Raw genomic sequence first — 57,671 nt, 5'->3', positions numbered from 1 at the left:
CATTCTATCAAGCGAAAGCTGACTTGTTCCTGAAAAATACGGAGTATCACTTGTTTCTTCTATCATAATTCTTCGGAAAGCCCGGTCAGATAGCAAAGATCGTCCTATTTCTATAATAGGCTCTGTTTGCAATTCTATGATCCTGCTGGAGATCTGAAGATTATTACTGCGCAAACGATAGTAATTCTGCTCAATTGTTGCTTTTGAAATATGATAAATAACAATACCTATACTGACAGTAGCAAAAAGAGCAACGGCCAATATAGATATCAAAATCTGATGTTTAATCCTGATTTTTTTCAAAAAATTTATCAGAATCATTAAACCTCTTTCTTTACCGAAATATCTAGTACACTCTCACGTATTATCAGATCGGTTAAAATCAAATACTTCGCATTGACTCTATTATTATTCTCAATATCATCAACAAGAACCTTGATAGCAGAAGCGCCTATAACATCTTTATGTACATGCATCGTTGTCAAACGTGGTTCAATGACCTGGCAGATTTTATCATCGTCAAACCCTATTATTGAAATATCTTCTGGAATTCTAAAACCTGCACTTTTTATAATTTTTATTACATCAATGGCCAGATTATCATTATCAGCAAAAAAAGCTGTAGGCACATCACCCGAAGTAAGATTTTGCAGCAAATTGTCAAAACAGCCTGTTATACCTGTATCAAAGGAATATATGTCTTCACTACGCAAGATAAGCCCCTCTTGCCGTAACGCCAACTTCATACCATCTTTACGCTGGTGGAAATTGTTAAGATTTTTTGCACTTCGTAAATACCCTATTCTCTTGTGACCGCATTTTATGAGATAGGATACCGCCTGCCATGCCCCGTTCCTATTATCAATACCAACACAGTTATAACAAAAACTGTCTAAAATATTATCAACAACAACAAAAGGAATTTTTGTATTTCCCAAAAATTCTATATCCTCAGTATCAAGCTCGGTCGCAAGTAAAACAACACCGTCCGGCTTATCGAATTTAATCAATTCAGCCGTATCTTTGATCGTATCTCTTGCTTTGTCCAGACAAGAGATTGCAAGATTATACCCATTCTTTCTAGCCTCACGTTCAGCGCCTTCAAGAATGCCAGCAAAAAATGGTGTTCCTTCATGGGTATCTGAAACACTATTGTATACTATAAACCTGATGTTCCCGTTTTTGCTTTTCGTCTGAATCTCTTCCAGCGTTAAGAAAAAGCCTTTTTCTTTCATTCTCTCAAGAACTATTTTTCTGGTTTTTTCACTAACTCCCGGTCTGTTATTAATAACCAGAGAGACAGTAGAGGGAGATACTCCCAGTTCTTTGGCAATTTCCCTGGCTTTTATTTTCATATTACTTTACCTGCCGTTAATTTATTTTTGTGCAAAACCTACTTCTGTGAATTATAAACGCCATAGCGTTCTTTTTACAAGTCAAAGCCTAACTTATCAGTCAAAATCCGTGCTGCTGCCTTTATACAAAGGAGTATCGGTAATAGGCGCAGATTTTTCAAGCTTTATATTGTTATACAGAGGATAGTAAATGCCCGCTGGTGTAATTGCAGTCACATTGTCACCTGCCCATTCGACTTCAAAAGAATCATCAACCGCTATTTCAATTGTTTTTCGTTTAATTACAGGAAAACTAATTGTCACTGTTTCACCCTTTTTGACATTGTTGATTTTTATAAAGACTTTTTTTAACCAAGACAAATCACGTCCGCAAATTTCTACCTTGTTGCCATCTTGTGTGTATGCAACAATAACAGCTCCATAAGGCACATATTCTGGTATACGCACGCATAACTCTCTAACATCTTCAAAAACAGTTACCTCAACACGCCCTTCATGCGGCAGGAAACTTCTAACCTCTGCTTTTTCGCTTGTTCTGTTCAGAAGCATATTCACATAAATACGATCTCTTTCAGAAGAAATAATATTTGCCCAGCCATTATAAAGCCCCCTTGTGCCAGAAGCAACACAACAAGTCTGTACATCCATAATATGTCCGCGTCCTTTTTGCCCACTGTAAACAAAATCATTAGGTGCAGAATATCCAGCAAAAGCACCTCTCAGACGGTCTGCAACTTTATAATATGTCTTATCGCCAGGAATATCATTTGCTTTTGTATCTGACTGCTTTATCCAACTCGTATCATCCAGCTGTGCCTCGGTAAGCTGATTACGAAGAAACCTTTCAGCTATACCCCAGTATTCCGTATATCCGTTTTTGGCAAGTGTTATTGCAGTCCCTATAGCATCCACAAGAGTACAGGTTTCATGTTCATAGCCCTGATCTTCAAGATCGCCGGGAGTCCAGCCGAAACTTGTACATTTTGATAATCCCCAGTCAAAACATTTTTTCACCCAGGTCAAAAGGCTCGAATCCCGTGTATAATCAGCAAAACGAGCCAAAGAAGCAAGTGTACCCATTCTGGTGTGGAAATGACCATTTCGATATCCAAGGCCTGCATTCCAGCTTCCATCCTCTGCAAAAGCTCCACTTCTCCAAACAATATTGGCAGCAAAATTTTCACATAATTCCATTGCGTCAGGATTACCTGTATGACGATGATACCTAAGCAACGGGTTAACTTGACGCCCCCACATAGCACAAGGATCAGGACAAAGTCTGGTAACCACAGCGTCAAAAGAAGGCCAGCCATGTTCTGTATACTCTGAAGCAGGATAATACCATGATTCTCTTTCTTTTCGGGCAATTTTTTTAAGAGCTGCAACATGTTTATCTGCTCTTGCCTTTATCTTTTCATCCTGAGTATCAAGAAACCAGGTCGTCAACCCTAGAATTACCGCCCGCTGATCGATCATAGATGCGCTTTCCTGAAAACGGGCATCACAGGATTCAATAAATTCGTCAGTAAAAGTGTTTTTTCTGAAACTGAGTCCATTCTCACGAAAAAAGGTAAGGAAATTTTCTTTGTATTTACCTTCAACAAAACTGCCCTTTTCATTTCCTGTCATTGCTCTGGCTAATGTCATCGAATCAATTAATCTGCCATGACTACTGCCATAATCCCAGTTGCCATGACTCATCCAGGCAGGATCAGAAGCGAAAAAACCACTAAAAAAGGGAATATAGTTTTTATCCTCATCTGCTACACCTATCATAGCATTCAATGCTAGTTCTGCCCTGTTTGCAAGATTTAGTGTGTCAGGAATTATTCTTTTCTCAATCATAATTATTTTATCTCCTTTACTCATGTAATTTTGTTTGGTGAGTATTGCTCTTATTTTGTAATTCATTTCTTATCCGGCGAAAAAACATATCATCTGTTTTTTGAATTTATAATTTCTCTGGCCTGATCAGGTGTAGCAACTTCAAGCCCCATAACTTTTATTAATGAAGCCAGCCTTGCTACAAGCTGATGATTATAATCGGCATTTACATCACCTTCAAGCCAATGACTGTCTTCAAATCCTATGCGTACCAGCGAAGCACCCATTGCGATCGCAGCCGCTAAAAAAGTCCAGTTATCTCTGCCAAAATGTGTAACTCCCCAGAGTGAATCAGGTGGTAAAAAGGATCTAAAAGCTGTCAAGGCTTCAATTGTTGGCGGCAATCCACCTTTATGTCCAAAAACGAGATTAAAAAGAATGGGCTCTCTAAAAGGCTGTTCTTGCCGCATCAATTGAATATTATTTATCATACCTATATCAAACACTTCAATTTCAGGAACTATTTTTTTTGCAAAACATTTATGAGCACAATATCTTATATCGTCAAAGCTGTTGATATACACATATTCTCCCAAGTTTGTAGTTCCTCCATTAAGAGACGCAGTCTCAACAAATGGATATTCCAGCGGATTGCAGCGCTGTTTTATATTCATATCGGATATACCGCCAGTAGAAGCCTGAACTATAATATCCCCACGACTACGAATTTTATCAAAACAGCTGGAAAAAAAAGAAATATCTTCTGTAAGTTTTCCCGCTTTGTTTTTACAATGCAAATGACAGACAGAAGCACCTTCTTTTATGCAACTAGCAAGATCTTCTGCCAGCAAATCAGGATCTATAGGAGCCGGCCCTGGTGATGGCGCAACAGAAATGATTATTTTTCTCATAGTTCCCTCCTGCTACTTCGTTAAATCGAGCATTTTCTTATACGCTTCTTCATAACCAGACAAACCTAGTTTAAGAACAGGAATATCATATTCCGGATGCTCTACCAAAGCCATTGAAAGCTGTGCCAATATAATTACATCTACTTTCCCGGACATCTCAGCAAGTTTTTTCCTCACCTTGTCATCATGCAAGGATCTGTCACCGTTCATTAATGCGTCAAAAGCACCTTCCGCAACGGAAATTTCTATTTCAGGCGAAGCTCCAAGACCTTCTGCAACACGCAAAATAGTATTTCTAACCGGCTCAGCACTAGTAGCAAGAGAAGATAGTATCCCTATTTTTTTACCAGTAGTTACTGCTTCGAAAGCTACAGGTTCTTCAATACTAATAACTGGAACAGAAATGAGCTCTTTTAATTTATTGGTCACAGAATTGACTGACGTACAAGTAACAAGTATTGCATCTGCACCTGCATCTACTGCCGAAAGCATATAATTATACATTCTTCGTGCAACAGCAGGCGTCGGCGCACCTGCAGCCTGCGTTTCTACTATTAGAGAACTATCTGCGATGTCCATCTGTTCGACTTCAGGATACTTTTTTATAAAAGGCCTTGTAAAAGGAATTGTCATAAGTTCCATAAATTTATCGGATGTATGAAGTGTGCATAATTTCATGTTTTTTCTCTCCCTTTTTCTAAAACAGCTTTGGCTGATGTTTTTGAAGTGATTCATAATTTATCTTGCAAATTTACCCCTTCAAGTTCTGCAGTAATATTTTTCAAAGCATACTCATCCCCTACATTACCCGGGAAAATAATGTACGGTATTCCAGGGAAAAGGCTTTCTTCTCCCGTTTTCCAAACAGGTATTCCTGGTGCGACCTGACCTGCTGCCAGAGCTCTTTTTACACCCAAGGCTTTTACGCCGATATCACTGGAAGTTATTCCTCCTTTGGCAATAATATATGAAGGACGACATTTTATTGTCGACACAACACTCTGAAAAGCCTCCGAGATTTCAACAGATCTTGCCAGAGCCTGCTCAGGAGAATCATTATCAACTTCTAACAAGTTTCTAGATGTGTAGACTACAGCTGTCTGTCCATTTGCTACAGCAATATCACATTCTTTAGCAACCCTTTGAGCTTCCTCATGAATTCTTTTTGCCAATACAGTATCTGTTTTAAATTCTATAAAACAAAGATTAGGTATTTCTTTTACGTGGTTTAGCTGAGCAGTAGTCTTCGTCGTGTGTGAGCCTACCATAATAAGTCCTTTGCCTTCTGAAATTACTCCCAGAAGATCTTCTCTTTTCAAATATGGTTTTGGACTAATACGAGCAAAAGAGCGTACAAAAGAAGCAGCTGTCCTATACATAAATCTTTTGCCTGATTTAATTACAAAATGCAGCACTTCACAGAAAAAATCGAGTTCATTGTAATTAGTAGCATTTACTATTACACGCCTATATCCTGATACATTAAGCAACTGATTAGCTATGATATCTTTTTCTTTTTTCCTGATACTATCAAGACTGATAACTGTAATCTCATTTGCTTTTGCCCTGCCCGAAGTTTTTTCCTCTATATATAATCGCAAATCAGAATTTTTGTAGCCAAAAGTTTTATCTTGAGCAAATTCAGTTTCTGCTGCAGGAATCAATTGCTCTTTTTCTCTAACATAGTGAATATTATCAATAGTAAAACGCCCACCTTCCTTGAAAAAAGGTATAAAGATTTCACCATCGAATTTTTTGTTTGAAATCTGTTCAATCTCTTCACGCAAAACGTCTGTTTCCAGAGGATAATGGCCTCTCAGCGTCGAATCACTTCTGCTGATAATAAGATAATCTTCACCGTTCTTTTGAGATATCTCTTCAACATTAAAAGCAATCTCGCAATGAATCTTTCTGGTTTTTTCTTCGCTGAAACTTCTCGAATTTGTTAAAACAAAGAACATATCCCCCGGCTCATTAAAACCGGCACTTATGCTAGTCAAATCCCAGTCCGTGTACACAGGCACATTATGAACAGTCTGAATACCTGTCGGATCATCATCTAAGACAATTATTTTCAAAATTTGCCTCCTCTAATAATCAAATCCAAAATCCACAAAACAGTAGCTATCCGTCCAGAAATTTCTGGTTCTGTCACCAGTTTCTGTAGCATCTGCCTCGCTCTTTCTCTCAACCCATGACCATTTACCGGTAAAGCTCTCAGGGCCGACATTATAGCATTCACCATCAATATGATGATGCGGCCCCAGCAAATTACGGTTTGAAGCAAACAACTCCAGCTCTATTTGATTTTCTCCTTCATGAACATAGTCAGTAATATCAATCTGATAAGGCTGCCACAATAAACTTTCTACTCTTTTTCCATTAACATATAGAATAGACATCGGAGCATTTATTTTGTCAAAGCATAGCAAAATCCTTTCACCTGATTCTTTATAATTTGACTCAAGTTTAACTATCTGACCTATCTTGATCACATCGGCAAAAAAGAGCAATCCTGCGGCAGTAAAATTGCCGTCTACTATCTCTTTAGGTTTTTTATCAATGTAGAAAGGACCATCAGTAATCAAAGCTCTTCTTTCTGCCGGTCTAAAATCATCTTTGCTATAAACACCAAAATCACCAATCAGATAGATATTTTCAATTTCCACATTATATGTAATCCTGTTTATTTCAGTTTCATAAACATTCTCACCATACAAAACATCATAAACATGCTGCGACTGGCTAAACTGTGTTTTTAAGATAATCTGATTTTTCCCCTGTCTGATATGTTCCTTTATACTCTGTGTTTTAAAAGATTTATCTTTCCACCAGCCATCTACCGCCGCTTTTATTTCAAAACCATTTACATTCAGACGGTACTTTTCCAGATCTTCAACCACAATCCTAATATTTTCACAAGCCGATATGTCCTCAGCAACAAACTGAAACTTTAACTCAACATCACAGGCCTGTTTGAGATCTAACAGAATATTTTGCAGTTTTATTACAGGAACAGGCCCAACCCAGTTGCCATCATCTATTTTGTACTCACAATAATCAAGAGTCATGGCATTTTCACCCATGCTGTAGATATGCCATTTTTTTGCAGGATTTATAATCTTCTTTTTTGTATTTTCACTGGACAGAGTGTCATGATTTAACTTTTGCAAAGATTTTTCACATAAAGTAATAATATATGAACTTCCCGGCGCAAAATGTAAAGGAAAGCACAAAGCACCATCCATATAAGAGTGATCTATTTCAGATTTTGCTCCGTTTTCCGCATTCCAGAGAATAATTTTTTCGGCCTTTTTATTTACTTTTACAGAAGTATTATATGCTTTATCAAGGCTGTGATTAACAAAGTATAGTAATGTGCCATCTGCAATATCCCTTTGCTGATAACTTATATCGGCAGCCTCAACCGATTCTGATGTAACACTGACTGCTGCCAAATCATGCTTTTCAAGATATGAGCGCAATGCACCTATATCAATACTGATGATCCGTTTCAATAAATCTTCAAGGTCTTTAGCATCACCATCTGTATATTCAGGCAAAATACCTGTGGAGATAACAGTACCGCCGACAGCTAAAAAGTCCAAAAGAAGTTTTACTGTTGCAGCTGAAACCGCAAACATCGCAGGTAAAATTACTGTGGCATAACCAACTTCTCCCACTTTAAGACTGCCGTTTTCTACACTGCCGTAACGACTCATTATTCTCTCATCACCAAGATGATAGCTTATATGATCTGAGTTCATTTTCTGACATGTTTCTGTAAAAGTATCATCAAGTAATTTTATTCCCTCGGTTCTTGTTCCATCATAGGCAATATATCCACTTCTAAGTGGATGCAACAAAAGAACATCCGCCGACTGAGTACCCTCGGACAAAGCAACACATACACGACCCAGATAGTCATTAAAAGACTTATACTCCGACCACCATGATTGCTGAACAAAAAGAGAGGGTGGATAATCCCTTTTGCGCACACCTCTTATCGTATATCCTTGAAGATGCTGACATATCTGATTAACCCCATTTACAAACTGCCACTCAGCAATCTGTTTTAACTCTGCAAAAGACACATCCCATCCACACAAGGCAAAAGATTCTGTAAGAACCTGTTTGCGGCCAAGCTGTGCAGCAACCGAACCTACTTGCTTTGCAATCACAGGCGATGAAATAGTACGTCTTAACCAATCAATTCCAGGCACATGCATATATTCATAAAATGGCATAACCCCACCTGTGCTGGTCATTTGACTAAAAATACTTTCTTCCATCATTATATGACCTGTAACCTGACAATCATGTAATTCGCACCAATCATATATTGTTTTCATATAATTCTCGGCAAAAAGATCATTTACACATTTCCAGAATTTAAAACGATGCTTACGATAATCACCGCACTGCATAAATAATGACGGCAGATGATCTCTTATATCATAGCCATTTTCGCTTTGGAAAGCATTTATTATCTCTTCTGACCAAGCAAGATCTCCAGGTCTATTACATGGTAATCTCGGCTCATCGGTAAAAAAACCTTTCATTACTTTGCCAAAATCAGCACCAAATCTTTTATAATATTCCTGATGAGTCTTTTGCAGGAAAGCATCCACAGCGCCCTTATTTAAAGTATCGATATAATATTTACTGGTATGTCTCCAGACTACAATGATTTTTTCACCTTGGCACGGTATATTATTGTCAGCATAAATTTGATTATCTTGATCATCAGCCGAACTGCTTAAAAAATCAACTTTAAGTTTTCTGTATTGATTGTTTAATTCATTATAAAGATATATTGCAATAATTTTATGTTCAGCAGTTTCTTGTTCTATTTCCTGATAATTTGCATATAAGCTCATAGTCATAAAACGGCTGTGATAATTTTCACTTATTTCTGGCACAAGACCTCCGGCAAAACCACTTGGCCAGCCTTCTTCATCATAAATCCAGGCCTCCATATCTTGCTTTTCTGCTTCAGAAATACCGGCAGCAATGCAATCAAACCATTCTTTGCTTAAGTATTTAGTTTTAAGACCTGATCTGGCATGCATAAAAAAGCCACCTATACCTACTTGCTTCATCTGTTTGATCTGATCGGTTAATTCATCCACTTGCAGATGGTCATTCCATGACCAAAAAGGAATAGGTCTATATCTGCTCTCAGGATTAGAAAAAGATTTATCAAGACTCATTTTATTCACCTCTATGATCTTATGATCTTAAATTTTATTTATCGACTTCAATAATTCTTATAGCAATGAATTCTTTTGCCGGAAGATCAATTGTAAAGCAGCCACTATGAACTCCTCGATTTTCAATAGTCATATCCCAGGTATCAATTACCTCAACCTGATAGTTTTTTTCAGCAGGAAACTCAAAGCTTCTGAAAGATGGTCTTGTTCTGCCGGTATAAAACAAATAATACTTATTCTTGAATCCCGGATGCGCAGCCGTAGCAGAATTATCTTCCCAGCGCCGTATATTGGCTGGTTCTAACCCAAGGCCAGGTACCTCTTCCAGTATTTTGAGCATAAAAGCTATTCTTGGCGAACTTTCTCCATTTAAACGCCCTCCATGTGACCACCAGAGAACATTCTGTGGATTAACAAATGTTTCTCCATGCCCACAATAACCGCCTCTAACAAGAGCAGTCCAAAATAAACGAATCAGTTCCTGTCCTGTAAGATTACCCCATGACCAGTTAATATCACCCTCATAACCAGCCTCATCTATTACAATCGGTTTACCATATTGTTCACGCCATTTTATTGTATTTGCCGCCGATAGATATATTTCATTTCTCTGAATACTACAATGAGTTATCCAGGGACGAGTATAATCGTAGAAAGGCTTACAATTATGAATTGAACGCAAATGTCCATAAGGATCTTTTTGACATATTACCGAAGCAATATGCTCCCAATCCTCAATATTTTTATGCTGACAAAGATCATATTCATTTGCCAAAGACCACCAGACATTGCGAAATGCTGCAAATCTGGCAATAACATAATTGAGATAAAATTCATTATCTTCTTTACTCATGCAGGAAAAACCCCAGCGGTCATAGGGATGGAAAAGAATCAGATCCGCTTCAATACCAAGTTTTTGCAGATCCTTTATCCGCTCCTCCAAGGTTTGAAAATGTTCTGGAATAAAACGCTTGAAATCCCATGAATTATCGGAATTTTGCGGCAGAAAACTCTCAAAATTTTCTTTTGTTAAATCAGTAATATCACATGCCTTACCTTCATAAGGATAAGTAGCCGGCTCATATAAATTATAATCATAATGCTTAGGGAAAATACAAAAACGAATTTTATTAAAAGGCGAATTTTTCAGACTTTCCAGAGTTTGCTGCTGTTGCGTTTGTTTTTGATGAGTCCAGGCATAGCAGGTAGTACCAATAGGATAATAGGGTTTACCATCATCATATGTAAAATGAAAACCTGAAGTTCTAACTATGCCATGATTATTTGAGGAAGCGTCTATAACCTCAAAAAAACCTTTTGTTTTTTCATCCGAAAAATTACCGCTGATTTCATATTCATATTTACCGATAAAAGAAGGCATAAATCGTATTATATATTCGTCATCGCCATTGTAGAAACCGTCTACTGTTTTGCTTTCCAATTCAGATTGAAAACAGCCTTTTATTTTATAATCAGTAAATGGATTGCCATCTGATTTACCCTTTAATTTAAGTTCAAAGGCACCCCATTTTTCAATTGTTTTCATTAGATATCCCTCCGCTAAATATACTTATGATAGTCTGGCTATATTCAGGCTATAAGAAAGATAACTAAATTTCAACGGCTTTCTTTTAAATTAATTTAAAAAAAGCCGTTTTATAACAATTAATTTATTAAAATAAGTTTATTATTGAAAAAAGTCGAAAGAAACCGCTACATAAAGCTGTCAGCCGTTAAATCACAAATCAGTCCGGCAATTTTTATAAATTCTGATAAAGACTATATAGCTTGCTGTATTCACCTTTTTTCTCAATCAGTTCCTCATGAGTACCCGCTTCAACAATGCCTTTTTCAGTCAAAACAAGAATTCTATCTGCGTTTCTTACAGTTGTGAGTCTGTGTGCAATGGTAAAAGTTGTTCTCCCTTTAGATAGTTTCTCCAACGATTTTTGAACCAGCATTTCACTTTCATTATCCAGCGCTGATGTTGCTTCATCCAAAATAAGCACAGGAGGATTTTTCAGAAAAAGCCGGGCGATAGATATTCTCTGTTTTTGACCACCAGAAAGTTTGACGCCTCTTTCACCAACATATGTATCATAATCATTGGGCAGAGACATAATAAATTCATGCGCACCTGCAAGTTTAGCCGCTTCAACAACCTTTTCTCTATCTGCCTCCAGCCGTCCATAAAGAATATTGTCAGCAATAGTGCCGCTAAACAAATAAACATCCTGCTGAACCACACCTATGTTTTTCCTTAAGGAAGAAATTTTTATATTTTTAATGTTAACGCCATCTAATAGTATCTCTCCATTTTTAATATCATAAAATCTTGGAATAAGGCTGCACATCGTTGTTTTACCACCACCAGATGGTCCTACAATAGCGATATTTTCACCTTTTTTCACTTCAGCATTTATATTTTCAAGAACATTGTTCATTCCATCAACATAGGAAAAGCAGACATTATTAAAACTGACATGTCCCTTAACATCTTCAATATCCATTGCATCAGGCTCATCTTTTATATCAACAGGAATATCCATTATTTCGTAAAAGCGTTCAATACCTGTTATGCCCTTCTGAAATTGTTCGGTATATTCGACAATTTTTCTAACCGATGCAAGCAAAGTTGTAATATAAAGCAAAAAAGCTATCATATCACCGGAATCGATGCTTCCTATAATCATAAGATAAGAGCCCATGATTATAACAACTACATACATGAGTCCATCAAAAAAGCGCGTACCTGCCTGAAATCTTGCCATATACTTATAAGCTTCACTTTTAATATTCAAAAACTGGCGATTGCCCTCTTCAAATTTGGTAGTTTCAAGGCCTTCATTGGCAAAAGCTTTTACTACTCTGATGCCCAATAAACTGTCCTCAAGAGTCGAATTCAGCTGCCCTATACGCATTCTTGATTTCTTAAAAGCTTTTTTCATTTTTCTTCGGAAAAGCAAAGACGAAATAAACATAAGAGGCAGCAGAGCAAAGATAATTAATGTAAACCAGAGATTTATATTTGCAAGAATAATAAACGAACCAATTATTTTAATTGCCGCAATAAAATACTCTTCCGGACAATGATGAGAAAACTCAGTCACATCAAAAAGATCATTTGTTACTCTGGACATAATGTCACCGGTTTTCGCATTATCATAAAAAGTAAAGGACAGCTTTTGCAAATGAGCAAAAAAGTCATTACGCATATCAGCCTCAATTTTTGCACCCATCACATGTCCTGTATAAGCCATATAATAATTGACAATAGTATCCACTATCCTCAAAAACAAATACAGAAAACCTAGTCTTATGACTGATGGCAACAATAAAGAAAGATCTCCCGATATCGCTTCATTTGTTATGTACCTTATTATAATTGGAAAAATCATCTCGCAGACTGTTGATAGTCCTGCACACATCAAGTCCATAATCAAAATGGAAACATATGGTTTATAATATTGGGAAAATCGTTTAAATAAATTAAGCCCACTTGTTACAAGCGCCAAAATAATCACCTCTTAATTAATCATTCTATATCCCTATAATGTTATCATCGAGGTATCTATTTAGCAATTTGACTTAAATTTTCGCTAATAATTCACAAAAATCCCTGACAACATTTGCATAACATTTATTGTCAGGGATCCTTAAAATTTTATTTGTTAGATTTAATTATTGCCAGAATAAGGTTCTGTCAAAATTCATTTCTTAAAATTACTACTTATTTCAGAAGCACGCTTATTTATATTGTCAAGATCATCATATATTTTAAAAACGAACCCAGTATTTACTTTGGCATAACCCTCAACAGAAGTCATCCCTTCTAACTCCAGCTCAGCTTTACGACCTCTAAGCAGACTGGTTGAAGGCATTACACCAAGAGCATAATCGCCAGAACCCATAGATTTCCACTCTATCAGATAGGGCAGTACTTTCGCCTCATAACTCAGCTCTACAGCCAGCTTCAGTTTACGGTTAATTATCATCGTATGGCAAATACCATTACTATCAGCAGGCAGCTTGTGAAAATAAAGATGCTCCGGATAATCTTCCTGCGGCGCAATCATATGAAAGCAATTATCAAGGTTTTCTTTAGACCAATCAGTCCTTGCTTCTGTCTCAGTTCCTGTCGGCACAATGATTTCTGTACCTTCGTCAAGGAAAGGATAACCAAAATTAACATGGTACAAAATAGAGAATTTACTTTCATATGCGGTTTCATTTTCGACAACATCATTTACGGCAAAAGAATTGCTATTAAGTTCTGTAGTTATATTTCTGGTCATAGTAAGATTATGCATAAACAAACGTGATTCACGTGAACGCCCTGCAAGTCTGATCTTGAAAATATCAGCATCATCAAAAGCAGCCTCTGCTGCAAAATTATCAACACTCATAACTCCAATTCTGCCATGCAGCGGATTAAATAATCCGTCATCGGTTGTATTTTCCGGACCGGAATTCATAAGACCGGATGTATACATCATTCCTCCACAAGCTTGCCCTAGAAATTCGTTTGCAGCATGGAGAACCCTCTCAGGAGATGTTAAACCATTTTTATAAAAGTAAGCCAGATTAATACCCTTATATTCCAACTCATATATGTCCATATTCCGGCCTTCAAGAACAGTAAAATCAAGTCCACTACCATTTTTTACGCGAACTGCTGGAATATTACGGCCATTACCATCATTGTAGGCAAATCTGGTCACTCCTGATACCTGTTTTACCATACCGGTGTGACGCAATATTTCTTTTTTACTCAAATTTGCATAATCGTTCATTTTAGTCACCTCTTGCTGACTGCTTTTTTGCTATCAGGTTTTGGCAGTTTTATTTTCTTATTATCGGTAAAGTAATTCAGCACCATAACTGCTATCAGAACTCCACCCCAGATAAGAGGTATATAGAAACTGCTGATCTGAGGGAATCTGTTAAGTCCGGATGAGAGCATCTGCAAAACAGCAATTGCCAGAACAACGCCGCCAATTCTGCCTTTGCCACCAGTAGGACTAATTCCACCAAGCACAACAATAAGAACACACTGCAATGTATACACAGTACCATAATCGGCTCTGGCGGAATTATAATTACCGAGCATCACAACACCTGCAAGTGCCGCTGCTATGCCTGATAACAAATAGGTCTTAATAAGAAGTCTATCTGTTTTAAGTCCACTAAACCGCGCTGCATTAATATTCGTACCTAACATATAAAGTTTTGTTCCATATGTTGTTTTTGTTAGAAGGAATGCTATAACCGCTGTCATAATTGCAAAAATAATCAGTTGCATAGGAATAAAGCCAAATAATCTACCTGATATTGTTGCTGAATAGACTTCAGGAAAACCACTGATTGCTTTACCTTGAGTCAAAATAATCGCAATACCAGTAAATAATTCATATGTACCTAAAGTAGCCAAAATAGGAGGTATTTTAACTTTTGCCACAAGAAAGCCGTTAAACAATCCTGCTAAAGCACCTACTGCAATACCACAAATTACTGCAACCGGAATGCCGTAAGCCGGCAGATTACCATTTGCATCTACCATGGTTTTAAGAACAATCCCCGTCGTAATCGAAGAAAAATTAGCAACACCTACAACAGATAAATCTATTCCACCGGTTATCATGCAAAGCATAATACCTAGCGCCATCAGTCCAAACTCTGGAAATTGAGCTGCCATAGTCTGGAAATTAATAAGGCTGTAGAAGGATTTAAATCTGAATATAGCCATAAAAGCCATCCACAAAATCATTATCGCCAGCAGTCTGGAAATATAAACATCTTTATTAATCAGACCAACAATGCCTTTTTTCTTTGTATTCATCAGACAGCCCTCCTTTTCTTAGCAACAGAAGTACTGCTGGTAGCTTTTGTAACCTGATATGCGCTGACACCTGTTCCTATAATAATCAACATACCAAGGAAGAAACCTTGCCAGAAAGTTGGTACACCCAATAGAATCAATGAATTCTGTACCATAACTATCAGTATTGTACCAAGCATGCATCCTGTAAGGCTTCCTGATCCACCGGTTATAGAAGTTCCGCCAAGAACAATACCTGCAATTATCATCATCTCCATGCCTAACATATTAGTAGGATGAGCCTGGGTCATCATGCATACACGAATCAAACCTGCCAGACTGGCGATCATTCCGACACCAACATAAAGCATAAACTTAATAAATTTGACATTAAATCCAGCTCTGTATGCACTTATCTCATTACCTCCGATAGCATAAATACCTCTGCCAAACATTGTATATTTCAAAAGAAAGAAGGCGAGAATCAAAACTACCAAAAGAACTATAAAGGCAACAGGCATTCTTGAAGTCAATCCAGATTGAGGATTTCTTGCTACGAAAAGTGCTGAAGTACCAAAAGAAGACATCCCTTTTGGAATAACAGCAATTTGTACTGAATTCAGTACCCCTTGCATAATTCCCTTAAAAACACTTGAAGCTCCCAATGTAACTATCAAAGGAGGCAGACTAAAAAGCGAGATAAGCACACCATTGAAAGCTCCCAATATTGCACCAAAAACCAATACCATAATTATTGGCAAAAACATTCCGCCTTCATAATTCTGGTCAACAAGATATCTGGTAGTAGCATACATACTCAAAGAAGCAAGTGCCGGGAAGGAAACATCAATACCGCCTGAAAGAAGCACCATAAATGCTCCGATAGCAAAAAGTCCCGGAACAATCAGCGCAGAAGCCAGATCCACAATATTATTAGGAGTGAAAAACTGACCTGATCTAAGCTGTATTACTATACTAAGAAGAACAATAACCAAAAATATATATGTTTCATTACTTTGAGAAAGTTTTTTAACCAGTTTAGTCATTCTTACCACCCCCTACATCATAAGACTGGATAATTCGTGTTCATTAGTAGTTTTAGGATCAACAACAGCTTCTATTTTGCCGTCTTTCATAATAAGAACCTTTGAACAATTAGCCATAATCTCAGGAATATCATCCGATATTATTATTATAGCCATACCGCTATTAGCAAGATCCTGAAGAATTTTATGAAGATCATGCTTAGAACCTATATCCACGCCAACAGTTGGTCCATTAAGAATAAAAACATGAGGCTCAGTCGCCAGCCATTTTGCAAGAACTATTCTCTGCTGATTACCACCAGACAAAGTACTGCAGGCATTATCAGGATCAGGCGTGGCAATAGCCAGCTCTTTTACCCACTTTGCAATATCCTGTTTTAATGCATCTTTGTTTAAAACACCAATACCGGCAGCATACTTGTCAATTCTGGAAATGATTATATTATCACCAATACTTCTTGGCAAAAACAGTCCTTCAGACAACCTATCCTCCGGCACATAACCAATTCCACTTTCCAATGCTTTTTCCACAGAATCAATCACAACATCTTGTCCGTTAATCCTGATTTTACCACTGTCAGCCTTTTTCATTCCGAAAAGAGATAAAGCAAGTTCAGTACGGCCAGATCCCAGAAGACCTGTTATACCAAGAATTTCACCCTTTTTCAGATCAAAACTGATATTCTCAAAGAATCCTTCAAGACCAAGAGATTCGACCTCAAGAACAGGTTTACTGTCTATATCCTTAGGAGTAAAAGACAAATCCTCAAATTCTCGTCCAGTCATGTAATAGGTGAATTTCTTATTATCAAGATCTTTAGTATTACCCGTTATAATTTTTTCACCATTACGCATAATAGTAAAACGCTCGGATATTTCAAAAACTTCATCTAGCTTATGGCTAACAAATAAAATCGCAATACCTTCTTTTTTCAGATCTAATATTATCTTAAACAGAGCACTGACTTCTTTTTTTGTCAGAGCAGTAGTAGGTTCATCCATAATTATCAGCTTTGCATTAAACATCAAGGCTCTACAAATAGCTATCAACTGTTTATTTGCAACAGACAATTTTTCTACCTTTGCATCAAGATCAATTTCAAAATTTATCTTGGCAACTGCTTCCTCCGCAATTTTTCTCATTCTTTTTCTATTAACAAATTTGCGTTTACTCGCTAACTCACTGTTAAAAGACAAATTCTCCCATACAGTTAAATTCGGGAAAATAGAAAAATCCTGGTAAATAACCTGAATACCATTATTAATAGCTTCTATTGGAGTAATTTTACTATAAGTTTTTCCTCCAAACTCTATCGTACCGGCATTAGCAGTGTAAACACCGGAAATAATCTTTATCAAAGTGGATTTACCGCAGCCATTTTCACCTGCCAGACAATGAATTTCTCCAGGTGCAATTTCAAGAGACACACCTTTGAGTGCATCGACCGCCGCAAAAGATTTCTTAACATTGTTTACTTTCAAAACACTCTGAGCCATAGCTGTAACAGCTCCTTTCCATAAAACCAGAAATGTCCGGTTTGCCATATACCTTATTTATTTATCTTAGCTAATAATCCAACCGGAACGGCACTTTATCAAGCACCGTTCCGGCAGATACTACATTACATGAATCGTCTTTATGTCTATGGCCACCGTTTTCTGAACAGTCATAAATCAGAATCCGAAGCTGTCGACATTGTCTGCATTAATAACTATCCAGCCTTGTCCTTCAAGAACTGTATCGCTTCCTTCTTTGAAACGAAGATCTCTATATCCATCAACACCAAGATCGACACCATCTGTTATTTCTTCACCACGAAGCATTTTAAGTGCCATTGAGCACATTGCTTTGCCAGCCAGTGCAGGATCCCATAAAGTCAATGACTGTACAGCACCACTCTTAAGCAGTTCAGCATTATCAGCAGGCATACCAGTACCTGATGTGAAAACTTGTCCTTCAAGACCTAGTTCTTGAATCGCACGAGCGATACCAGGAGCATCAAAGGAAGAAGTTCCCATTATGCCTTTGAGATCAGGGTATTTTTTGAAGAGTTCTTTAGCGGTATTGTAAGCAACATCACCATTATCTTCAGACTCAACGCGTGGTTCGGCTTCAAGTAAAGTCATATTTGGATATGTTGCTTTTTGATGAGCAACACCACCGTCGGCCCATTCATTATGAGAAGCATTTGTTACGTGAGCAACCATTGTTGTATATATGCCCTCTTCTCCCATTGCTTCAGCCAGATTATCCATAATAAAGGCACCGTATTGCTCATTACTAAATGCTTCGATGTCATAATCAACATTCTGCAATGAAGCACCTTCATGTGCGATAACGATAATGCCTGCATCACGAGCCTGTTTCAAAACAGGTTCAAGAGAAGTAGGATCAACCGGAACAACACAAATCGCATCAACACCAGCTGCGATCAGATCCTGAATCAACTGTGACTGCAATGTTGCATCAATTTCAGGAGTTCCTCTTTGATAGATGTTCAGACCGGTTTCGGCAGCATATTCCTTAACTCCAACATCCATACGTACAAACCATGGATTAGTTGCATCTTTAGGAACAACTACTATTTCCCACTCTGACTCATCGACATCGGATGATCCAGCTGTGGTAGTCGCATCTGTAGCATCATCGTCTGAGCCACTATCCGCTGTTGTTTCAGCAGGTGCTGCAGTTGTGGTTGTCTCTGCCGAATCACCTCCGCAGGCAGCCAGGCTCATAATCATCGCCAGAGCCAGCAGAAAAGCTAATAATTTTTTCATGTTCAATCCTCCTTTTTCGTTCGAATACTCGAACCATTTGAAAAATAACATTTCAGGGACTATTTATACAATCCAGCATTTCTACAAATGCCGGAAGGTACCAAATTTCAGGCTGACTATCAACTGTCAGCACTAATCGTTGACTCGCGTACAATTAGTTTTCTTTCAATGAGCACTTCTCTTGGAAGTCCATCATATTCTCCGTGAATGCGGTCAAAAAGCATACGCAAAACAGCAGAAGCAACAGAAGAGCTATCATTTGTGACTGTAGTTAAGCGCGGTGTCATCAAAACCGCATAAGGAATATCATCCATACCTGTAACCGATATTTCTACCGGTACAGATATACCCATGTCTCTTAATGAATTCATAACACCTAACGCAACTAAATCATTCGCACAGCAAATTGCAGTCGGCAAAGGATGTACAGTGGAAAAATATCTGCCAGCCTTATACCCTGCATTAACAGAAAAACCCATCTCAAAGATCAGAGAATCATCTGTCTGCAGACCGGCTTCAGACAATGCCTTCAAATAACCTTCCTGTCGGCTGCGTCCAATTGTTGTCCTCTTGGAACCACCTGCGAAGGCAATGCTGGTATGACCTAGTTCTATTAAATATTTTGCAGCTAAATATGTCCCTTGTTTTCTAATTCCATGAACTGTATCAAAAGGACACTTCTCATACGCATTCACTCCTATAACAGGCATTTCCAGCTTCGCTAATTCCTGCACCACTCTCTCTTGTACATCAACAGATGCCATAACAATTCCACAAACATTCATCTGCACTGCCGCATGGATTGCTTTGATTTCCTCATTGTAATCTCCATTTGTATGATACAGCGCAATCGTATGATTCTGTTTTTTAGCACCTACCTGAATAGCCTGAGCCATATCGGCATAAAACGGATTGTTAATATCAGGTATTACCAACAGTATATTTTTTGTTTTTCTGGTTTTGAGGCTTTGAGCCATCAGGTTCGGTTTGTAATCGAGTCGTGTAATAACTTCTTGGATACGAACGGCAGTTCTTTCATCAACTAAACCTGTTTTGTTGATATATCTCGAAACAGTAGCAGTTGATACCTCTGCCATTTGGGCAATATCTCTAATTGTCGCACGTTTTTTCATGATATTACCTCGCATCTTTTACTAACAAAAGCCAATAAAGTTTATCCAAAACTCAATGTAACCGTTTGCACCTTTAGTATATCAGAGCCTCCTGATCAGTCAATACAAATTAATAATTTGTGAACAAAACTGTATAAATGACAACAAACCAACTTTTAAATTGTGCATATATAACAACAAAAACGTTTTTGTATGTCTCTTTTGTGAATACAAATTATTCTTTTTCATGTTACCGTTTACATGAAATTTTAAAAAAATTAATTGCTTCCAAAAATAATTTTCAGTTTTTAAGCCATCTTTAAGGTCAGGATATGATATTTGTTTATATGTTTTGCCTTAATACAGTTTTGCCCACCTGTCTATTACAAAATATTGAAAATTTATAAGTATCAGATTTCAACACTTACATTTTTACCACTAACCTCGGACAGTAGGCGAGACCATAGCACCCGGTTATATTCCCATTCACAAAATTCTGCCGGCAGCCAGTGAGGTGCACAATCACTTGCCCAAGCAAAAGTTTTGCCTTTTCCCCATGACCCTATCGCAATAAAAGGATCATCACCTATTCTGGCAACCACTTCAGCACCAGAAGTAGCCTTTAGTTTGTTGTATCCAAGCACAGCCGGCCACTCCTGAGGGAAATCTTCAACTAATCTATGACGATTTTCAGAAGGCAGTTCAATAAAAGCACCTTGAGGACATTCAACTCTATCATCATAAGGCGATATATCAACAGGCAATATTTTTTCAATTATTGTGCCATGCCATTTACCTTTTGCTTCTATTCCCTGAAAAGTCATATATCCACCAATCATACCAAAAGCACCGCCGCCCTCAACATAATCAGCAATTGCTTTTAACTTATCAGGAGTTTTTTCTGACTTGAAAAAAGTCGAAGGATGAAGCAGGAAAGTATTGGATCCTACATCGCTGACCATTACAACATCATATTTTTGCAATTCCTCAACACTTCCAGGAAATTCCGTAGAAACAAGATGAGCTGGTATATGAGTAATCTCAGCAAAATCTGACATGTATGCTTTTACTCTTTCGATTTCAGTCTCATATCCGCCAATTGTAAATTGATCAAAACCCTTCGTTTCGACTGTAGTGAAAAACCATGACTCACCTGCAAACAATATTTTTAATTTATTCATTTTTGCCTCCCTATCCACATAAATTTTCAGGTTTATCAACAAGTTTAATGTCGACATCGCCTATTCTTTGAACTTCAAACCCATTGTTTTTGAATTCTTGATAATCAAAAGCATCCAGTTCATCGATAGCCAACTTGTGAAACTCATAAAAGTTAGGCCAGTACTCATAACCGCTGCCCAAATCATTGTACAAAAAAGCATCGGCAATATCTTTGCCCATTTGTGGAGCAACATAAAAAGCACCCATAGCCAAAACATTTACGCCATTTCCAGTGATTGCTCTTCTTGCCGCAGCTACGCTCTCAACAACTCCGGCATGAACACCCGGGCACTTGCTGGCAGCAATATGAATTCCCATGCCTGTGCCGCAAAACAGCAAAGCTCTATCAAACTCTTTCTCACTGATTTTAGCTCCAACTTTCAGACCAATGCGGTGAAACATTTCAGGATCTTGTTCATTTGCAGATGTAACACCAATATCGGTTATCTTCCAGCCTTTGCTCTTAAGATATCCGATCACCTCCTCTTTTAGCGGAAATCCTGCAAAATCAGCCCCTACAAGAAGATACTTATCCTTATAACTCTTCATGCGATGATCACTCCTTTCTTAATATTTGGCTTCATTATACAACAAAAAAAAATTTAGGGAAGATGGTTATAGATATTTTGCACATCGGTTTTCAGTACAGATTCAAATAGTAAAAACCATACTTTTGACTGGTCATTTATTTCTCTTTCCCAATTAAAATCTAGACATAGCAAGATTACAAACTTTTGGGAGGTAAAAAAATGTACTGTGTTGAAATCAAAAATTTAAGTAAGTATTTCGGGAAATTTCAAGCTCTTAATAATGTGGATATTTTTGTCAAAAAAGGAGAGGCTCTTGGGTTTTTAGGTCCAAATGGTGCCGGCAAATCAACAACCATAAGGGTTTTGCTTGGAATTTTGAGACAAAACAGCGGAAGTGTAAAAGTCTTTGGCAAAGATGCCTGGAAAGACTCCGTAGAAATACACAAAAAAATTGCGTATGTTCCAGGAGATGTTCATTTATGGCCTAATCTGACAGGAGGAGAAATTATCGATTTGTTTTTATCCTTGAGAGGGAATTATGACCAAAAAAGGAAAAATGAACTGGTAGATCTCTTTGAACTTGATCCTAAGAAAAAATGCCACACTTATTCAAAAGGCAACCGGCAAAAAGTAGGCTTAATTTCAGCTTTCGCCTCTGATGTTGATCTCTATATTCTTGATGAACCAACTTCAGGGCTGGATCCTCTTATGGCTAATATATTTCAAGAATATGTTAATAAATTAAAGAAGGATGGTAAAACAATTCTTATGTCCAGCCATATAATGGACGATGTAGAGAAATTATGTGACCGTATTAGTATTATAAGAAAAGGAAGCATTGTAGAAACTGGTTCCTTATCACAAATGCAGCATATGTCACGCCAAAAAATAGACGTACAAACTGAATTACCGGTAAATAATCTAATGCAGTTTAAGACGGTTGAAGATATAGAGTTTAGCGAAAACAGAATTACTTTCACTGTTGAAAACACTGAGTTGAATTCTGTAATGTCACATTTGATTCAGTACGGCATAAAAACTATAAAAAGCACACCACCTTCTCTGGAATCTCTTTTTATGAAGCATTATGGAAGCGACTTAAAAGGAGGAAAACAAAATGAGAAAAAATGACTTTGTTGGTAGTTTCGCTTTACTAAAACTCGCCTCAAAGAGGGATAAAATTAAAATCCCTGTCTGGATTATTCTCACCTCTATTCTTACATTTTTTATAACTGCCGGAAACGGATCTCTTTCAGGTACAGAAATGATTCAAATGGCGGCTGTAGCAATTGACAATCCTGGAATGCGTTTTATGATCGCACCTACATCACATTATATGTTGGATCATTTAGGCGCTTTTGTTTTATTCAGAATGTCTTTTATGATATCTATCGCCATAGCTCTTATGAATATTCAACTTATGATAAGACATACAAGACAAAACGAAGAGACAGGTAGAACTGAACTTATAGCCTCAACTGTTACAGGCAAAAGAGCTTCCTTAACAGCTGCAACAATTCTGGGTATAACATCAAATCTTTTTATTGCCCTCGGCATTGCAGTCGCGTTTATTGCTAACGGTCTTGATTTGAAAGATTCCCTGATTGCAGGATTCAGTTACGGATTATACGGAATACTGTTTTTGGGTATAGCTGCTGTTTTTTCCGAGCTTTCTGCATCTTCTAAGGGAGCTTCAACCTATTCGACTTTAGCTCTTTTTATTCTATTCACTATAAACGCAGCAGGCAACATCGTCGATTTTGGAAATCACATATTAACCTGGCTTTCCCCCATTGGTTGGATTCAGCATATACGACCTTTTGATAAAAACTTTTATTTTCCATTTATTCTTCTGATTCTGGCAAGTATAATTATGTTCCTTCTGGCCAATTATATCGTTAAACATAGAGATATAAATACAGGCTTGATTCCAGCAAGAAGCGGCCGCTCAGAAGCCAAAAACTGGATTCTAAACCCATTCGGTTTTGCTGTTAAATTGCAAAGATCATTATTCATAGGTTGGCTGCTGCCTATAACTTTTTTAGGATTTATTTTCGGATCTGCCGGTCAAAACTATGCCGATACCATGCAAGAAACAGAGTTATTGAAAAGCACATTTAAAAATGCAGAAAACAGCTTTATATTCATGATGATAGGGGTAGTAAGCATGATTATTTGTTTTTACTCACTGCAATCTGTTTTGCGCATACGCAGTGAAGAAACGAAAGGTTTTGCCGAACCAATAATTGCAACACCTGTTAAGAGAAAAACGTATATAATCAGCCATATTATTTGCGGAGCTTCTGGTACGAGCATGATTCTGATTTCCTTTGTTATAGCTTTGCTGATTTCGTTAGGAATAGACGATTCTTTCAAATATCTTCTTAAGTATGCTTTGCAAAACAGTTCTGCAATTATTCTGATTTTTGGTATTTGTGTCGCTATTTATGGAATAGTCCCTAAATTCAGCGTTTTATTATCAGGTTTAGTTGTTGCTACATCGACAATTGCAGGTCCTTTTTTCGGAACAATATTGCAATTGCCCGAAACCCTACAGACAATTTCACCTTTTTCTCAATTTGGTTTTTCCTATCAAAGCGACAACTGGCCTGCCGCCTTAGTGTTCTTCATCGCAGGAATACTCCTAACTTTTATAGGGATAATATCATTTAAGAACAGAGACCTTGAAATAAAACTTTGATTCAAGCAATATAGGAATTAAAACTAAAAAGCGGGTGGCAATTTATGCCGCCCGCAAAATTTAAGCAATCTTTGTTTTATAAAAGTATTTTACATATTATATTACACTAAGTTTTCTTGCCGTGGCTAAAGCCTGTGTTCTACCCTTTACACCTAGCTTATTATATATATTGCTGGTATGCCACTTCACTGTGCTAAGAGACAGAAAAAGCCTTTCCCCTATAGCTTTATTAGATAAGCCATCTGCAATCAGCATTAATATCTCAACTTCTCTGGAACTTAATTTCTCAATATAAACCATGTCACTATCTGCCAAAAAAACTGTTTTTGATTCGCCAAAAATAGTTTTCTCAAGCCTGCTATATCCTTTTTCTTCAAGCAATTGCTTGATTTTCAATCTTTGTTGCGATATATCTTTGCAATTATTCTTTTCCATAAAAGCAAGTATTATCATATTCAATTTTATTTCCGAATGCCCACAATCACCTCTTTTAAAAATCTTCTCCAATTTCTCAAAAATTTCAAAAAAAGTTTTCTGTGCTAAATTACCATGATCTACAGCAATCTCTAATTTAAGCAGATATCCTTTTATTTTGTCTGGTGTTATGGAATCTTCCAGGTCAATGCCTATTTCATTGAAGTTATCAAAAGCTTCAGACTGCAAACCCAATTTTGCCAGTACAAAAGCTTTATAGGCTGCTGTTTCAAATTTAATAAGGTGATTTAAATTAGAATTTCGATCATATGATTGCAGTTCTTGTATTAACATAAGTGCACCCTTATAATCACCTTCTTCAACTAAAATCTCAACATTTACCAATAAAGTCCATGCATAAAAAAGCGGTTCGCTTTTTGCCAGTCTTTTTCCTCTCTCTATAGATCTTTTAGCTGCTTCCATATCTCCTTTTTCAAATAAAAACAAGCCATAATATGCCCATGTTGCACCTGCTTTAGATGTTTTTTCATAACCCTTTTCTTTTGCAAGCATAAGCATATCATCCAATATTTTTCCCATATCATTAAGCGACCCCATATTATGCAGTGCATAGGCTGCTTTTATCCCTGTGGACATTGTAAAGAAATGATGCCTGCCAGCAATGTTACTATTATGTGCCTGCAAATAATAGTAATAGCCTTTATTTGGCAAACCAGAAAATACCATAACATCACCGCACATAACAGCTACACTCATTCGCCAGAAATATGGTTCGTCCGGAAGCAGTTCGAGCGCTGTATCAGCGTGTTTATAAGCGTCTTCAAGTCTGTTTTCATATATAAGGGTTAAGCATTTTACAACATTATAAACTCCTTTATACAATATGTTTTTTTTCTCATCCTCGTAATAAAATAGCTCAGCTTCTTCCAAATCTTCATGAAGATCACCTTTGCCGTAAACGACCAGATGCAAAAATATCCTCACGAGTTTCAGCATGGGAAATTTATCAAAAGTAGCATCGTCAATTCGTTTTAAGCCTTCAACAAGAGTTAAAGCACCTCCTGACTCAAGTATTTGATTACAGTATTCATCCATTATTTGTGCAACCTGGGTTGTTATACCAACTTTATAAGTCTGTTCCAGCGCCTGGGAATACATCTTGTTTTCTAAAAAATATACTACTGCTTTTTTTCTTATATTCACGATTTCATCGGAAGAAAGATTTTTAAACTTTTGATCAAGCAACGATTTCATCAAATAATGATATCTAAATCTTTTACCTTCATTATCTAGTTCAACAATAAAAAGCTGATGCTTTTTTAATAATCTTAGAGATTTAATTACTTCTTCACTATTAAGAATTTTTATCAGCATATCTTCTGAGAATTCTTCAAAAACTGAAGATTTTATAATCAGCTGCTGAACCGGTTCATCCAGATGATCAAAAAACTCACTGGTAATATAAGATAGTATCTGTTCCTGATTTCCCTGAATACCAGCCAAATACGCTTCAATATTAAGATTGCCGGCAGTTTGTTCGATCCCTATCAAAAATAGGATAACTGCGGTTATCCAGCCTTCACTTTTTTCATAAAGCAATTCCATTTGTTCAGAGGTAAAGTTCGCCCGATAAATTTGTTTTACAAAGCATTCAGTTTCATTAAAAGAAAATTTAAAATCTTCAGCAGAGATACATCTGACCATATTTTTCGCCTGCCATTTAAGCACGGGAAAAGGAGGCACAAATCTATCGGCAATAATAACATGAATCATCGGGGACATTTGTTCAATAATATGCGCAAAAAGTAAATGTGTCTGAGTTTTTTTAATTACGTGATAGTCATCAAAGACAAAATAAACAGGTTCTTCCACCGACATCATTTCATTTATAATCTGATTTGCTACCTGCATGATTTTATCTTCATCATTTCGTATGATAATCATTTCTTCAAGCAAAGCAAATGCAGATGTGCAAATTTCAGGAAAAACAAATTTTACCGCCATAACAAGTGTTTTTAAAGCTTCATAAGCCTCTTCATTACTTTCTGAAAGAGTACACCAGATAACCCTATGGGGTTGTTTTGACAGCCAGTCTTGCAAAAAAACTGTTTTACCATATCCGGCAGGAGCAATAAGCAAGGTTGTTTTTTTATCAAACCCATTAATACCTATCGCTAAATCACTACATTTGGCGATTAATTCTGTTCTTCTGATTGTCTGAATGTTTAGAGGAGGCATTTGCACTTTTGACTGCAACATAAAAACTCCTTTGATATCTTTTATATTGAAAGAAAACGCATTTAGAAATCTAACTTAAATGATAACAAATCACATTTTATCAATCAATTCTCTCATATTTTTGTATTTTCCCCAAATTTTAAAGAATTATATATACTATTTATAAGATACCGAATTTTATTCTGATAAAGCCGGTATAAAAAAGTAACTTGCAAAAAAATTTGACAGTTTTTGTAATGAGCCGGATTATTTTCTGTCTATATATTTGAAGACCTAAAAGAACAGATTTATGAAATATGAGGTACTAATAATGGGGGATCAAGAGATCATCGGTTTATATTGGGAAAGAAACGAAGATGCGATTTCAGAAACAGAGATTCAATATGGCAAATACTGTCATTCTATATCTATACGTATTGTTCGCAACAAAGAAGATGCGGATGAATGTGTAAATGATACATGGCTTCGTGCCTGGAACGCAATACCGCCTGCAAAGCCATCCCGTTTATCGGTATGGCTCGGAAAGATTACCCGTAATTTGTCACTTAACAAGCTCGATTCACGTAATGCTGGCAAAAGAGGCGGTGGCGAGGTTGAATTGTCTTTAGATGAGTTGGAAAAATCGATTCAAAGCTCTGGCAAAAGACGTTCTCTGCAAATAATATCTGAATCTGACCCTGCCGATCAGATACTTGAAACAAAAGAAATAGCAACTGAAATCAGTGTTTTTTTGATGACATTGCCTGCAAAAAAAAGATTGGCATTCGTCGGACGCTATTTCTACTTTATAAGTCTTTCTGAACTAGCGCTAAAATTAGGAATGTCAAAATCCCATCTGTCTGTTCTTTTATATCGGCTAAGAAATAGTCTTGTACAATATTTAAGAGAAAGAGGATATGAGATATGAATGCAAAATTTTTACTAAATGCAATCGGACACGTAAACGACGAACTGATTATTGAATATGACAATTTTTCAGATTTAAACAGTTTAAATCAACCTCATAAAACAAAAAACAAAAAAAGAAAAACTATATATAATGTCGCAATTGCTGCATGCTGCTGCATTCTTGCACTAGGTAGTATTTGGGGAGCATATAAAATGGGGTTATTTGGTATAGGCGGCGCCCAAAGCGGTGGTGGCACCACCGACGGCAGAACCTATATGTTCTATGAAGGGCCTGTTTTACCCCTGACATTTATGGAAAAAAATCAAAACATAACCGCAGAGAGAAATGTTGTGTACGACTTTACTCCATATAGGGATGTGGTCGAGTATTATGAATCAGGTACAAGCAACGACTCTGAAATAATTGAACAAACAACTTCCAGAACTTCCGCTAATGTGACAGACAGCTACAAACTGAAAAATGAAACGACTACTGATATAACCGTCAAAGCGATCTATCCTTATACCGCCTCTTTAAGAGAATTGATGGAAAAACCTCTGGCAATAAACTTAGATGGTCATAAAGTTAATTCTGAAATAATGCTTGGTCAATACAGCGGCAGTTTCACAGGTGTCTGGGGATCACCAATAGAAAATGACGATAGTACCTTTAACCTTTTACATCTTGATAACTGGTTGGGATACAAACAATTACTAGAAGATGGTAGTTACTTGAAGCAAGCCTTACAAAATCAAAATATCTCTGCTATTGATCAAGAGGTTATTGTCTATGATTTTTCAAACTTTGTTATAGAAAGCGGTGAAGGAGAAGCTCCCAGCCTTGCTATTTCCTATAAATTAGATGAAAATGCCCAAGTTATAACCTATGGATTTAATGGTATGGAATATGCAGGAGACAACAAATACACCAAGGGATTCTTTTTACCAAATGATGAAAGATTAAAACTATATGACGAAAGATTCTGTCTTATTGTCTTAGGAGGGGATATTTCTGATATCGAGATTCAAGGTTATGAAAATTTAGGATTTAATAAAGGAACTGAGATGGAAATAACCACAGATATGACACGTTCAAAAACAACACTCGATTCAGTACTGCGTGAATTAATGCAGGTACATCTTAATATATTTAGTAATTATGATGAAAACCCGGAAATGTATGGAACCGAAATTTTGCCTGCAGATCTTAGGTTTGAACTCATAATGGAAGCCTCCTACGATTTAATGCAAAATCATGGGCTTTTATCAGAAAAATCAACTGATCGTTATAGTGACGGTTTTATGGAAGATATTTTCTCCGAAGCAGAAAGTATAGATCGCATTATATATTTTACCTTTGATATAACCATTCCGGCTGCTCAAACTACTGAATTAACTATCAGTCTGGAACAACGAGGCAGTCATGATTTTTATGAAAAAGAAGGAAGCCAACCAGGCACAAAAGGTTACGATCTAACAACAAATCTAGGTAGCAATATTCTTTTCACAAAACAAGCTGCCTCTATTGAAGATCATGGTTTAATTGAAATAGTTGAACAAAATTTCAATTTCGATCTTAGTCAGAATATAAGAACAGTAGAGCTTGAAAAGGATATAGAGTATTACTATATGCTTATAAGAAAACTACATGATGATAAATAATGCCGCAAAAACAAGCATTAACAGACAATACAAATCTGCTATAATGATTTGAGTAACTCTTGAAAGTTTTTGTAGTGATTTTGTCTCATTAAAGAGAAGCAGAAAGACTTGCTTTTAGAAAATGGATATTCAAAAATTAACTATTGGGCAAATGGCTCAACTGAATAATGTAACAACAGAAACTTTGCGGCATTATGACCGCGAAGATTTGTTGCGGCCTGTTTTCACAGATCCCAAAACAGGCTACCGCTATTATCATATTAATCAGTGTGCAAAACTTGACATGATACAGTACCTTCAATCATGTGAACTCCCCCTACACAAAATACGTTATTATCTTAATCTAAAAGACTCCGATGAAATCTGCAAAATGCTGCAATCACAGCTTGCTAACGTTGAAACCAGCATAAAACTTTTAAAACGAAGCCATGATTCAATTGCCAGAATGATTAGCAATTATAAATATTGTAAACTTTTGCCAAGAGATTGCAGTTTATTCTATGAATATATGCAGAACAGACTGATTTTTACACAAAAAACCCGTATTAATCTTTTTGAAGAAGATATTTCCGGATATGAATTAATGTTGCGCGAATTAAAAACTTGCCTGGTAGAAAACAAACTACCTGCAAGTTATTTCTGTAATGTTGGCACCATAATTCGACAGAAGCATCTGGGAAGCGAAAATTTGTACTCAGACGAAGTTTTTTTCTTTGTGGAAAAAGATTATGACGGACCAGGCAATCTAGAAATTTTGCCTGAATCACTATATTTATGTATGTGCAATGATGATTTCGAAAAAGAAAAAGATTGTGCCCAAAAACTTTTGTTTGAATTGAAAAGATCTGGTTATAAGCCTGCAGGTGACTATATTTGTGAAGTTATCAAAGAATTTCCTGGCTTTGCCTCAGCACCAAGAAATATTATGTATAAGATCCAAATACCAGTTCGCAGATAGCTAATTTTGAAAAGCCAAGCCATTAATAAAAGATTAATTTTACTTCCTTCACTTTTCTGCTTGACCTTTTTCCAGCACAAAGGTGTAGACTCAATTTGAGTGCGTTAAGAAGCACAAGTTAATTTATTTTTTAGGAGGTATTATCAATGGATAGAAAAATCAAAGCAGTTCAGTATGGTTGCGGTAAAATGAGCGTTTATTTAATTCGCTATATGCTGGAAAAAGACGTTGAAATTGTGGCAGCTTTCGATGTAAATCCTGATGTCATCGGCAAAGATATTGGTGAAATAGCAGGCCTGAACAAAACAGGAATTGTTGTTTCAAGCGCCGATCAGGCAGATACAATACTCGCAGAATTAAAACCAGACGTCTGTGTGGTTGCAACGATGAGTACTCTTGCAGATATAAAAGATGCTTTTGCAGTCTGTGCAAAGAATGGTGTCAATGCTATTTCAACCTGTGAAGAAGCGATTTATCCATGGAATTCTTCTCCAGCAATTACCAAAGAATTAGATACTCTGGCAAAACAAAATGGTATAACCCTTGCTGGAAGTGGCTATCCTGATATGTACTGGGGTGTTCTTATTGACACACTAGCCGGTTCTATGCAGAAAATTACTAAGATAACCGGCAGTAGCAGCTATAATGTAGAGGATTATGGAATCGCTCTGGCAAAAGGTCATGGCGCAGGTTTGTCTATAGAAGAATTTGATCAGGAAATAGGCAAATATAACGAGTACAGTTCTGAAGATCAAAAAAAATTAGTCGAAAGCGGCGAATATGTACCTAGCTACATGTGGAATCAAAATGGTTGGATTTGCAGTAAATTAGGACTAACAGCCACTTCTCAGGTGCAAAAATGTATTCCTACCAAATATGATAAAGATTTATACTCTTCAACATTAGGTCTAACTATAAAAGCAGGACAACCGACAGGTATGAGAGCGATAGTTATAACCGAAACCGAAGAAGGAATCACTCTTGAAACAGAATGCGTGGGAAATGTTTACTCACCGGAAGATTTTGACAGAAACGACTGGACTTTTCATGGCGAACCAGAAACAACAATCAATGTAAATCGCCCTGCTACAGTTGAATTAACCTGCTCAAATCTTATAAATCGAATCCCAGCACTCATAAATGCAGAACCTGGTTATGTAACGACAGAAAAAATGCCAAACAATGTCTACCCACATAAATCATTAAATGAATATGTGTAAATTATTTATACCCTAATTGCTTCGTAACAGTGGCTGACTAAGCATATGTCTGTCACTTATTGCCCCGCACTAAGTGACAGACAATAATAGGCTTTTTGCCAAACATGAGAACATGTGATAGAATAGCACCGACACAATGACTGACAGTCAGTCATTGTGTCGGTGCTAGTTTTTAACTTTAACATATTTTGATCAAAATATTTTGTTTTTAATAGCAGAACTATAAAATTAAGGAGCATTTATGGGGCAAACAAAAAAAGATGCTATATTGTGGGCGGCTGTTGATCTGATGACAGATAATGGATTTGAAAAAACCTCAGTTTCTCAAATTGTAAAAAAAGCAGGGGTAGCACAAGGTACATTTTACCTGTATTTTAAATCCAAAAGCGAATTAGTTCTAGGCATAGCCAAGTACATATTAGATGATATTTTGTCAGAAACAAATAGTCTAAATTGGACTCTGGACACAACACTTAAAGATTTTGTCTCAATGCTCACAGACATGGTTTACAGGATGACTTTAAAACATAAATCTCTAATTGGTTTTTGTTATTCAGGAACCGCTCACTACGCAGTCTTTGATGAATGGGAAAAACTGTATACCCCCTATTATCAATGGCTCAGCGAAAAACTAATGATTTATAAAAAACAGGGGGAAATAAACGAGGTATATGAATTAGATCATTTATCCAACTATATTATAGGATTATTGGAACATGGAGCTGAACAATTATATTTGTTTAGACCAGAAGCATCAGAGGAAGCGCATTCCAAAGAACTAATTAAACATTTTATATACAATGCTATTTCATAAAACTATTTTTAGTGAAATTATTTGAAAGGGGAAACCAAAGTTATTAGTAATAACAAAATACTGCTGATAACTTAAAAGATATTATGTCAAAAACTATATTAAAAGAAAAAAAATTGCTTTTCCATTCAGTTATATCAGCTGTCATATTTGCGGTTGCTGGCATATTGATAGGATTAATCGCAAAATCATATGTCATAATTTTTGATGGGGTATATTCTTTTATCAGCGTAATGTTATCTTCATTATCACTTTTTGCTGCAAAGTTTATAGCCAAAAATGACTGGAAAAAATTTCCTTTTGGGAAATCAATAGTTGAACCTCTGGTTATTATTGTAAAATATACGACAATTTTAATTCTGCTTGCAGCTGCATTCATAGCTTCTGTTTTTTCGTTATTTACCGGTGGCAGATCAGTCGACGCAGATATTGCAATTATTTATGCTCTTTTTTCAAGTGTAGGCTGTCTTATTATGTATATTTATTTGAAAAGAAAATCAAAACGGCTCAATTCTGGACTCCTAATTGCAGAAGCATCTCAATGGCTTTTTGATACATATGCCAGCTTAGGTGTATTAGTAACTTTCACACTTGTTTATGTTCTAAATTATTTTCAACTTTTTACCAATTATTTAAACTATGTGGATCCCTCGGTTGTAGTTATTTTTAGTATTTTCTTTGTTAAAGTTCCAGTTACTGCAATAAAAAAAGCCCTAAAAGAAGTACTTAAAATGTCACCGGAAGGAGATCTTGCTACAAAGCTAAAAGAAATAATTATGCATATCGAAAACAAATATCTTTTTAACGAAACATTTCTCAGAATTTCTCAAGGGCGCAAACTTTTGTGGATTGAAATTGATTTTGTTGTTGATGAGAAAACTTTAATCTCTTCCATACAGGATCAGGACCGGGTAAGGGAAGAGATTTTGCAGATGATGGAAACAATAAAGCTAGATAAATGGATCACCGTTTCTTTTACTTCGGATAGAAAATGGGCAGTATAGCAGCTTCAAAGTATATTAAAAGGGCGATCTAACGATCCACCCTTTTAATATATTTCCTTAATTTAATTTTCAAACACAAAATACAACTTTTTACCAGATAACTATTTACTTCTTAAAATATACTTCTGCTCCTGATCCTTTTTTTACAAATACGGGTATTAAGTCTAATGGCGCATTCACTTCTACAAAATTACCACCTTTTAATTCTTCCCCTGTCCAGGCATTTTCCCAATCAGAACCTTCGGGCAGGTATACCTGTCGTTTTTTCATGTTTTCATACATAATAGGAGCAACAAGAATATCCGGTCCGAACATATATGCATCTTCACATTCCCAGGCTTGTTTATCTTCAGGGAAATCATAAAATAGCGGTCGCATAACAGGAGTACCCTTTTTATGAGCCTGTTCCATCTGTAAAGTTACATATGGCCTGAGTTTTTCTCTTAATTCCAGATAATTTTTGAGAATATCATAAGCTTCATTACCAAAACTCCAGACCTCATTATCAGCTCCTGACAAACAGGTTGCACCTCCGGTTGTCCCTACCTGTGGTTGTTCAGGGACACGGAAACCATGCAATCGCATAACCGGGCAGAAAGTTCCCCACTGAAACCATCTTATAAGTAACTCTCTAAATTGTGGGTCTTCAGGATCGCCCCCATGAAACCCGCCTATGTCCGTAGTCCACCATGGCATCCCTGCTAAACCGGTATTTAAACCAGCTGCAAACTGATCTCGAAAACTTATAAAGCTTGAATGAATATCACCTGACCACAAAAGAGCTCCAAATCTCTGACTTCCAGCCCATGCGCATCTTAATAAATTAATAATATTCTCCTGTCCCTCTGCCTGCATACCGTCAAAGAAAGTCTTTGCATACATAAATGGATAAATGTTTCCAACCTGCAAATCAGACCCTAGATAATATCTATAATTATCAAAATCATAGACGGTATATTCTGGTTCTGCTTCATCAAGCCAGAAAATTTTCACACCTTTATCATAATAATTTTTCTTGGCTTTCTGCCATATAAAATCACGAGCACCAGGATTAGTCGCATCATAATGAATTGTATTGCCTTGGAAATCCATGCTGACTCGCATGCCTCTTTCTGTTCTTATCAAATAACCTTTTTGCATCATCTCTTCAAAATTTTCACTACGATAATCAACGGTAGGCCATATTGAAACCATCAGCTCAATATCCATTTCTTTAAGTTCTTTGATCATAGCATCTGGATCTGGCCAATATGTTGGATCAAAGCGCCAATCACCCTGTAGCGGCCAATGGAAAAAGTCTGCAACTATAACAGAAATTGGTAATTTTCTTCTTTTATACTCGCGCGCTATTTCCAGAAGCTCTTCCTGAGTCTGATAACGAAGCTTGCATTGCCAGAAACCAGTAGCAAAATCTGGCATCATAGGAACTTTTCCAGTTACCTCGGCATATGCTTCTTCCAACTCTGCTGGTGTATCGCCTGCTGTGATCCAGTAATCCATTATATCCGTGGATTTTGCCAGCCACGTCGTTATATTTTTACCAAAAGTAACACGTCCTACTGCAGGATTATTCCAGAGAAAACCATATCCCAAACTTGAAATATAAAATGGTATACTTGCCTGCGAATTACGATGTGCTAACTCCAGATCAGCACCTTTGAGATCAAGATAAGGCTGCTGATACTGACCCATTCCATAAATTTTTTCTTTGGGATCTACAGACTCAAATCTCACGCTTAATTCATAATCACCACCTATAATCGGTTTGAATTCACGCGCTTCAATTTCAAGTGCTGAACAGTAATCTACAGTTAGATCTTTGCGATTCCTTAAATATTCATTTAAAATAAGCTCGTTTTTGTCATTATAAAAAGCCATTTTCCCCATTGCCGTAATGACAGCTTTTATCTTACCATTTGTGATTGAAGCAAAATCATCTTTAATCAAAATTTCTACTTTGCTATTCGTCTGAGCTGGCATAAGAGCCCAATCTCTTAACGGCATTTCTGGAATTTTAGCAGATCTTACTCTAAGGCTGTTTGCCCCCCACGCCTCAAGCCAAACGGTTTCTGCATCATAACGGAAAACCAGACGATTCCCCTCTTTAGCGAACATTGAATATGTTTTAAAATTTTCTATCATGCCATTCATTTTTATTATCCTCCGTTATTTTTTTGTTTAGCAAAAATTATCTTCATCATTAATTCTTAACTGTGGCAGGATCATTACAATACGCGTGCCGTTTTTAATTGAACTATTAATATAAAGCCTAGGATTTTCGTAATAGCGATTAACGCGATAAACTACATTTTCAATACCTATTCCCATTGTCTGAGGTAATTTATGCTGATTAAAAATCTTGCGTATATGTTCCAGTTGACTAGTTCTAAGTCCTTGTCCATTATCCTCTATAGATATTGCGATACCATTTTGGCGAAATCTTTTTACCTTTATTACTAACAGACCCTGACTAACTGTATTGGCAAAACCGTGTAAAATTGAATTTTCAACAAAAGGTTGTATGATAAGTTTGCGGATATAGTCATCCAGAACATCTTCATCAGCATTAATAATATAATCGAATTTCTTACCAAGTCTTTCCTTTTGTAATAACAGATACTGATCCAAATGTCTTAACTCATCTCGCACAGTCATAGGTTTGGTTGATTTCTCAAATGTATATCTCAAAATATTTGAAAGAGCCTTAAGTAATCTTGCAACTTCGTTATTTCCCTGATCTATTGCAGTATAGCTAATCATATTTATAGTATTTGCAAGAAAATGTGTATTTATCTGAGATTCAAGAGCTAGTATCTCAGCCTTATGCTGCAAATTCAAAGCAGCAAGCTTGCCACAATTTTCTTGCTTACGCTTTTCATCCAATTCTTTTAAACTGCACACCATATTATTAAAAGCAACTGTTATCTGACCAATTTCATCCTTTTCTGATACTTGAACACTAATATTAAGATTACCTTGTTCAACACCTCCAATTCCTTTTATCAATCTGCAAAGAGACTTATAAAATTTTCTTAGTATGCCTGTTGTAACAAGCAGATATAGCATCAGAATAGCAATTATCGAACCTAGCATAATCAGATTATAGAGAAAAACCGTAGACATCAGATGCCAGCTGTCATAAATATTAACTATGCGAATATCATATGCACCCGTATCTGCAAGTTTTATAACCCTATATCTACTTTCTTGTTCATCTGCAAGATTACCACCTACTTTGCTCTGATCTGAATGAACAAGGTATTCGCCTCTACCTGAGATAATAGCGCTCTGAGCAGCTTTAACACCAGACGTTTCTTTTGCAGCCAAAGCAGCCCCCAGACTACGGGCGCGCATTGTCATAATCAGAGTTCCATAAGATCTTTCATTGAAAAAATCCCATAATCCTATAGCAATATGAAAAATAGGTTCATTATAAGGATTTAACAATCTATTGTCGGGCACAAACTTGATCTGATAATCATCACTGCAAATAGAAACTACATTATCTAATCTTGTTTGATCTTGCCATAATGCGCTTTTGGTTTGATTTGATCGGTTATAGCCGATTGTTCTGTCTTGCGGAGTAACTACGTGTATAGCAATCACATCAGAATCCATCAACATATATTCCTTAAAAATATCAGTTGCGCGTCTGTTAATTAATTCAGAAGGAGTACCACTTTCAGAATCATATACAATCTCACGTAATTTTTTATCAACCGCCAGAGAAAAGAATACATTGTAATATGCTCTCATTGTTTGTGAAACCGAACTGGTCTGAGCTGTTAAGGTCTGTTCCTGCATACTCTCAGTGATATTTTCAAGATACCGGGCATTAAAACCAATTGTTACAATGGTAAAAACTGCACTGATAGCCAAAGCAACTATGATCAAAGGAATCATCAGCTTAAACATCAGACTGGAAGCAAACTTCTCTCTTACACAATGTAATAAATTCACTATCCCGTCCTCCAACAAAAGCTTTTGAGAACTCAAAATAATCAAGTCCTTTATCTAAACTCTATTCCTTAACAGCACCTGCAGCCAATCCTCCGACAATATATTTTTGAAGGAATGTAAACATAAGAGTAACCGGTATGACGAGAATCATACCATAGGCCATTATGTAATTCCATTTAGTACCATATTTATCCATATACTTGTATATATTTGCAGTAAGCGGTCGCATACTGTCATTCACATTAAAGGTCATGGAATAGATTAGATCATTCCAGCCGTGCAAGAAGCTTATAACTATAATCGTAATCAAGCCGGTTCTTATAATCGGCAGCATAATTCTGATGAAAGATCCAAACACACTACAACCATCAATACGTGCTGCATCATCAAGAGATTTTGGCAATCTTGAAAAATATGGCCTTAGTGTAATAACAATAAATGGTACCGATCCAGAAGCAATCGCCATTGCCGGAGCACTGTATGAATTCAACAAATTAAATCTCGAGAAAGTCAGAAAAAGTGGTGTCAACAAAAGAGATGAAGGCATCATCTGGGTAACGAGAAAAACCAAAAGCACCATTGCCTTTCCCTTGATAGCAAATCTTGCCAGACCATAAGCAGCCGACACTCCCAGAACAAAAGAAATCATCATTGATATTGTCGCAATAAAGAAACTGTTTCTCAATGAAGCAAGAAAATCTCGACTAGTCAATTGTTCAACCCATGGTTTAACCGTAAAAATATGCGGATAAAATGTTAGCCCTGAAAAAATTTCTAAATCTGTTTTAAACGAATTTATTGCCAGCCAATAAAGCGGGAAAAGAAAAATTAATCCTGTAATTAAACCCACAATCATCAAAATAATTTTTCTGCGAATTGTAGCAGAAGACATATAAGAAGAAAATCGACTATGTCCTGTTTTATGTTTGGTTATGATTTCAGACATCATGCCTTAACCCCCTTAAAAGCTTAATATAAAGAACATCGCCTTTAATTTGCTTCTTCATTACGCACCAGCCACAAATAGAAAAGTCCCACAACCATAAGGCAAAGAAACAGAATTACAGCTCCGGCCGCACCCATAGAAAATCTATATTCACTAAAAGACAATCTATAAGAATACGTTGAAAGAACCTGTGTAGCGTTTAATGGCCCACCTTTGGTCATTACAAAAATCAAATCAAACACTTTAAATGTATAAATGAACCCTAACATCAAAACAGACAGAATTGCCGGTTTAAGCAAAGGCAAAGTAATATGAATAAAACGTCTAAAGCTATTTGCACCATCAATGGTAGCTGACTCGTATATATCCTCAGGTATTCCACTTAAACCACCAGTCAAAAGCAGCATATTGAAAGGAATTCCAACCCAGCAATTTGCAATTATAACAGCCCACATAGCTTCATTCTGACCAATCAGCCAGCCAATAGGACTAGCTGAGTCCACCAATCGAATTACCGAGAGAATATAATTAATTACACCTTCATTTGTGCCAGTAGCAAACATATTTTTAAAAACCAAAGCAGTAACTGACATTGGCATCATATAACCAACAAGTATGGTACCGCGAATCAGACCTGCCAGAGGGAATTTTTTGCTAAAAAACAAAGCCAGTACAAACCCAAACGAAAATTGGAAAATCAGGCACCAGACAGTAAATACAAAAGTTTGTCTTAAAGCCTGCATAAAAACAGGATCTGCCAAAAGAGTTTGATAATTTTCCAGACCGACATACACAGAGCTGTCACCACGAAAAGTCATGACATCAAGATTTTTAAGTGAAAGATTAAAATTGTAAATCAGCGGATAACCAATCAAAAAAATCATGTAAAGCAATGCCGGCAGAATAAATAAATATCCTGATCTGTTCTCGCGCGACCTGCTGCTAAGCAGTTTATGCATTTATTCTTCCCCTTCCTTTAGTTAAAACCGGGATGTTCCAGGGATCATCCCGGTCTTCATATTTAATTATAGAAATAAATTCAACTTAGAATTTGGATAGAATAAATCATTCAATTCATAATTTCATTGACTTTTTCAGCAGCATCAGCCATAGCCTGTTCTGCTGTTTTTGTTCCGGTAAAAGCTTCGTGCATTGCAGTTGACATAGCATCTGAGATTTCCGGCCAACGTGCATGAGGACCACGAGGCATAGCATACTGCATACCTTCTGCAAAAACACTGAAAACAGGGTCATTTGTCCATATATCTTTCAGATCCATAGAATCTGCTCGTGGAGGGAATTTACCTCCTGCTTCACAGTAATCCGCTACATTTTCTTTATTCATCAGGAAAGATAGGACATCAAAACTCTCTTCAAGTGGAGCACCTGCACATATGCCAAAATTCTCTCCACCAAGAACAGAAGCATGTACTTTATCTTTTGGTACTAAGGCCACACCAAAATCTAAATCCGGAGCATCATTTTGGATATTTGCAATATTCCACGGCCCGTTAATTTGCATTGCAGCTTTGCCCCCGATAAATTGAGAATTAGCATCAGCCTGTGTCCAATTTATTACGTCCTTGGACATATAGCCGTTATTTATCATATCCGTCAAAAAGGACAGGGCATTAACACATTCATCAGAAGAAAGATCCTCAATAGAACCACCTGCCGAAATAAACCATGGCATAAACTGGAAGGTACCTTCTTCATTTTTAACAGCCGATATAGCTAGTCCATAAGTATCGCCCTGTGTTAATTTCTCGGCAGCAGCCATTAGCTGATCCCAGGTTTCAGGTACATCCACACCTGCATCTGCCAACATTGTTTTATTATAAATCAGAGCCAGGCAATTAGAATTATGAGGCAAACCATATATTTTACCATCAAGAGTTGTGCTCTTCAGAGGGCCTTCAAAAAATTGATCAACCTGCCCCCAGCCATTTACCAAATCAGTAATATCCTGGAAAACGCCCATAGTGGTAAAAGAAGCATGGTCTGGATTATCAACCATACCCAGATCAGGTAATTCGCCAGAAACAGCGCCCATTGTATACTGTTTCATTAAATCTTCTCTAGCAACAAAAGTTGCCACAACATTGATATTCTTGTCATTTTCATTGTTGTATTTTTCAATCATCGCATCGAAAACTGTTTGCTCATGTTCTCCAAAATAATGCCACAAATCCAGAGTTATTTTGTCATCGCCGCCTGCAGAGTCACCAGAAGTGGTCTCTGCACCGTTACCATTGCCTCCACCTTGCTGTGTTGTGCTGCCATTATCGCCGCAACCAGCAAATAATGACATAATCAGAAGCATGCAAATAGAAATAATTAAAATACTTTTCTTTTTCATTAGATTTACCCTCCCATAAATTTGTAAACGTCTGGTGTCTCTAATTCTAGAGTTTTGATTAAATCGAAAAAACCTATGAATTTTTAATGGGTGGATAATTATCAGAGACATTTTTACAAACAGTAGATTATTTTTAGATATTCAGCAAACAAAACATAAAAATATCAAAAAAACGCCTTTTATTTGTCTACTTCACACACACCTCGCATATACTCTGTTGGTGAACAGTTCATAATTTCCTTAAAAACACGGCAAAAATATTTCGTGTCCGTATAACCAGTAATAGCTGCCACATCATAAATCTTCATCTGCTTGTCTTTTAAGAGACTGGCAGCAATATCTATGCGGTAACGCTTTAGATAAGTCGAAAAAGTAACACCAACATCTCTGTGAAAAAGATAGCTAAAATAAGCCGGCGTAATCCTAAGCCGCTGTGCCAGTTCGTCCTGCGTTAATTTTGCTGCATATTCGTTGGAGATAATATCAAGAGCCTTATGAATCGCTGGATGACATTCTTTACCAGACGATAATAGCTCTGTTTTTTGCTGCATTTGTTGAGATGAATGCTCAAAGACTTTTTGTTCAATAGCTTTAAAAGCCTTCTTTAAAACATGATCAACTTCCTCTACCAGAACCGGCTTGACTATATAATCAGTCACACTTTGTGAAATAGCTTCCTTTGCATAATCGAAATTCTCATGCGCACTTATAATCACAAAACGAGTATCAAGTTTCTCCGAACGAACCAGCTTGATCATTTCCAGACCATCCACTATAGGCATCATAATATCAGTAAAAACCAGATCAGGCTTAAGTTTTAAAATAAGCTCTAATCCTCTTCTGCCGTCAGCCGCCTGTGCCACAATTTCACAACGGTTATCCAGAAGCTGTAACATTGATACCAGCCCTCTTCTGGCTCTCTCCTCGTCCTCAATAATAACTATTCTCAATTTATACCTCCACAGAAGCTTTTCATCTATTTTTATCCGAAACAAACTCCTTATACTGATTCGAAAAATAAGCTATTTTATGGTCAACTACCTCAAGATGCCTGTTCATTTCCTTGATATGAGCTTCAACTTCATGCCGGTGCTCAATTAACATCTCGCATCTATCCTTAAGAGTTTCTTCACCTTGCAAGCTAAGATCAACAAAATCCCTGATTTGTTTAATTGACATCCCGGTGTTTTTCAAACAGCAAATCAGACCAAGCCACTCCAGATCCTCATCAGAATAATGACGAATTCCTCCTTTAGTTCGCTTCACATGCGGCAAAAGCCCCTCTTTCTCATAATATCTAAGAACATGTGGACTCAATTTAGATTTTTCTGCCATAGCTTTTACTGTATATCCCATTAATAATTTCCTCCTCTTCTTCATAAAATTTTCAAAGTTGTCTTTTTATAGCTGGTTGAGAATATATTTTATATCCAATATGAAACCTCTTGACTTAAAGTTAACATTAAGGTTTAAGATCATAATATATATAAATCTGACAACTCGTCAAGAAAAGTCAGTTAACAGATTTCATTAAGACAGATTTGCGAACCAATAAGTAAAACAAAATGAAATCGTAACACTTAACAGCAAGGAGCTCAAGGAGGAAAGACAATGAAATCATTAAGTGATTACTACAAATTATCAAACGGGGTAGAAATTCCCTGTATAGGTTTTGGAACTTGGCAAAATCCAGACGGTGACGATTGCGTTTCTTCAGTGAAAGCAGCAATAGCTGCCGGCTATCGTCATATTGATACGGCACAAGGTTATGGCAATGAAACCAGTGTAGGCAAAGCAGTCAAAGAATCAGGTATTGATCGTAAAGAGATCTTCATTACATCTAAGTTGACAAATAGCGAACACGGCTACGATAAAACAATGGCAGCATTCGAAAAATCAATGCGCAAATTAAACATGGAGTACATGGATCTCTTTCTGATCCATTGGCCCAACCCTATTGCTTTTCGCAATAATTGGCAAGAGGCAAACGCTGGAACATGGAAAGCATTTGAGGAATTATACAAAGAAGGCCGAATTCGTAGTATCGGTATAAGTAATTTCCACCCGCATCATATAGAAGAATTAATGAAAACAGCAACTATTACTCCTATGGTCAATCAAATCAGACTTTGCCCAGGAGATACTCAAGACGAAGTAGTAGACTACTGTCGTAAACATGACATGCTGCTGGAAGCATATAGTCCATTCGGAGTCGGAGAAATCTTCAACGTACCTGAAATGAAAGATCTAGCTGAAAAATATAATAAATCCATAGCTCAAATTTGTATTCGCTGGAGTTTGCAAAGAGGCTACCTGCCCCTGCCAAAATCATCAACGCCTTCACGCATCAAAGAAAATGCCGAGGTATTCGATTTTGAACTTGATAAAGAAGATGTCCAGCTTATAGCTGATTTAAAAGGATGTGTTGGTTTTTCTACCGACCCAGATACAATAAACTTTTAACTGCTCGTAAATAATCAGTTTTTATTAATCCCTGACAATCCATCTAATGTAGGTGTTGTCAGGGATTTTTAGCTTAATCTAAATATATATATATGAAAAGGCGTATCCAAAATTTCAGGGTTATAAAATATCTTATTGACCACTCGGTCAATACATGTTAATATCAAAGCACACAAATTGACCACTCGGTCAAAACAAATAAAAGAACTGACAAAATATTACTAGTTGACAATTAAAATAGCGAAGACTAAAATTTCGGGAGGTTAATATGGAATTATATTTTGATCTACAAACACATAAAATTGAGTATTATCTGAAAGAAAAAGAAAATAAACCTAAAATTCTTTTTCTTCACGGTTGTGGCGGTAATTTGCAGCAATTCGAACATGAGTATCTTAACCTCATCGATAACTACTCTGTAGCTTCTATTTCCCTAAGAGATCATGGCAAGTCAACCCGCCCATCGAGCAATAAATTTGAAGATGTAAGTATGCAAGAGCTAGCTCATGACGTAATCAAGTGGATAAAAGCTCACAAATGGCAGAAGTGTCACGTCGTAGCCTGCTCAATGGGAGGAGTTGTAGCACTTGAGATAGTATGCCAGCAACAAAATATATTTAGTAGCATAACAACCTTTGGAACATCCCCCAAGATTTCATTGCCTCTAACTTTGATGAAACCTGCACTTTGGTTAGTAGATGTTTTTTTACCGGAAAGATTCCCTAACTGGATGGCAAAAACAATTTCTAAGGCAACCACAGACAAGAAAGACGCTCAGTTGCGGTTTAGCGAAGATTTAAAAATCGCCTATACCAGATGCAGAACAATATATCAGCTACGCTGTCATCTTTCGAACTACGATTACATCCAATTATTAAGAGATATAAATATTCCTGTATATTTGCTTCAAGGAGAAAAAGACAAAGATATAAACAAAGAAATTGAAAAAGCATGGTCAATAATCGGCCAGAATGAATTAATAAAAAAAGAAGTTATACTTAATGCAGGGCATATTACAAATTACGATCAACCACAGGAATTCTTAAATCGTATAAGGATGTTTAACGAGGAGCATAAAAAATGAAAAATGATTTGAATAAGACCGAACAAACAAAAGAGCATATCCTGATATATGCCATACAAGAATTTGCCTTTAAGGGCTACGATAAAGCTTCAACAAATATGATCTCAGAAAACGCCAAAGTAGCCAAAGGTCTGATTTTTCATCATTTTTCAAACAAGCAAACGCTCTATCTTTCTTGCCTGGAAAAAGTATTTAAGGAAATGCAGCAACTTTTAGATAAATTTATCCAGCAAATGCCATACGATTTATTCACACGTCTGGAAGAATTTCTAAAGTGGAAATATGAATATACTCAAAATCACCAAATAAACTTTCGGTTCATTCTAAATATAACCAAAACCCCTTTAGACATAAGAAAAAAAGCTGAAGATATCATTTATGCATTGCGAATGCAAAACAGACTGTTACTCGAAAATTATGATCAAACATTATGGAAAAATAACATAAATCAAAAAGATGCTCTTGCTGTCTTAGTACTGCTTTTTGAAGCAATTGATCAAAAAACACTACAGCAAATGGATATCTTAGACAGTTTAAATGAGAGCGATTTAAATCATACCATTTTGAGCCAGGATACTTTGGACTATGCCCTTCGCATGCTTTCAGTCCTAAAAACTGCTTTTTATAACGAATAGAAAATCAAAAAAACAAGGCGGCATTTACTGAAAACAATGCTCAGAAAACACCGCCTTAACTAAATAATTATAATGCTTTTGCCAATTGAATTACTTTTTCAACAGTTTCTGGTTTAACATCTGCTTGAATAATATGAGCAGGTGCTAAAAGATATCCATTGTTATCATTTAGAATATTCACACGGGATTTTACCTCTTTTTCAATTTCCAAAAAATCTCCTCTAGGTAATAATTCTTGCTGGTCAATACCGCCAAAGAAATTGATTTTATCGCCATATTTGTCCTTTAACTCTTTGGGATCTGACCCTGGTACATTAGGCTGAACTGGATTATATACATCTACTCCTAGTTCAATAAAATCATCAATCAGTGGAGCAACGGCACCATCAGAATGAATTATAATTATTATATCAGGATTTTTTTCGCGAAGCTTTTTTATCATTCTTTCATATCGAGGTTTGAAAATATCTCTCCACATATCGGGAGAAATCAGCATAGAAGTCTGGCTACCAAGGTCTTCTCCAAACCATATCGCATCTACTCCCAGATCTACCAATTGCAAAGCAAGGCCTGTAGACCATTCTTCTACTTTATCGTTAAGAGCATCAATATACTCTTCTTCACAAGCCATATCTACCATGTATTTCTCAAGACCGGTTAGATGCCAGGCCATTTCAAACAACGTAATTTCAACATCTCCGATAACAAAGTAATCTTTACCATATCTTTCTATGTCTCTCTTGGCCTTTTCAAAACGCCCTGGTGCATATGCATCGGGGAAATCGTAATTTTCAATATCTTCTACAGTTTCGGCTTCTTCCAATGGACATTTAACTACTTCCATATAAAGTGGAGTTGGTTTCATATGCATCCCAAATTCATTTGTACTTACATTATCAGATATTATCTCCGAAATAAAATCTGGACGTATTTCACCACCTACAACTATGCAATCACTTCCCATAGCCGTTCGAATATCATTAGCAGATATTCTGTAAGTCAGATCTTCATAGTATGAAACAGTATAATCTGATTCAATATTGTATTTTTGAGCAAAATAATCAGTCAACTGCCTACAAAGGTCAAATTGCACAGGAACGCGGTCAACCACACCTGGAAGTTTTTTGAAAGCCTTTAACACTCTTTCTTTGGAAGTCATTTGAATCATCTCCTTAAATTTTCAGGAACAGGCACGATCTGCCTGCTCCTGAATAATTAACAAATAAAATTTATTTATAGGATATTAGTAATTGTATTTATCAACATCTGCATTATCAAAAACAAGTGCCGAGCCAAGTACAACCATTTTATTTTCTATAGTTCTATCTCCAAGTCTACCAGCAGTAATTGTTTCAGAAGAAGAGGTTATCTTTTCTGTTGCCATTTGATATCCGCATTGTACAGCCAGATAACCAAGATCCATAACATTCCACAGAACCCCTGTATCAAGAGGATTGGTATCATCTTTTATATATGCTTTTATAGCATTTGGGGTTGCAAGACCTGTCATGGCAATTTTTGAAGCATCCGGCTTGTCACTGGCAGCTTGATATTGTGATCCTAGTGCAGGAGTGGCCATTGAAGTCAAACCAATCGCAGCCTGGATTTGATCACTACCCTCACCCATTCTTGATATAAGAGTTCCAGCTTGTGTTTGAGTTGTGGTCTCATCTGGTCCAGGATAATAGACATCTGAATTCTCATCTGCTATTTTAAGCCAACTATATTCATCAGTTTCCAATAAAAGTTTAATTTCAGAAAGCCATGATTGCTGATTAGCATCTGTTTTTGAAGAAGATATAAGTGCAATATTGGCAGGATTATCATGTCCATAACCTTTTGCAGATAAGCTGCCGGCAGCTCCATCGACCAAACCTTGTGCCACACCAGAAGCCACAACTTGGTTTACAAAAAGATCACGAGCGTCTTCTTGAGCATCGGCATCAAAAGTAAGAACTTTTATTCCTCTATCTTGAGCCTTTTTTAATGTTTCTGCTATAGCTGTAGGATCATTAGGGCTAAGTAGTATTACGTTAACATTTTGAGCTATCCAACCTTCAAGAATGTCTACCTGTTTTTGATTGGTAGCCTGATCCTGTGGAGGTCCATCGTACAAAAATTCAATGACTTTTCCGTCTTTGTTTAATTCCTGCACAGCTTCTTCAGCTCCTGTCTTTGCAGCATCAAAATAATTCTCCCCTTTGAACTTCGGAAGCATAGCTATTTTAATAACGTCACTTTCTTTTTTGCATCCTGCTAACGACAGTATCATTGGTACAACTAACAAAGCAGTCATCATGAAAATAGTTATTCTTTTTAACAAATTTTTCTTCATTTTCTTCCTCCTGGTTAATTTAATTAATCAAAATTTTGGCAACAACGATTTGATTTTTCATAATAAATAAAACAGTATTTTTATATTTCCCTATAGTGAAATCGCAGCTTATACTATTATAGTCCCCCTTCCTGCTGCACTTCTGTATTCTTTTCGGCTACAGGTCGAATTACTGATTTCTTCTTTAGTCTTTCATTAATTAAGGAATATGCAATCAAACTAATAATCAAAACCATTCCTTGAACAATTATTTGTGTGTCGATAGGTATGTTCAATACCGTTAAACCACTATTTAATATAGCTACAATTAAGGTAGCAATAACCGTACTACTTATTTCCCCTGAACCACCTAATATACTGGTACCACCTAAAACTACTACTGTAACAACTTTAAGGTTTAGACTGGCACCTGCATCAAATTTTATACTTGTGAATCGGCCTAACCAGATAAGAGAGGAAAAGGCACAAATTAATCCACTCATCGAATAAAGGGATATTTTTACAAGGTCTATTCTAACCCCTGAATATCTGGAAGCATTTTCATTTAAGCCTATACCGTATAAAACTCGGCCGTATGAAGTTCTGGCTTGAATAAAATAGAAAAGAATTGCCAGAATTATATAAAAGAATATCTGAATAGGTAACCCCAAAAATTGACTACTGCCTAAGAAATTGCTTGCTTTATAACTGTATACACTATCACCTATAGAAATTCCCCGAGCAATTCCCATAAAAAGATACATAGTTGCCAAAGTTGCAATCAAAGGAGATATTCTAAAACGAGTTACAAGGAGACCATTAAATGCACCGCATAAAAGACCAGTCATTAAAGTAGCTATTAGTCCAGCTGTGGAACTTCCAGTCTGAGCAGCTATCATGCCACCAGACATTGCACTCAGCACCATAATTGAGCCTACTGACAAATCTATACCACCTGTTATAACTATTAAAGTGAGCGGCAATGCCATCATTCCTATTTCAATGATATTTCTTATCATTACCCCAATCAAATAATCGGGATAAAGAAAATTTGTATTGGCAATTGATATTGAAACGAAAAGTATCAGCATAAGTAAAATTAATACTCTATTGAATGTGAGTTTAATTTTGATTCTTTTTTCCCCAGTCATTTTTTATCCCCTTGTCTGTTTGCTTGAATTTTTTGGCTAAATATACTCAATTGTTTCTTTTAAGAAGATTTTATTTGCTTGTTCTGAATGTTGAAACTTCTTACTCTTCCAGAAACTTTTTTATTATTTATTTCACTAAAGACAACAGAAATTATTATAATCGCACCCATAATAGCATCCGACCAATCTGAATTTATTCCTAAATAATTTATGGCCGGTGAAATTAGAGATAAAATAACAGCCCCAATGAAAGTTCCAAAAATACTTCCTCTGCCTCCACTTATGCTTGTACCACCAAGCACTACGCTGGCAATAAAAACCATTTCAAGACCACTACCCATTGTTGTAGTGACACGTTGACTGACAGTAGCAATTATAGTAGCCGATATGCCAAAAAGTGCACCAGCTATTGCGTATACAATAATAATCGTTCTATTTACATTAACACCCGCATATCTTGCAGCTTGCTCGTTATTGCCAATAGCGTAAATTGTTTTTCCAAATTTAGAATATCTCATGAAAAAAATTGATATCAAAAGCAAGAAAAACATAATAACAACGCTTAGAGGTATAATCCCAAAAATCTTTGCTTCAAATCCCAACCATGTAAAACTAGTTGGCAAATCATATATTGAACCTTCAACAACAATCGGTAATATACCGGCAAAAAGCTGTGATGTAGCTAGAGTAGCAACAATCGCAGGAATACGTAATTTAGTTATAAATAATGCATTAATAATGCTTAAAAAAGCTCCCATAATGATAGAGGCAACAATTAGAATTGGTATAGGTGCTCCTATTTTGCCAATAGCAGCTATAACAATGCATACAACAGAAACCAGAGCGCCTGCAGATACGTCAATGTTAGATGTAAGTATTATCATATTCATGCCAATAGCAGCTATCATTACATAGCTCAATCGATATAGTATACTCATTACATTATTCGTGGTAAAAAATCTGCCTTCTGTTGCAATTAGCAAAAATGCTAAGATCACTATTAAAAGAATAAACAAATATAATTCCGATGTTTTCTTTTTAAGTATTATCATTTTAACCTCTCATCTATAATTGACTTTGTCAGGTAGCTTTAAGTGCTATCTTTAAAATATTCTCTTGAGTAGCTTCTTTTTGATCGAAACAAGCAGCTATTTCGCCTTCTGTCATTACATATATACGATCACACATGCAAAGTAATTCGGGTAATTCACTAGATATGATTATGATACTTAAATCTTTAAGAGTCAGATCACTGATTAGCTTATGTATTTCTGCCTTAGCACCCACATCGACCCCTCGAGTAGGTTCATCCAGGATCAACAAGCAAGGCTCAAGAGCGAGAGCCTTAGAAACAGAAACTTTTTGCTGATTTCCACCAGAAAGATTTTTTACAAGAAAATCCTCATTAGGAGCTTTTATGCCTATATCGGAGATATACTTCTTCGCTAAAATTTTTTCTTGATTAAAATTTATAAATCCATATTTTGAAAGTTTTTTAAGTTGAGGCATAGACAAATTATGACTAATACTCATATCCGTTATTAAACCGTATTTACCTCTATCTTCAGAAACATAAACGATTCCTGCCGCTTTAGCATCACGATAATTATTTATACTAAGAATATTATTATTTAATCGTATTTCGCCACTTTTTCTTTTTATCAAACCACATATTGCCTGAGCCATTTCCGTTCTACCAGCCCCTGCCAAACCTGCAAACCCTACTATCTCATTTTTTGAGACATGGAAATTTATATCATTTATTAAACCTGCAATGCTCAAATTTTCTACTTCAAATAATCTTTCACCTATTTTTGATTCCGCTTTGGGATAATAGCAGGATATTGCCCTTCCTACCATATCTGCAACCAATTCGTCATGAGAAGTAGAAAAAACTTCTTTTGTAGACACATATTCTCCGTCTCTAATAACTGTTACTCGATTACAAAGCTCAAATATTTCTTCTAAACGATGACTTATATAAACAATTCCTACACCCTCATCCCTTAGTTTTCTTACAATTCTAAAAAGAGCATCTACTTCCCTCTGTGTAAGAGAAGCTGTAGGTTCATCCAAAATAAGAATTTTTGAATCGTAAGTGAGAGCCTTGGCTATTTCTACCATCTGTTTTTGAGCCATACCTAAATCTTTTATTTTTGAATCAAGATCTATATCCGTATCCAATTTGGAAAAAGTGCTTTCAACTTTTTTCCGCATTGTTTTATAGTCTATAACAGGCAACACCCCTAGTATTTTTTTCTGAATTTCATGACAAAGAAAAAGATTTTCCAGAACTGTCATTTCTTCAAAAAGGCTTGTTTCCTGATAAATAACTGCTATTCCTGCCTCTAAAGATTCCATCGGTGTTGCAAAATTCTTCATTTCACCACTTATCATTATTTTTCCTGAATCTGGTTGGTATACTCCAGATATTATTTTCATTAAAGTAGATTTCCCGGCACCATTTTCACCACAAACAGCATGTATTTCTTTTGCTCGCAAATTAAATTGCATATTATTAAGTGCCAACACACCAGGAAAAGTTTTAACAATACCATTAAGTTCAAGAAGATCAGACATTTTAACAGGCCTCCAGTTTTGGTGTTTGTATAAAGCAACAATAAAACTTATGACCTGATTATATATTGTGTGCACATTAACAAAATACAGATTCCAAAACAGTTTTTATAAAATCTAAAAACCAAATCTGCTCACATAAATCATTAATCTGCTAGTCTTATAAAAAATGAAACAAATCTGTATCGGCAAAGATATAAAACAAAAAACTTTAGTTGTTTAATGATCGGAATTCAGAAGGTGAAACGCCCACGATCTGCTTAAAAACATGGCTAAAATAATACTGGTTAGCATATCCTGTAAGATCAGCAATTGTGCTTATAAGCATATCCTGCCGACTGCTAAGAAGATGTTTTGCCATATCTATTTTTATCATTGTTACATACTCATTGTAAGTAGAATTCAAGTACTTCTTAAATAATTTACTGAGAAAAGGTTGTGATATGGAAAACTTATTGCAAATAAATGCAATTGAAGTCTCTCCCTTTAGATTTTGTTCAAGATAATCGCAAATTGAAACTAAAAGCAGTTCATTATCAGAAATTTTTTTCGGATAAGACACATGCTTTTTCTTATACGGTAAAACTTGTTCTTCCTCTCTATTCCCTAGCTTAATTTTTATATTTTTTAGCAAAGCAATAAATTTTGCAGGAACCACTGGCTTAAGAATATAATCTTCGGCACCAAGCAAAAAAGCTTTTCTCACATAATCGTAATCATCAAATCCACTCACAACTATAATTGTTAGATCAAGGCCCTCCCGTCCTATATCTTCAATTAATTCAAGACCACTAACTCCCGGCATTTTTATATCTGTTATTAATAGATCAGGTTTGCATTTTTTAACTTTTTCAATTGCTGTTATGGCATCATAAGACCAGCCTACAACTTTGAACTCTGAAGCCATGTTATTAACTATTTTTCTCAGAGACTCTATTACAAAAGGTTCATCATCCACAAGATAAACAGAATACATTATTGATCCTCCAATGGAATATATAGTTCTATCTTTGCACCACCATTTTGTGATGAAGCTAATATGTATCTAAAGTCTGCACCATAAAATATTTTCAATCTAACAATTGTACCTATGAGACCTGCTCCTCCAATATTTACAATTTCACTATTCTCATTTTCTATATTAGAGTACAGCTGGAATAATCTTTTCTCTATTTTATTCAATTCATGTTGCGAAATACCCTTGCCATTATCTTCGACTTTAATAATTAAAAAATTATCAAACCGACTTATTTTTATCACTACACTTACTACTTCTTGTTCCAACAAACTATATTTTATGGCATTTTCAACTAATGGCTGCATAGTTAATCTGGGCATTTTAACATGTTCAAAACTTTCTTCAATAATAAAATCATACTCCAATCTATGACGATATCTTGTCTTCATCAAATACAAATAAGCCTTTAGTGTTTGTATTTCCTGGTTTAGAGTTACAATGGGATGTTTGAAATTAGAAGAATACCTAAGAATATCAGTCAGATTATAGCAAGCATTTGCTGCATTTTCACTATCATTATTCTCGCACATGTTTGCTATGCTTCCCAAAGTATTGTAAAGAAAATGTGGACCTATTTGCGATTGCAAAGCATCAAAAGCCGCTTTTGTCTGCAAATCCTGCAATTTGCGCCTTTCATTAATTGATTCTGACAATCTTTCTACCATTTCATCAAAAGCCTTGTTTAACACTTCCGCTTCATAACTATTTGTTTCCCGATACTCTGACCTATATAAATTGTCTATATTGGTATTTTCAAAATCTTGAACCAATTTTAAAATAGGCCTTGTTATCTTACGAATAAAATAGGAGAAAAAAAGCACTGAAATTGCAGTTATCATTAGAGATATCGTAAAATTAACGACAAAAAGAAACCTATACGAGCTATAAACAACATTCGCTGGAATATAGAGAGCTAACTGCCAGTCAAAATATCTAGATAATCCCATGTTAAGAAAACCATCCTCGTACATTACAGTTTGCCTCCTATAATGACGAAGCAGTTCTCGTATTTTGTCATATATGTTGATATCTGGATTTCCAGACACTGAATCAAAAAAGATATTTCCGTTATCTTCTACTAATATTGTTCTCAAGGGGTATCCGTCTATTTGTGGAGAAAGAATATTCTCTATCACTTCAATTTTTTGTTGAAGCTCTATAAAACCGACTGTTTCTCCATTAAGATTTATTGCTCTTATAAGTGAAATCACCTGCTGACTAGACTCCGAGAGCCAGTTATCAGTATGAGGGGGAACTAAAAATTTGCCACCTTCTACTGTTGCCGGATTGTCAATCCAACCATTATTAAGCAAATAGCTACTAACTTCTTTCGAATCGAGATTTGTTTCGCCCGTAGATATGAAATCTCCTTTTAATGAAATAAGCGAGATACGGTAAATATCATATTGCCCCACAAGTGCCTCAATTAAAATTCTTTTCAAGATACTATTTGAATGTTGTTCAGAAAAATCAGATTGCGGCCGTACGTCTTCACCAAGTATCAGTTTAAAATGAATAAGGAATTCTGTACTGCTCACTATATCTGTTGATACTATATCCAGCTGTTTAATATGAGAATCAATTTGATTTAATACCGTCTGATTTGTTTGATTAAGATTATTCTGAGCATTATCTTTAATTGTAGATGAATTAAGAAAATAAAATGCTGCAACCAAAGACAAGCTGAACATCAATGTTATAACTATATATGTCATATACAATTTACTATTGATTTTTTTTCTCATTAATCGTTTTTACCTCTCTGTCAGGCAATACAATTTAAAAATTTCTATGATATTAATATATGATTATAAAGCACGTTTTTGCATAAATTGCAATTGATTGGACGATATTCCTCAGACTTATTAAACAAAATTGTAAAAAATAGGGAATTCTAAAATCATAAAGAGTTTCCCTTAAAGAAGTAGGAAACTGTAATTTTGATATACCATTTCTCCTTATTGATAAATATATAAATAAGATTAACATCTACAAATTTAAGATGTTAATCTTTTAAGCATGCTTATCCTATAACTTTAGTCATGAAGGGTTTATTCTACTAAAAATGAATTTCCCTTCCTTCGTTTGAAGATGTATAAATTGCCTCCAGAATTCTGGTAACATTAAAAGCTTGAATAGGATCCACAACAGGCTTTTTCCCTTCAATAATTGCTGTCAGCCATTGTTTCATTTCAATTCTACCTAATTCTGCCATATAATCGGCAACTCCATTTTTCTTACCACCGATTGAAATAGACTCATCTAGCAAAACACCGTCTTCACATCTATTATAGTGCAATTCATCATAGTTATTTCCTTCTCCGGGACGCAATTCTGCACCTGCTTTTGTCCCGCACAAAGTAGTGGACGCTTCACATGATTTATTTATGTTTAAAGCCCAAGAAGATTCTATAATTATAGTTGCTCCGTTTTTCATTTTAATGAAACCAAAAGCCGAGTCTTCCACTTCATATTTCTCAGTATTCCAATCTCCAAAAATATTTCCGCACATAGCATCTGCGTTTTTGCCAAGCTTATAAAAAGCACTGCCACTAACACTCTCAACTTGATAGTTATTCATCAGCCACAAAGTAAGATCTAACGCATGCGTTCCAATATCAATAAGAGGGCCTCCTCCTTGTAAAGATTTATTAAGAAAATCCCCCCAAGTAGGAACACCCCTTCGTCTTATTGCTGTTGCTTTTGCAAAATAGATCTCCCCTAAAAGTCCTTCCCTGCAAGACTTGTGTAATAGTTGGACGTCTTTGCGAAAGCGATTTTGATAAGAAATGGTGAACTGCTTACCGCTTTTTTTCCATGCCTCTAGCATATCTTGAGCTTCTTTAGATGTTCTAGCCATTGGTTTTTCACACATAACATGTTTCCCTGCCCTGAAACTATCTATGGTCATAGGACAGTGAAATGCGTTTGGTGTTAATATATGAACAACATCAATATTTTCATTTTCCAGTAATTTTTTATAGTCATCATAAACGTGTGATTCTGAGCCGCCATATTCTTTTGCAGCTTTTTGGGCTCTCTTAATATTAGTATCACAAAAAGCACTGATTTCACACAATTCGGAATTTGCTTTAAGTCCAGGAAGGTGCTTTTGATAAGCAATACCATTGCAGCCAATGATACCTATTTTTAGATTATTGTTTTTCATTTAAGCACCTCATCAAAAAATAGATCATCTTGTTATTGTTATTTTTGTCAGACTTCTTGGCGAATCAGGATTTATACCTTTTTCTATGGAAATAAAGCAAGTCATGAGCTGCATTATTATTGTTGCAGCAAATATTCCGCAAATACCATCACACCATTCTGGCAAGTTTATCATTTGATATTTTGCATCACCATTAAATGCTTTATTGCTTGTTATAAGCATAGCTTCAACTCCCAGATTTTTAATCCGAACCAGCATTTCTAGAACATCATCATTTGTTTCTTTATCCACGTCTATAATAAATACAGGGATAGAGCGCTCTAACATTGCAATCGGCCCATGTGCAAAATCACTAATAGCAAAACCATGCGCCCTTATGTAACAAGCTTCTTGCATTTTTATAGCAAATTCTAAAGCTACGGGATAGGAAACGCCACGAGCAAGCACCATACATTCATCTGCAAAAGCATATCTTTTTGCAAGTTTTTTTATGGAATCAATTTTGGAATAACTTTCGCTCATAGCTTCTGGAATCAAAGATATGCTTTTAGAAATACTTTCATTTCCGCTTAATTTTGAAACAAGAAGAGTAATTATTGTTAATTGGGCTACAAAGGTTTTAGTTGCTGCAACACTGTGTTCTCTACCCGCATCACAGTCTATTCCTATCTTTGCAGTACGCATCAACAATGAACCTTCTGTATTCGTAATTGCAATTGTCAAGGCTCCATTTTTATTTGCTCTTTCTAAAATAGCACTTACGTCTTCTGCAGCGCCAGACTGAGAAATCCCTATAACCAAAGATTTATGAAGATTTAGCACTCCATTATATTTGGTAACTACCGAAGGATATACAATAGTTACTGGTAGTCCGCAATAGATTTCTATAAGATATTTGGCATATTTTGCAGCATTACAACTAGTTCCACGCGCAGCAATAACAACATTAAAAGGATCAAAATTTTTAATATTTTTAGCTATTGACGACATTTTATCGTCCATATTATTAATGCAATTTAAAGCTACATCTTTGCCTTGCATGATTTCCTGATACATTCTATTCATCATAATTAAACAAACCTTTCATTTTCTGTAATTATCCTTTTACTGCACCAGCTGTCATTCCACGCACAATATATTTTTGAATAAATATACCTGCAATAAAAACAGGAACACAAGCAATTGCAGCAGCAGCAGAACTCCCTCCCCAATCAATAGATACAGAGCCCACAAAAGAAGATATTCCTACTGGAAGTGTTCTTGTTGATCGACCAGAAAGAACAAGTGCAAACATAAATTCATTCCAAGAATTTAATAAAACTAGAATACCTGTAGCAACTATTCCTGGAGCGGCAAGAGGCAATGATATAGAAACAAAAGTTTTAAATTTTGAACAGCCATCCACTTCTGCAGCTTCCTCAAGTTCTAAAGGAATATCATTGAAGAACCCTTTTAGCATCCAAATAGAAAAAGGCAAATTAAGCGTTATATGAGCTATAATTATGGCGGCAAAAGAGTTAGCAATACCTATTTTTCGCATAATAACATACAGCGGCATCATTAGTGCTCCGACCGGAACCATTCTTGTCATTAATATTAAAAAAGCCCATAGATGTTTCCCTGGAATTTTTAATCTCGCTAGAGAGTACGAACAGGTAGTCCCCATAATTAAGCAAAATACTGTAGAAAATAAACCAACTATCACGCTGTTAAACATATTTGGCAAAATGCTGTTTTGAGAAAAAATCTTTTTAAAATGCTCTAAAGTTGGTCGGTATATTAATTGTGGTGGATCTGAAAACATTATTATTCTAGGCTTTACTGACTGTTGCAACATCAAGATTATTGGTATGCTTATCCACAAAACAAATATTATTATAACTAAAATGGGGAACCAATTTTTAAATATATATTTTTTATTCATTCATCTGTCCCCCAAGTCAAGTCCAAAAAGTTGGTGTAAATTGTCTTCCGGTATCTGCATGAATCAGGTGACAACATGCAGGTATGCTGCTCGTTCTGCTAACGCTTCTTTTCTTGCTGTTTCTCTCTCATCAAAGTAGCGATCCATTATGAAATACTTTTTGCCGGTCAACCATTTTTCATGGTGCTCCATCAGAACTGCTCCCATCAGTCGGATAAGACTGTCATCATTGGGGAATATCCGTATAACGCGTTCCCTACGACGTAGCTCTTCGTTGAGTCGTTCTATGCTGTTACTGGTTCTCAGTCGTTTGCGATAGGCTTCCGGCAAAGCAAAAACAGCCGTA

Annotated in this window: 47 protein-coding genes (1 of these 47 running past the window's edge); 11 read left to right on the top strand and 36 right to left on the bottom strand. The window is 36.1% G+C overall.

Features of this window, described 5'->3' with window-relative positions; translation table 11 throughout:
- The 17 genes from AC0KSB_RS03990 to AC0KSB_RS03910 all read right to left on the bottom strand — a co-directional run.
- Nucleotides 1-321 carry the beginning of a sensor histidine kinase gene (locus tag AC0KSB_RS03990; protein WP_472306922.1) on the bottom strand. Its footprint begins 1,440 nt before the window's first position, so the window shows 321 of its 1,761 coding nt (coding positions 1-321); it begins with the start codon at nt 319-321; its stop codon lies off the left edge, out of view.
- On the bottom strand, nt 321-1,355 hold the full coding sequence (locus tag AC0KSB_RS03985; protein ID WP_472306921.1) for a LacI family DNA-binding transcriptional regulator: 1,035 nt from the start codon (nt 1,353-1,355) through the stop codon (nt 321-323). The genes AC0KSB_RS03990 and AC0KSB_RS03985 overlap by 1 nt, the downstream gene beginning before the upstream one ends.
- A 96-nt stretch (nt 1,356-1,451) precedes the next feature.
- Nucleotides 1,452-3,200, bottom strand: a complete 1,749-nt coding sequence (locus tag AC0KSB_RS03980) for a hypothetical protein (RefSeq protein ID WP_472306920.1) — start codon at nt 3,198-3,200, stop codon at nt 1,452-1,454.
- Between the two features lie 89 nt (nt 3,201-3,289).
- Nucleotides 3,290-4,090, bottom strand: coding sequence for a beta-keto acid cleavage family enzyme (locus AC0KSB_RS03975; protein WP_472306919.1), 801 nt, complete (start codon nt 4,088-4,090; stop codon nt 3,290-3,292).
- Between the two features lie 12 nt (nt 4,091-4,102).
- Nucleotides 4,103-4,768, bottom strand: coding sequence for an aspartate/glutamate racemase family protein (locus AC0KSB_RS03970; RefSeq protein ID WP_472306918.1), 666 nt, complete (start codon nt 4,766-4,768; stop codon nt 4,103-4,105).
- Nucleotides 4,769-4,821: 53 nt separating this feature from the next.
- Nucleotides 4,822-6,168, bottom strand: coding sequence for a four-carbon acid sugar kinase family protein (locus tag AC0KSB_RS03965; RefSeq protein WP_472306917.1), 1,347 nt, complete (start codon nt 6,166-6,168; stop codon nt 4,822-4,824).
- 12 nt (nt 6,169-6,180) lie between these two features.
- The gene (locus tag AC0KSB_RS03960) at nt 6,181-9,303 is read right to left on the bottom strand and encodes a glycosyl hydrolase (RefSeq protein ID WP_472306916.1); all 3,123 of its coding nucleotides are present in this window, start codon (nt 9,301-9,303) and stop codon (nt 6,181-6,183) included.
- Between the two features lie 34 nt (nt 9,304-9,337).
- On the bottom strand, nt 9,338-10,849 hold the full coding sequence (locus tag AC0KSB_RS03955) for a DUF5605 domain-containing protein (protein WP_472306915.1): 1,512 nt from the start codon (nt 10,847-10,849) through the stop codon (nt 9,338-9,340).
- Between the two features lie 214 nt (nt 10,850-11,063).
- The gene (locus AC0KSB_RS03950; RefSeq protein ID WP_472306914.1) at nt 11,064-12,818 is read right to left on the bottom strand and encodes an ABC transporter ATP-binding protein; all 1,755 of its coding nucleotides are present in this window, start codon (nt 12,816-12,818) and stop codon (nt 11,064-11,066) included.
- A 195-nt stretch (nt 12,819-13,013) separates the two neighbouring features.
- Entirely contained in the window at nt 13,014-14,096 is a 1,083-nt protein-coding gene (locus tag AC0KSB_RS03945; RefSeq protein ID WP_472306913.1) for an aldose 1-epimerase family protein, read from the bottom strand.
- Between the two features lie 5 nt (nt 14,097-14,101).
- A complete protein-coding gene (locus AC0KSB_RS03940) occupies nt 14,102-15,142 on the bottom strand; it encodes an ABC transporter permease (RefSeq protein WP_472306912.1) in 1,041 nt (346 codons plus the stop codon).
- Nucleotides 15,142-16,167 (bottom strand): ABC transporter permease, encoded by a 1,026-nt coding sequence (locus AC0KSB_RS03935; protein ID WP_472306911.1) that lies wholly within the window; start codon nt 16,165-16,167, stop codon nt 15,142-15,144. The genes AC0KSB_RS03940 and AC0KSB_RS03935 overlap by 1 nt, the downstream gene beginning before the upstream one ends.
- 12 nt (nt 16,168-16,179) lie before the next feature.
- Nucleotides 16,180-17,664: a sugar ABC transporter ATP-binding protein gene (locus AC0KSB_RS03930; RefSeq protein WP_472306910.1), complete on the bottom strand. Its 1,485-nt coding sequence runs from the start codon at nt 17,662-17,664 to the stop codon at nt 16,180-16,182.
- Between the two features lie 177 nt (nt 17,665-17,841).
- Nucleotides 17,842-18,945: a substrate-binding domain-containing protein gene (locus AC0KSB_RS03925; RefSeq protein ID WP_472306909.1), complete on the bottom strand. Its 1,104-nt coding sequence runs from the start codon at nt 18,943-18,945 to the stop codon at nt 17,842-17,844.
- A gap of 119 nt (nt 18,946-19,064) precedes the next feature.
- The gene (locus AC0KSB_RS03920; RefSeq protein WP_472306908.1) at nt 19,065-20,078 is read right to left on the bottom strand and encodes a LacI family DNA-binding transcriptional regulator; all 1,014 of its coding nucleotides are present in this window, start codon (nt 20,076-20,078) and stop codon (nt 19,065-19,067) included.
- A 389-nt stretch (nt 20,079-20,467) separates the two neighbouring features.
- Complete coding sequence (locus AC0KSB_RS03915) at nt 20,468-21,238, bottom strand: glutamine amidotransferase (protein ID WP_472306907.1); 771 nt, start codon at nt 21,236-21,238, stop codon at nt 20,468-20,470.
- 10 nt (nt 21,239-21,248) lie between these two features.
- Nucleotides 21,249-21,827: an RpiB/LacA/LacB family sugar-phosphate isomerase gene (locus AC0KSB_RS03910; protein ID WP_472306906.1), complete on the bottom strand. Its 579-nt coding sequence runs from the start codon at nt 21,825-21,827 to the stop codon at nt 21,249-21,251.
- Between the two features lie 200 nt (nt 21,828-22,027).
- On the opposite strand from AC0KSB_RS03910, the gene AC0KSB_RS03905 reads away from it, so the two are divergent.
- Together AC0KSB_RS03905 and AC0KSB_RS03900 are read left to right on the top strand one after the other, a co-directional pair.
- Nucleotides 22,028-22,939: an ABC transporter ATP-binding protein gene (locus AC0KSB_RS03905; RefSeq protein WP_472306905.1), complete on the top strand. Its 912-nt coding sequence runs from the start codon at nt 22,028-22,030 to the stop codon at nt 22,937-22,939.
- Nucleotides 22,926-24,509, top strand: a complete 1,584-nt coding sequence (locus AC0KSB_RS03900; RefSeq protein WP_472306904.1) for an ABC transporter permease — start codon at nt 22,926-22,928, stop codon at nt 24,507-24,509. Before AC0KSB_RS03905 ends, AC0KSB_RS03900 begins: the two co-directional genes overlap by 14 nt.
- 96 nt (nt 24,510-24,605) lie before the next feature.
- Here AC0KSB_RS03900 and AC0KSB_RS03895 read toward each other — a convergent pair whose 3' ends face one another.
- On the bottom strand, nt 24,606-27,203 hold the full coding sequence (locus AC0KSB_RS03895) for a LuxR C-terminal-related transcriptional regulator (RefSeq protein ID WP_472306903.1): 2,598 nt from the start codon (nt 27,201-27,203) through the stop codon (nt 24,606-24,608).
- A 289-nt stretch (nt 27,204-27,492) separates the two neighbouring features.
- Here AC0KSB_RS03895 and AC0KSB_RS03890 point away from each other — a divergent pair, with 289 nt between their 5' ends.
- The 6 genes from AC0KSB_RS03890 (at nt 27,493) to AC0KSB_RS03865 (ending at nt 33,725) form a co-directional block, all read left to right on the top strand.
- The gene (locus AC0KSB_RS03890; RefSeq protein WP_472306902.1) at nt 27,493-28,089 is read left to right on the top strand and encodes an RNA polymerase sigma factor; all 597 of its coding nucleotides are present in this window, start codon (nt 27,493-27,495) and stop codon (nt 28,087-28,089) included.
- Nucleotides 28,086-29,732 carry a hypothetical protein gene (locus AC0KSB_RS03885; protein ID WP_472306901.1) on the top strand — a complete coding sequence of 549 codons (1,647 nt, stop codon included), beginning with the start codon at nt 28,086-28,088 and terminating at the stop codon, nt 29,730-29,732. Before AC0KSB_RS03890 ends, AC0KSB_RS03885 begins: the two co-directional genes overlap by 4 nt.
- A 121-nt stretch (nt 29,733-29,853) precedes the next feature.
- Nucleotides 29,854-30,690, top strand: a complete 837-nt coding sequence (locus tag AC0KSB_RS03880) for a MerR family transcriptional regulator (RefSeq protein ID WP_472306900.1) — start codon at nt 29,854-29,856, stop codon at nt 30,688-30,690.
- A gap of 146 nt (nt 30,691-30,836) precedes the next feature.
- Complete coding sequence (locus AC0KSB_RS03875) at nt 30,837-31,910, top strand: NAD(P)H-dependent amine dehydrogenase family protein (RefSeq protein WP_472306899.1); 1,074 nt, start codon at nt 30,837-30,839, stop codon at nt 31,908-31,910.
- A 241-nt stretch (nt 31,911-32,151) separates the two neighbouring features.
- Nucleotides 32,152-32,724: a TetR/AcrR family transcriptional regulator gene (locus tag AC0KSB_RS03870; protein WP_472306898.1), complete on the top strand. Its 573-nt coding sequence runs from the start codon at nt 32,152-32,154 to the stop codon at nt 32,722-32,724.
- 83 nt (nt 32,725-32,807) lie between these two features.
- Complete coding sequence (locus AC0KSB_RS03865) at nt 32,808-33,725, top strand: cation diffusion facilitator family transporter (RefSeq protein ID WP_472306897.1); 918 nt, start codon at nt 32,808-32,810, stop codon at nt 33,723-33,725.
- Nucleotides 33,726-33,830: 105 nt separating this feature from the next.
- Here AC0KSB_RS03865 and AC0KSB_RS03860 read toward each other — a convergent pair whose 3' ends face one another.
- From AC0KSB_RS03860 to AC0KSB_RS03830, 7 genes are all read right to left on the bottom strand, one after another.
- Complete coding sequence (locus AC0KSB_RS03860) at nt 33,831-35,876, bottom strand: glycoside hydrolase family 31 protein (RefSeq protein ID WP_472306896.1); 2,046 nt, start codon at nt 35,874-35,876, stop codon at nt 33,831-33,833.
- Nucleotides 35,877-35,903: 27 nt separating this feature from the next.
- On the bottom strand, nt 35,904-37,685 hold the full coding sequence (locus AC0KSB_RS03855) for a sensor histidine kinase (RefSeq protein ID WP_472306895.1): 1,782 nt from the start codon (nt 37,683-37,685) through the stop codon (nt 35,904-35,906).
- 61 nt (nt 37,686-37,746) lie between these two features.
- A complete protein-coding gene (locus tag AC0KSB_RS03850) occupies nt 37,747-38,634 on the bottom strand; it encodes a carbohydrate ABC transporter permease (protein ID WP_472306894.1) in 888 nt (295 codons plus the stop codon).
- A gap of 41 nt (nt 38,635-38,675) precedes the next feature.
- Nucleotides 38,676-39,590: a carbohydrate ABC transporter permease gene (locus AC0KSB_RS03845; RefSeq protein WP_472306893.1), complete on the bottom strand. Its 915-nt coding sequence runs from the start codon at nt 39,588-39,590 to the stop codon at nt 38,676-38,678.
- Between the two features lie 110 nt (nt 39,591-39,700).
- Nucleotides 39,701-40,990: an ABC transporter substrate-binding protein gene (locus AC0KSB_RS03840; protein ID WP_472306892.1), complete on the bottom strand. Its 1,290-nt coding sequence runs from the start codon at nt 40,988-40,990 to the stop codon at nt 39,701-39,703.
- 179 nt (nt 40,991-41,169) lie between these two features.
- A complete protein-coding gene (locus AC0KSB_RS03835) occupies nt 41,170-41,940 on the bottom strand; it encodes a response regulator transcription factor (protein ID WP_472306891.1) in 771 nt (256 codons plus the stop codon).
- Between the two features lie 22 nt (nt 41,941-41,962).
- Nucleotides 41,963-42,346 carry a MerR family transcriptional regulator gene (locus tag AC0KSB_RS03830; RefSeq protein ID WP_472306890.1) on the bottom strand — a complete coding sequence of 128 codons (384 nt, stop codon included), beginning with the start codon at nt 42,344-42,346 and terminating at the stop codon, nt 41,963-41,965.
- 255 nt (nt 42,347-42,601) lie between these two features.
- Here AC0KSB_RS03830 and AC0KSB_RS03825 point away from each other — a divergent pair, with 255 nt between their 5' ends.
- From AC0KSB_RS03825 to AC0KSB_RS03815, 3 genes are all read left to right on the top strand, one after another.
- Nucleotides 42,602-43,453 carry an aldo/keto reductase gene (locus AC0KSB_RS03825; RefSeq protein WP_472306889.1) on the top strand — a complete coding sequence of 284 codons (852 nt, stop codon included), beginning with the start codon at nt 42,602-42,604 and terminating at the stop codon, nt 43,451-43,453.
- A 268-nt stretch (nt 43,454-43,721) separates the two neighbouring features.
- Nucleotides 43,722-44,537 (top strand): alpha/beta fold hydrolase, encoded by an 816-nt coding sequence (locus tag AC0KSB_RS03820; protein WP_472306888.1) that lies wholly within the window; start codon nt 43,722-43,724, stop codon nt 44,535-44,537.
- A complete protein-coding gene (locus AC0KSB_RS03815) occupies nt 44,534-45,172 on the top strand; it encodes a TetR/AcrR family transcriptional regulator (protein ID WP_472306887.1) in 639 nt (212 codons plus the stop codon). Before AC0KSB_RS03820 ends, AC0KSB_RS03815 begins: the two co-directional genes overlap by 4 nt.
- A 67-nt stretch (nt 45,173-45,239) precedes the next feature.
- On the opposite strand, the gene AC0KSB_RS03810 is transcribed toward AC0KSB_RS03815, so the two are convergent.
- The 11 genes from AC0KSB_RS03810 to AC0KSB_RS03760 all read right to left on the bottom strand — a co-directional run.
- Complete coding sequence (locus tag AC0KSB_RS03810) at nt 45,240-46,331, bottom strand: uroporphyrinogen decarboxylase family protein (RefSeq protein ID WP_472306886.1); 1,092 nt, start codon at nt 46,329-46,331, stop codon at nt 45,240-45,242.
- Nucleotides 46,332-46,415: 84 nt separating this feature from the next.
- Nucleotides 46,416-47,507, bottom strand: a complete 1,092-nt coding sequence (locus AC0KSB_RS03805) for an autoinducer 2 ABC transporter substrate-binding protein (protein WP_472306885.1) — start codon at nt 47,505-47,507, stop codon at nt 46,416-46,418.
- A 116-nt stretch (nt 47,508-47,623) separates the two neighbouring features.
- Nucleotides 47,624-48,637, bottom strand: a complete 1,014-nt coding sequence (locus tag AC0KSB_RS03800) for an ABC transporter permease (protein WP_472306884.1) — start codon at nt 48,635-48,637, stop codon at nt 47,624-47,626.
- A gap of 59 nt (nt 48,638-48,696) precedes the next feature.
- A complete protein-coding gene (locus tag AC0KSB_RS03795; RefSeq protein WP_472306883.1) occupies nt 48,697-49,689 on the bottom strand; it encodes an ABC transporter permease in 993 nt (330 codons plus the stop codon).
- 28 nt (nt 49,690-49,717) lie between these two features.
- Nucleotides 49,718-51,217 (bottom strand): sugar ABC transporter ATP-binding protein, encoded by a 1,500-nt coding sequence (locus AC0KSB_RS03790; RefSeq protein ID WP_472306882.1) that lies wholly within the window; start codon nt 51,215-51,217, stop codon nt 49,718-49,720.
- A 208-nt stretch (nt 51,218-51,425) separates the two neighbouring features.
- The gene (locus tag AC0KSB_RS03785; RefSeq protein ID WP_472306881.1) at nt 51,426-52,190 is read right to left on the bottom strand and encodes a response regulator transcription factor; all 765 of its coding nucleotides are present in this window, start codon (nt 52,188-52,190) and stop codon (nt 51,426-51,428) included.
- A complete protein-coding gene (locus AC0KSB_RS03780; RefSeq protein WP_472306880.1) occupies nt 52,190-53,977 on the bottom strand; it encodes a cache domain-containing sensor histidine kinase in 1,788 nt (595 codons plus the stop codon). The genes AC0KSB_RS03785 and AC0KSB_RS03780 overlap by 1 nt, the downstream gene beginning before the upstream one ends.
- Before the next feature lie 314 nt (nt 53,978-54,291).
- Nucleotides 54,292-55,401, bottom strand: a complete 1,110-nt coding sequence (locus AC0KSB_RS03775; RefSeq protein ID WP_472306879.1) for a Gfo/Idh/MocA family protein — start codon at nt 55,399-55,401, stop codon at nt 54,292-54,294.
- 24 nt (nt 55,402-55,425) lie between these two features.
- Complete coding sequence (locus AC0KSB_RS03770; RefSeq protein ID WP_472306878.1) at nt 55,426-56,469, bottom strand: SIS domain-containing protein; 1,044 nt, start codon at nt 56,467-56,469, stop codon at nt 55,426-55,428.
- A gap of 28 nt (nt 56,470-56,497) precedes the next feature.
- Nucleotides 56,498-57,325 (bottom strand): carbohydrate ABC transporter permease, encoded by an 828-nt coding sequence (locus tag AC0KSB_RS03765; protein WP_472306877.1) that lies wholly within the window; start codon nt 57,323-57,325, stop codon nt 56,498-56,500.
- Between the two features lie 63 nt (nt 57,326-57,388).
- The coding region (locus AC0KSB_RS03760) for a transposase (RefSeq protein ID WP_472306876.1) at nt 57,389-57,671 on the bottom strand (283 nt) is incomplete at its 5' end.

Source organism: Ercella succinigenes (genome assembly GCF_900002895.1).
Note: the sequence above shows the minus strand (reverse complement) of the source record. Positions and strands in the feature narration are given on the sequence as shown.

Bases quoted from the DNA above. Each gene is read 5' to 3' on its own strand.
- AC0KSB_RS03875 (WP_472306899.1), top strand. From the start codon at position 30,837: ATGGATAGAAAAATCAAAGCAGTTCAGTATGGTTGCGGTAAAATGAGC.
- AC0KSB_RS03880 (WP_472306900.1), top strand. From the start codon at position 29,854: ATGGATATTCAAAAATTAACTATTGGGCAAATGGCTCAACTGAATAAT.
- AC0KSB_RS03790 (WP_472306882.1), bottom strand. From the start codon at position 51,217: ATGTCTGATCTTCTTGAACTTAATGGTATTGTTAAAACTTTTCCTGGT.
- AC0KSB_RS03800 (WP_472306884.1), bottom strand. From the start codon at position 48,637: ATGACTGGGGAAAAAAGAATCAAAATTAAACTCACATTCAATAGAGTA.
- AC0KSB_RS03960 (WP_472306916.1), bottom strand. From the start codon at position 9,303: ATGAGTCTTGATAAATCTTTTTCTAATCCTGAGAGCAGATATAGACCT.
- AC0KSB_RS03795 (WP_472306883.1), bottom strand. From the start codon at position 49,689: ATGATAATACTTAAAAAGAAAACATCGGAATTATATTTGTTTATTCTT.
- AC0KSB_RS03985 (WP_472306921.1), bottom strand. From the start codon at position 1,355: ATGAAAATAAAAGCCAGGGAAATTGCCAAAGAACTGGGAGTATCTCCC.
- AC0KSB_RS03865 (WP_472306897.1), top strand. From the start codon at position 32,808: ATGTCAAAAACTATATTAAAAGAAAAAAAATTGCTTTTCCATTCAGTT.
- AC0KSB_RS03885 (WP_472306901.1), top strand. From the start codon at position 28,086: ATGAATGCAAAATTTTTACTAAATGCAATCGGACACGTAAACGACGAA.
- AC0KSB_RS03935 (WP_472306911.1), bottom strand. From the start codon at position 16,167: ATGACTAAACTGGTTAAAAAACTTTCTCAAAGTAATGAAACATATATA.
- AC0KSB_RS03910 (WP_472306906.1), bottom strand. From the start codon at position 21,827: ATGAAGAGTTATAAGGATAAGTATCTTCTTGTAGGGGCTGATTTTGCA.
- AC0KSB_RS03970 (WP_472306918.1), bottom strand. From the start codon at position 4,768: ATGAAATTATGCACACTTCATACATCCGATAAATTTATGGAACTTATG.
- AC0KSB_RS03975 (WP_472306919.1), bottom strand. From the start codon at position 4,090: ATGAGAAAAATAATCATTTCTGTTGCGCCATCACCAGGGCCGGCTCCT.
- AC0KSB_RS03945 (WP_472306913.1), bottom strand. From the start codon at position 14,096: ATGAACGATTATGCAAATTTGAGTAAAAAAGAAATATTGCGTCACACC.
- AC0KSB_RS03980 (WP_472306920.1), bottom strand. From the start codon at position 3,200: ATGATTGAGAAAAGAATAATTCCTGACACACTAAATCTTGCAAACAGG.
- AC0KSB_RS03860 (WP_472306896.1), bottom strand. From the start codon at position 35,876: ATGAATGGCATGATAGAAAATTTTAAAACATATTCAATGTTCGCTAAA.
- AC0KSB_RS03915 (WP_472306907.1), bottom strand. From the start codon at position 21,238: ATGAATAAATTAAAAATATTGTTTGCAGGTGAGTCATGGTTTTTCACT.
- AC0KSB_RS03870 (WP_472306898.1), top strand. From the start codon at position 32,152: ATGGGGCAAACAAAAAAAGATGCTATATTGTGGGCGGCTGTTGATCTG.
- AC0KSB_RS03820 (WP_472306888.1), top strand. From the start codon at position 43,722: ATGGAATTATATTTTGATCTACAAACACATAAAATTGAGTATTATCTG.
- AC0KSB_RS03850 (WP_472306894.1), bottom strand. From the start codon at position 38,634: ATGATGTCTGAAATCATAACCAAACATAAAACAGGACATAGTCGATTT.
- AC0KSB_RS03890 (WP_472306902.1), top strand. From the start codon at position 27,493: ATGGGGGATCAAGAGATCATCGGTTTATATTGGGAAAGAAACGAAGAT.
- AC0KSB_RS03930 (WP_472306910.1), bottom strand. From the start codon at position 17,664: ATGGCTCAGAGTGTTTTGAAAGTAAACAATGTTAAGAAATCTTTTGCG.
- AC0KSB_RS03955 (WP_472306915.1), bottom strand. From the start codon at position 10,849: ATGAAAACAATTGAAAAATGGGGTGCCTTTGAACTTAAATTAAAGGGT.
- AC0KSB_RS03810 (WP_472306886.1), bottom strand. From the start codon at position 46,331: ATGACTTCCAAAGAAAGAGTGTTAAAGGCTTTCAAAAAACTTCCAGGT.
- AC0KSB_RS03905 (WP_472306905.1), top strand. From the start codon at position 22,028: ATGTACTGTGTTGAAATCAAAAATTTAAGTAAGTATTTCGGGAAATTT.
- AC0KSB_RS03825 (WP_472306889.1), top strand. From the start codon at position 42,602: ATGAAATCATTAAGTGATTACTACAAATTATCAAACGGGGTAGAAATT.
- AC0KSB_RS03775 (WP_472306879.1), bottom strand. From the start codon at position 55,401: ATGAAAAACAATAATCTAAAAATAGGTATCATTGGCTGCAATGGTATT.
- AC0KSB_RS03925 (WP_472306909.1), bottom strand. From the start codon at position 18,945: ATGAAAAAATTATTAGCTTTTCTGCTGGCTCTGGCGATGATTATGAGC.
- AC0KSB_RS03845 (WP_472306893.1), bottom strand. From the start codon at position 39,590: ATGCATAAACTGCTTAGCAGCAGGTCGCGCGAGAACAGATCAGGATAT.
- AC0KSB_RS03895 (WP_472306903.1), bottom strand. From the start codon at position 27,203: ATGTTGCAGTCAAAAGTGCAAATGCCTCCTCTAAACATTCAGACAATC.
- AC0KSB_RS03805 (WP_472306885.1), bottom strand. From the start codon at position 47,507: ATGAAGAAAAATTTGTTAAAAAGAATAACTATTTTCATGATGACTGCT.
- AC0KSB_RS03900 (WP_472306904.1), top strand. From the start codon at position 22,926: ATGAGAAAAAATGACTTTGTTGGTAGTTTCGCTTTACTAAAACTCGCC.
- AC0KSB_RS03840 (WP_472306892.1), bottom strand. From the start codon at position 40,990: ATGAAAAAGAAAAGTATTTTAATTATTTCTATTTGCATGCTTCTGATT.
- AC0KSB_RS03785 (WP_472306881.1), bottom strand. From the start codon at position 52,190: ATGTATTCTGTTTATCTTGTGGATGATGAACCTTTTGTAATAGAGTCT.
- AC0KSB_RS03940 (WP_472306912.1), bottom strand. From the start codon at position 15,142: ATGAATACAAAGAAAAAAGGCATTGTTGGTCTGATTAATAAAGATGTT.
- AC0KSB_RS03920 (WP_472306908.1), bottom strand. From the start codon at position 20,078: ATGAAAAAACGTGCGACAATTAGAGATATTGCCCAAATGGCAGAGGTA.
- AC0KSB_RS03815 (WP_472306887.1), top strand. From the start codon at position 44,534: ATGAAAAATGATTTGAATAAGACCGAACAAACAAAAGAGCATATCCTG.
- AC0KSB_RS03770 (WP_472306878.1), bottom strand. From the start codon at position 56,469: ATGATGAATAGAATGTATCAGGAAATCATGCAAGGCAAAGATGTAGCT.
- AC0KSB_RS03780 (WP_472306880.1), bottom strand. From the start codon at position 53,977: ATGAGAAAAAAAATCAATAGTAAATTGTATATGACATATATAGTTATA.
- AC0KSB_RS03830 (WP_472306890.1), bottom strand. From the start codon at position 42,346: ATGGGATATACAGTAAAAGCTATGGCAGAAAAATCTAAATTGAGTCCA.
- AC0KSB_RS03765 (WP_472306877.1), bottom strand. From the start codon at position 57,325: ATGAATAAAAAATATATATTTAAAAATTGGTTCCCCATTTTAGTTATA.